This is a genomic window from Arthrobacter sp. lap29, from assembly GCF_032458965.1.
Lineage (GTDB): Bacteria > Actinomycetota > Actinomycetes > Actinomycetales > Micrococcaceae > Specibacter > Specibacter psychrochitiniphilus.
Window position 1 is genome coordinate 56,569 of the sequence record NZ_JAUCEK010000007.1, and the last position, 57,671, is coordinate 114,239.

45 protein-coding genes and 1 pseudogene (2 of these 46 only partly in view) are annotated in these 57,671 nt (G+C 59.9%); 30 read left to right on the forward strand and 16 right to left on the reverse strand.

Features of this window, described 5'->3' with window-relative positions:
- Positions 1 to 507, reverse strand: partial view of a PhzF family phenazine biosynthesis protein gene (locus tag RY113_RS12870; RefSeq protein ID WP_315914877.1) — the 5' portion only. 330 nt of this gene lie to the left of the window's left edge; 507 of the gene's 837 nt are visible here — the first part of the coding sequence; its start codon is at positions 505 to 507; the stop codon falls past the left edge of the window.
- A gap of 492 nt (positions 508 to 999) precedes the next feature.
- On the reverse strand, positions 1,000 to 1,533 hold the full coding sequence (locus RY113_RS12875; RefSeq protein WP_315914878.1) for a TetR family transcriptional regulator: 534 nt from the start codon (positions 1,531 to 1,533) through the stop codon (positions 1,000 to 1,002).
- 144 nt (positions 1,534 to 1,677) lie between these two features.
- On the opposite strand from RY113_RS12875, the gene bioB reads away from it, so the two are divergent.
- From bioB to RY113_RS12905, 6 genes are all read left to right on the forward strand, one after another.
- Positions 1,678 to 2,802, forward strand: a complete 1,125-nt coding sequence (gene bioB, locus RY113_RS12880) for a biotin synthase BioB (protein ID WP_315914879.1) — start codon at positions 1,678 to 1,680, stop codon at positions 2,800 to 2,802.
- A complete protein-coding gene (locus RY113_RS12885; protein ID WP_315914880.1) occupies positions 2,795 to 4,123 on the forward strand; it encodes an adenosylmethionine--8-amino-7-oxononanoate transaminase in 1,329 nt (442 codons plus the stop codon). The genes bioB and RY113_RS12885 overlap by 8 nt, the downstream gene beginning before the upstream one ends.
- Positions 4,123 to 5,358: an aminotransferase class I/II-fold pyridoxal phosphate-dependent enzyme gene (locus tag RY113_RS12890; RefSeq protein WP_315914881.1), complete on the forward strand. Its 1,236-nt coding sequence runs from the start codon at positions 4,123 to 4,125 to the stop codon at positions 5,356 to 5,358. The genes RY113_RS12885 and RY113_RS12890 overlap by 1 nt, the downstream gene beginning before the upstream one ends.
- The gene (locus RY113_RS12895) at positions 5,355 to 6,425 is read left to right on the forward strand and encodes a cytochrome P450 (RefSeq protein WP_110107147.1); all 1,071 of its coding nucleotides are present in this window, start codon (positions 5,355 to 5,357) and stop codon (positions 6,423 to 6,425) included. The genes RY113_RS12890 and RY113_RS12895 overlap by 4 nt, the downstream gene beginning before the upstream one ends.
- A gap of 36 nt (positions 6,426 to 6,461) precedes the next feature.
- The gene (gene bioD / locus RY113_RS12900) at positions 6,462 to 7,199 is read left to right on the forward strand and encodes a dethiobiotin synthase (protein WP_315914882.1); all 738 of its coding nucleotides are present in this window, start codon (positions 6,462 to 6,464) and stop codon (positions 7,197 to 7,199) included.
- 123 nt (positions 7,200 to 7,322) lie between these two features.
- The gene (locus RY113_RS12905) at positions 7,323 to 8,000 is read left to right on the forward strand and encodes a GTP pyrophosphokinase family protein (protein WP_315914883.1); all 678 of its coding nucleotides are present in this window, start codon (positions 7,323 to 7,325) and stop codon (positions 7,998 to 8,000) included.
- 37 nt (positions 8,001 to 8,037) lie between these two features.
- Here RY113_RS12905 and RY113_RS12910 read toward each other — a convergent pair whose 3' ends face one another.
- A complete protein-coding gene (locus RY113_RS12910; RefSeq protein ID WP_315914884.1) occupies positions 8,038 to 8,241 on the reverse strand; it encodes a hypothetical protein in 204 nt (67 codons plus the stop codon).
- A 112-nt stretch (positions 8,242 to 8,353) separates the two neighbouring features.
- Between RY113_RS12910 and RY113_RS12915 the strand changes: the two are divergent.
- Together RY113_RS12915 and RY113_RS12920 are read left to right on the forward strand one after the other, a co-directional pair.
- Positions 8,354 to 8,608 (forward strand): annotated as a pseudogene (locus RY113_RS12915) (metal-sensitive transcriptional regulator).
- A gap of 149 nt (positions 8,609 to 8,757) precedes the next feature.
- A complete protein-coding gene (locus RY113_RS12920; RefSeq protein WP_315914885.1) occupies positions 8,758 to 9,408 on the forward strand; it encodes an isocitrate lyase/phosphoenolpyruvate mutase family protein in 651 nt (216 codons plus the stop codon).
- Between the two features lie 110 nt (positions 9,409 to 9,518).
- On the opposite strand, the gene RY113_RS12925 is transcribed toward RY113_RS12920, so the two are convergent.
- Positions 9,519 to 10,310: an SDR family NAD(P)-dependent oxidoreductase gene (locus tag RY113_RS12925; RefSeq protein ID WP_110107152.1), complete on the reverse strand. Its 792-nt coding sequence runs from the start codon at positions 10,308 to 10,310 to the stop codon at positions 9,519 to 9,521.
- A 134-nt stretch (positions 10,311 to 10,444) separates the two neighbouring features.
- Here RY113_RS12925 and RY113_RS12930 point away from each other — a divergent pair, with 134 nt between their 5' ends.
- A complete protein-coding gene (locus tag RY113_RS12930) occupies positions 10,445 to 12,319 on the forward strand; it encodes a BTAD domain-containing putative transcriptional regulator (protein ID WP_315914886.1) in 1,875 nt (624 codons plus the stop codon).
- 100 nt (positions 12,320 to 12,419) lie between these two features.
- Here RY113_RS12930 and RY113_RS12935 read toward each other — a convergent pair whose 3' ends face one another.
- The 4 genes from RY113_RS12935 to RY113_RS12950 form a co-directional block, all read right to left on the reverse strand.
- On the reverse strand, positions 12,420 to 14,015 hold the full coding sequence (locus RY113_RS12935) for a fatty acyl-CoA synthetase (protein WP_110107193.1): 1,596 nt from the start codon (positions 14,013 to 14,015) through the stop codon (positions 12,420 to 12,422).
- 330 nt (positions 14,016 to 14,345) lie between these two features.
- Positions 14,346 to 15,821, reverse strand: coding sequence for a sodium:alanine symporter family protein (locus RY113_RS12940; protein ID WP_110107154.1), 1,476 nt, complete (start codon positions 15,819 to 15,821; stop codon positions 14,346 to 14,348).
- Positions 15,821 to 16,651 (reverse strand): hypothetical protein, encoded by an 831-nt coding sequence (locus RY113_RS12945; protein ID WP_315914887.1) that lies wholly within the window; start codon positions 16,649 to 16,651, stop codon positions 15,821 to 15,823. Before RY113_RS12945 ends, RY113_RS12940 begins: the two co-directional genes overlap by 1 nt.
- 1 nt (position 16,652) lies before the next feature.
- Positions 16,653 to 17,900: a Xaa-Pro peptidase family protein gene (locus tag RY113_RS12950; RefSeq protein WP_315914888.1), complete on the reverse strand. Its 1,248-nt coding sequence runs from the start codon at positions 17,898 to 17,900 to the stop codon at positions 16,653 to 16,655.
- Positions 17,901 to 18,186: 286 nt separating this feature from the next.
- On the opposite strand from RY113_RS12950, the gene RY113_RS12955 reads away from it, so the two are divergent.
- The 5 genes from RY113_RS12955 (at position 18,187) to RY113_RS12975 (ending at position 22,425) form a co-directional block, all read left to right on the forward strand.
- Positions 18,187 to 19,323: a diaminopropionate ammonia-lyase gene (locus RY113_RS12955; protein ID WP_110107157.1), complete on the forward strand. Its 1,137-nt coding sequence runs from the start codon at positions 18,187 to 18,189 to the stop codon at positions 19,321 to 19,323.
- A gap of 14 nt (positions 19,324 to 19,337) precedes the next feature.
- On the forward strand, positions 19,338 to 20,519 hold the full coding sequence (locus RY113_RS12960; protein WP_211315153.1) for an ArgE/DapE family deacylase: 1,182 nt from the start codon (positions 19,338 to 19,340) through the stop codon (positions 20,517 to 20,519).
- Between the two features lie 38 nt (positions 20,520 to 20,557).
- Positions 20,558 to 21,040: a RidA family protein gene (locus RY113_RS12965; RefSeq protein WP_110107158.1), complete on the forward strand. Its 483-nt coding sequence runs from the start codon at positions 20,558 to 20,560 to the stop codon at positions 21,038 to 21,040.
- Between the two features lie 42 nt (positions 21,041 to 21,082).
- On the forward strand, positions 21,083 to 22,009 hold the full coding sequence (locus RY113_RS12970; protein ID WP_315914889.1) for a LysR substrate-binding domain-containing protein: 927 nt from the start codon (positions 21,083 to 21,085) through the stop codon (positions 22,007 to 22,009).
- Positions 22,010 to 22,248: 239 nt separating this feature from the next.
- Entirely contained in the window at positions 22,249 to 22,425 is a 177-nt protein-coding gene (locus tag RY113_RS12975; RefSeq protein WP_170121001.1) for a hypothetical protein, read from the forward strand.
- Positions 22,426 to 23,058: 633 nt separating this feature from the next.
- On the opposite strand, the gene RY113_RS12980 is transcribed toward RY113_RS12975, so the two are convergent.
- Genes RY113_RS12980 through RY113_RS12990 form a run of 3 tightly spaced genes read right to left on the reverse strand, consistent with a single transcriptional unit; the run spans position 23,059 to position 27,200 of the window.
- Positions 23,059 to 24,471, reverse strand: coding sequence for an alanine racemase (locus RY113_RS12980; RefSeq protein ID WP_110107160.1), 1,413 nt, complete (start codon positions 24,469 to 24,471; stop codon positions 23,059 to 23,061).
- Between the two features lie 9 nt (positions 24,472 to 24,480).
- Entirely contained in the window at positions 24,481 to 26,196 is a 1,716-nt protein-coding gene (locus tag RY113_RS12985) for an FAD/NAD(P)-binding protein (protein WP_170121002.1), read from the reverse strand.
- Complete coding sequence (locus tag RY113_RS12990; protein WP_315914890.1) at positions 26,193 to 27,200, reverse strand: pyridoxal-phosphate dependent enzyme; 1,008 nt, start codon at positions 27,198 to 27,200, stop codon at positions 26,193 to 26,195. The genes RY113_RS12985 and RY113_RS12990 overlap by 4 nt, the downstream gene beginning before the upstream one ends.
- Positions 27,201 to 27,928: 728 nt before the next feature.
- Between RY113_RS12990 and RY113_RS12995 the strand changes: the two genes are divergently transcribed.
- The 15 genes from RY113_RS12995 to RY113_RS13065 all read left to right on the forward strand — a co-directional run bounded on the left by RY113_RS12995 (position 27,929) and on the right by RY113_RS13065 (position 50,290).
- On the forward strand, positions 27,929 to 29,560 hold the full coding sequence (locus RY113_RS12995; protein WP_315914891.1) for an FAD-dependent oxidoreductase: 1,632 nt from the start codon (positions 27,929 to 27,931) through the stop codon (positions 29,558 to 29,560).
- A gap of 165 nt (positions 29,561 to 29,725) precedes the next feature.
- On the forward strand, positions 29,726 to 30,469 hold the full coding sequence (locus RY113_RS13000) for an SDR family oxidoreductase (protein ID WP_315914892.1): 744 nt from the start codon (positions 29,726 to 29,728) through the stop codon (positions 30,467 to 30,469).
- A 197-nt stretch (positions 30,470 to 30,666) separates the two neighbouring features.
- Positions 30,667 to 32,874 carry a glycogen debranching protein GlgX gene (glgX, locus tag RY113_RS13005; RefSeq protein WP_315914893.1) on the forward strand — a complete coding sequence of 736 codons (2,208 nt, stop codon included), beginning with the start codon at positions 30,667 to 30,669 and terminating at the stop codon, positions 32,872 to 32,874.
- A complete protein-coding gene (gene treY / locus RY113_RS13010; RefSeq protein ID WP_315914894.1) occupies positions 32,874 to 35,249 on the forward strand; it encodes a malto-oligosyltrehalose synthase in 2,376 nt (791 codons plus the stop codon). The genes glgX and treY overlap by 1 nt, the downstream gene beginning before the upstream one ends.
- A 27-nt stretch (positions 35,250 to 35,276) precedes the next feature.
- Positions 35,277 to 37,064 carry a malto-oligosyltrehalose trehalohydrolase gene (gene treZ, locus RY113_RS13015; RefSeq protein ID WP_315914895.1) on the forward strand — a complete coding sequence of 596 codons (1,788 nt, stop codon included), beginning with the start codon at positions 35,277 to 35,279 and terminating at the stop codon, positions 37,062 to 37,064.
- Positions 37,065 to 37,098: 34 nt separating this feature from the next.
- Positions 37,099 to 37,461: a VOC family protein gene (locus tag RY113_RS13020; protein ID WP_218868079.1), complete on the forward strand. Its 363-nt coding sequence runs from the start codon at positions 37,099 to 37,101 to the stop codon at positions 37,459 to 37,461.
- 280 nt (positions 37,462 to 37,741) lie between these two features.
- The gene (locus tag RY113_RS13025; protein ID WP_315914896.1) at positions 37,742 to 38,722 is read left to right on the forward strand and encodes an ATP-binding cassette domain-containing protein; all 981 of its coding nucleotides are present in this window, start codon (positions 37,742 to 37,744) and stop codon (positions 38,720 to 38,722) included.
- A complete protein-coding gene (locus RY113_RS13030) occupies positions 38,722 to 39,567 on the forward strand; it encodes an ABC transporter permease (RefSeq protein WP_315914897.1) in 846 nt (281 codons plus the stop codon). The genes RY113_RS13025 and RY113_RS13030 overlap by 1 nt, the downstream gene beginning before the upstream one ends.
- A 216-nt stretch (positions 39,568 to 39,783) precedes the next feature.
- Positions 39,784 to 40,743: a helicase HerA domain-containing protein gene (locus tag RY113_RS13035; RefSeq protein WP_315914898.1), complete on the forward strand. Its 960-nt coding sequence runs from the start codon at positions 39,784 to 39,786 to the stop codon at positions 40,741 to 40,743.
- A gap of 432 nt (positions 40,744 to 41,175) precedes the next feature.
- Positions 41,176 to 45,498 carry an LPXTG cell wall anchor domain-containing protein gene (locus RY113_RS13040; protein WP_315914899.1) on the forward strand — a complete coding sequence of 1,441 codons (4,323 nt, stop codon included), beginning with the start codon at positions 41,176 to 41,178 and terminating at the stop codon, positions 45,496 to 45,498.
- 99 nt (positions 45,499 to 45,597) lie between these two features.
- Positions 45,598 to 47,097 carry a SpaH/EbpB family LPXTG-anchored major pilin gene (locus RY113_RS13045; RefSeq protein WP_315914900.1) on the forward strand — a complete coding sequence of 500 codons (1,500 nt, stop codon included), beginning with the start codon at positions 45,598 to 45,600 and terminating at the stop codon, positions 47,095 to 47,097.
- Positions 47,098 to 47,106: 9 nt separating this feature from the next.
- Positions 47,107 to 48,096: a class C sortase gene (locus RY113_RS13050; RefSeq protein WP_315914901.1), complete on the forward strand. Its 990-nt coding sequence runs from the start codon at positions 47,107 to 47,109 to the stop codon at positions 48,094 to 48,096.
- 111 nt (positions 48,097 to 48,207) lie between these two features.
- Entirely contained in the window at positions 48,208 to 49,077 is an 870-nt protein-coding gene (locus tag RY113_RS13055; RefSeq protein WP_315914902.1) for an aldo/keto reductase, read from the forward strand.
- A gap of 75 nt (positions 49,078 to 49,152) precedes the next feature.
- The gene (locus RY113_RS13060; protein ID WP_110107172.1) at positions 49,153 to 49,854 is read left to right on the forward strand and encodes a type 1 glutamine amidotransferase domain-containing protein; all 702 of its coding nucleotides are present in this window, start codon (positions 49,153 to 49,155) and stop codon (positions 49,852 to 49,854) included.
- 217 nt (positions 49,855 to 50,071) lie between these two features.
- Positions 50,072 to 50,290 (forward strand): hypothetical protein, encoded by a 219-nt coding sequence (locus RY113_RS13065; protein ID WP_315914903.1) that lies wholly within the window; start codon positions 50,072 to 50,074, stop codon positions 50,288 to 50,290.
- Positions 50,291 to 50,401: 111 nt separating this feature from the next.
- Here the strand turns inward: RY113_RS13065 and RY113_RS13070 are convergent, their stop codons facing one another.
- The 5 genes from RY113_RS13070 to RY113_RS13090 all read right to left on the reverse strand — a co-directional run bounded on the left by RY113_RS13070 (position 50,402) and on the right by RY113_RS13090 (position 56,188).
- Complete coding sequence (locus RY113_RS13070; RefSeq protein WP_315914904.1) at positions 50,402 to 51,385, reverse strand: DNA topoisomerase IB; 984 nt, start codon at positions 51,383 to 51,385, stop codon at positions 50,402 to 50,404.
- 309 nt (positions 51,386 to 51,694) lie between these two features.
- The gene (locus tag RY113_RS13075; protein ID WP_315914905.1) at positions 51,695 to 51,922 is read right to left on the reverse strand and encodes a hypothetical protein; all 228 of its coding nucleotides are present in this window, start codon (positions 51,920 to 51,922) and stop codon (positions 51,695 to 51,697) included.
- A gap of 46 nt (positions 51,923 to 51,968) precedes the next feature.
- Positions 51,969 to 52,535, reverse strand: a complete 567-nt coding sequence (locus RY113_RS13080) for a DNA starvation/stationary phase protection protein (protein WP_315914906.1) — start codon at positions 52,533 to 52,535, stop codon at positions 51,969 to 51,971.
- Between the two features lie 134 nt (positions 52,536 to 52,669).
- Complete coding sequence (locus tag RY113_RS13085; RefSeq protein WP_110107177.1) at positions 52,670 to 53,065, reverse strand: hypothetical protein; 396 nt, start codon at positions 53,063 to 53,065, stop codon at positions 52,670 to 52,672.
- Between the two features lie 300 nt (positions 53,066 to 53,365).
- A complete protein-coding gene (locus RY113_RS13090; protein WP_315914907.1) occupies positions 53,366 to 56,188 on the reverse strand; it encodes a cation-translocating P-type ATPase in 2,823 nt (940 codons plus the stop codon).
- A gap of 1,262 nt (positions 56,189 to 57,450) precedes the next feature.
- Here RY113_RS13090 and RY113_RS13095 point away from each other — a divergent pair.
- A protein-coding gene (locus RY113_RS13095; RefSeq protein ID WP_315914908.1) for a phosphoketolase family protein crosses the window boundary here: on the forward strand, positions 57,451 to 57,671 show its beginning. The gene runs 2,236 nt beyond the window's last position; only the first 221 of its 2,457 coding nucleotides appear in the window; its start codon is at positions 57,451 to 57,453; its stop codon lies beyond the right edge, outside the window.

The window sequence follows — 57,671 nt, forward strand, 5'->3', positions numbered from 1 at the left end:
CGCCGAGGACAAGCGGACACCAATCCACTGGGGGCCATTGACCAGCCACGAAGCATCAATGATTTTGCCCCTGGAGATACCTAGGATCGTTGCTACTCGGTGAACGAGCATCTCATCTACGGGCCCGTACCGAGTGAGCGGCGGCGCCTCAAAAGCGATTTGACCATCCGCGACTCGGACGGGGATCAACCCTGCTGCACATTCCTGCATTAGCATGCCGCCACTCCGTGGTGATCCGCCGGCCTCCAGCCATGCTTTGGCGGATCCAAGCGTTGGATGGCCGGCAAAGGGAAGCTCTTCCCTGGCTGAGAAGATCCTCACCCGGTAGTCGGCCTGCGGAACGCTTGGGGCGAGAATAAACGTTGTTTCGGACAGATTTGTCCAAGTGGCGAAGCGCTGCATAGCCTCGGCGCTCAAACCATCGGCATCGTGAACAACCGCTAACGCATTGCCCCGATACGCCTCTTCGGAGAAGACATCCACTTCACTGTATCGGCGCATTTTCATGACGCCAATGTAGCAGGATCTGGCCGCCTCGCCCCAGTCTTTGAGGGCGAAAGACGGCGAGATTGACCCCGTCGGTTAAACCAGGCCACAGCGTAAGGATAGTCACTTTTTCACAAACCACTCCGCAGTGGACACGCTCAACACATTTGGAGTACATCCAGTGACACATCGAGTCACACGGCGCCCATCAAGAGACATCCCTTGACATCAAGTTATGCGTGCCTTGTACTGGAACAAAAGAAACAGGTGGGTAACATTCATCCATTGTTATCGATCACATATTATCGGTCCGCCCACAGGCAACCTGGCCTCGAACTATCACGCTCAACACTTAGCTCTCTTTGACGAGGAGTCCTCTAGATGATTTGGCCCAAATAGTACTTCCGGTCCGCCTCTGCGTGCTGGGCGAGCTTAGGCACGCCGCGCACAGCACACAGGCCATCCAACAGGGCCAACAGTTCCAGCCGGGCAACCGGGCAACGTCAGGCAGATTTACTCGCCTGAGATCTTGAGCCCCGCCAGGAAAATCCTCAGGCCAAAGTCAAAGGCCGCGTCGGCGTCGTGGTCCGGTTCTTCCAGAAGGCCCGCGCGGACAAGCCCCGCCCGGGTCTGTTCCTGCGTAACGGCACCAATAATGTAGTGAATGAGCGCCTCGGCAGCCCACTGATCTGCAGGGGCAGACATTCCCTGCCCGGTCATCAAGGTACGCACCGCAAGCAGCGGCGAATCGGCGTGTGGCACCAGCACCTGAGCCAATGCCACCACTTCAGCGCCGTCACGCACCGATAATAGCGCTGTACGAATAGCCATGGCCAGCTCCCGCAGAGACGCCGGCTCACCAACCGTGTCCAGGATCATTCCGGCCAGCACGGTCAGCAGTTCCTGCTTGTTTTTGATATGCCAGTACAAGGCTCCCGGCTGCACCTGGAGATCGCGCGCCAAGCGGCGCATGGAGAGGTCGGCCAGCCCGTATTCGCGCAGAATTCCCATGGCCGCCGCTACTATCTGCTCGCGTGTCAACGCCATGGAATGAGTGTCCTTATCAAGAGTGCCCGGATACCCCAACGGCACCCGTCCCATCTTCCCCCATGCCCCTCGCCTATCCTCATTCGCACCCCAGCTGCGAGCGCCTCAATTGACAGGGGCACCCTCAACACACAAACTTGAACGGTGTTCAATTACTTTGATGACCTAGCCACCCGCCAGCTGAGCGGCGCCACCTTGACCCGCCGTGAGGCCCTTGCCATCCTCGAATCCACCGACGAGCAACTGCTGGAAGTGGTGGCTGCTGCTGCACGGCTGCGCCGGACCCATTTCAGCAACACGGTCAAGGTCAACTACCTCGTAAACTTGAAATCCGGCCTATGCCCGGAGGACTGCACGTACTGTTCCCAGCGGCTGGGCTCGGCTGCGCAAATCCTCAAATACACGTGGTTGAAGCCGGAAGACGCCGTGGCCCAAGCCGCCACCGGAATTCGTGCCGGCGCCTCCCGGGTGTGTATGGTGGCCAGCGGCAAGGGCCCCACCGACCGTGACGTGGACCGTGTGGCCGGGATGGTCACAGAACTCAAGGACCAGCACCCGGACGTGGAGGTCTGCGCGTGCTTGGGCATTCTCAAGGACGGCCAGGCCGGACGCTTGAAGGCGGCCGGAGTAGACGCCTACAACCACAACCTGAACACCAGCGAATCCATGTACGCAAAGATTTGCTCCACCCATGAATTCTCCGACCGCGTACAAACGGTGGAGCATGCCAAGGCCGCTGGCCTCTCCCCCTGCTCCGGCATCATCGTAGGCATGGGGGAAAGCCACGAGGATCTCATTGATGCCGTCTTCGCCCTCCGCGAGCTGGGCAGCGACTCCATCCCCGTCAACTTCCTCATGCCCTTTGACGGCACCCCGCTGGAAGGCACCTGGCTCCTGAGACCCGCAGCCTGCATGCGCGTTCTGGCCCTTGTCCGCTTCGCCTGCCCCAGCACTGAGCTACGCATGGCTGGCGGTCGCGAAATGCACCTGCGCACGCTCCAGCCGCTCGCCCTCCATGTGGCCAACTCGCTGTTCCTGGGTGACTACCTCACCAGCGAGGGCCAGGCCGGGCAGGCCGATCTGGACATGATCGCGGACAACGGCTTCGTGGTCCTGGGCAGTCCGGAAGCCGCCACCCAGCAGGGGTGCGGGAGCCAGTCTTCCGGTGGTTGCGGTTGCCACGGCACGCACGACGCCGAGACCTCCTCCGGCGCCAATCCCACCATCCGCCGCCGGGGAGCAGGCACCGCGCTGGCGCCCAATGCCTGAGGCCTCCCTGATTGAGCGCGACCGCGGCTTGTTGTGGCACCCCTATGCGCCACTTGACGGGCACCCGCCGTACGCGGTACATGCGGCAAACGGCACCACGCTGAGCCTCACGGGTGCAGATGGCCGCAGCTTTGAGGCAGTGGATGCCATGAGTTCGTGGTGGTCGGCCATCCACGGCTACCGGAACCCAACGCTCGATTCGGCCCTGGTGGAGCAGAGTGGACGGTTTAGCCACGTCATGTTTGGCGGGCTGACCCACGAACCTGCCGTCCGGCTCGCCGAACAGCTGACAGAGATGACAGGTCTGGACCATGTGTTCTTTGCCGATTCCGGCTCCGTTTCGGTGGAAGTGGCGCTGAAACTGGCCGTGCAATACCAACTGGGACAGCACCAGTTGGGGCGCGGCCGGCCCGGCCGCAACCGCTTCCTGGCCCTGCGTGGCGGTTACCACGGTGACACCTTTGCCGCCATGGGCGTGTGCGATCCCGTGGATGGCATGCATTCCGCGTTTCCGGCCAATATTGCGCAGCAACTGTTTCTGCCCCGCCCGCCCGCAGCACACCTTGTCAACGGAACGCTCGTCTCCGATGCGGAGTCCGTGTCCCGGTGGATTGCCGTACTCGAGGAGACGGTGCGCAGCCATAGCAACGAGCTGGCAGCCATCATTGTTGAGCCAGTGGTTCAGGGGGCCGGAGGCATGTTCTTCTATGCCCCGGAGGCTCTGACGGCCGCACGCCGCGTGGCGAATGAGCACGGGCTGCTGTTGATTGTTGATGAAATTGCCACCGGCTTTGGCCGGACCGGGAAGCTGTTTGCCTCCCAATGGGCAGATGCTGCCCCGGACATCATGTGCGTGGGCAAGGCTCTGACAGGGGGCTACCTGAGCCTGGCTGCCATGTTGTGTTCGGCACGCGTGGCCGCCGTGGTCACCGAATCACCACTGCGGGCGCTGCTGCACGGGCCCACGTTCATGGCCAACCCCCTCGCGTGTGCTGTTGCGTCAGCATCCATGGACCTGTTGGCGGGAGGGACCTGGCAGCAGCAAGTTGCTGGAATTCAGCAGAGTCTGGAACAAGCACTGGCACCGGCCATGGAGCTGGAATCTGTGCGCGAGGTGCGGGTCTTGGGTGCCGTGGGCGTAGTGGAACTGCATGTTCCCGTGGATGTGCCGGCTGTGACAGCGGCTGCCCTGGACCATGGTGTGTGGGTCAGGCCGTTCCGGAACCTCATTTACACCATGCCGCCGTTCATCAGCACGCCCCACGACGTGGCCACCATTGGCGCAGGCATCTGCGCCGCAGCGTCCCAGGTGCACGGCTAATGCCGGGTGCACCACCTACCGCAGCACCAACAGCCGGCCCACAAACTGCCATGGACGCCTGGCTCCACTCTCGCGCCGAGGTCCGGGAACGCCGCGGGCTGCAGCGCAGCGCAACACCGCAGGGCACAGTCATTGACCTAGCCTCCAACGATTATCTGGGCCTCTCCGCCGATGCGCGCGTCATTGAGGCGTCCACCCAGGCACTGCACGACCACGGCGCCGGGGCCCGGGCTTCCCGCGTGGTGTGCGGCACCAATCAGGCTCACCAGTACCTCGAGGAGCAATTGTGCCTGCTCACGGGCCATGACTCGGCACTGGCATTTTCCAGCGGCTACACCGCCAACCTGGGCGTGCTCGCGGCGTTGGGTGGCCCGGGAACCCTGATGATCTTTGACGCCCACGTCCACGCTTCCCTGCGTGACGGGATCAAGCTCTCCCGCTCCCCCGCGGTGGAGGTGCCCCACAATGACCTGAACGCGATTGCCGCCGCACTGGCCGGGCGCACCCAGCCGAGGGCCGTCGTCGTGCTTGAATCCATTTATTCAGTCTTGGGGGACGCGGCAGATCTTGCGGCCGCTGCCGCGCTGTGCGCCACGTACGACGCCCTGCTTTTGGTGGATGAGGCGCACGGGATTGGTGTTGCCGGCGGCGGGCGGGGGGCTGTTGCTGCGGCGGGGTTGGCCGGGGCGGGCCATGTTGCCGCGACTGCCACCTTATCCAAGGCACTCGGCTCCCAGGGCGGGGCCGTGCTGGGATCGGCCCTGTTGCGCGAGCATCTGGTGAACACGGCCCGGACGTTCATTTTTGATACCGCGTTGGCACCTGCGGCAGCTGCTGCGGGCGCACGTGCTGCCGCCATTGTCCGGGAGGAGCCCGGGCTGGCCGCCGCACTGCTGCGCAATGCAGAGGTTTTGGCGCGGCGTTGCGGGGTGGCCCCGTCAGCCGGAGCCGTGCAGTCGGTCCCTGTTGGGTCCGCGGCACTGGCTGCCGAAATCACCACGGAGCTGCGGTTGGAGGGGGTGTCGGTGGGCTGTTTCCGTCCGCCCAGCGTGCCCGACGGTGTGTCCCGGCTCAGGCTCACGGCCCGCGCCAACCTCACGGCCCAGGAGCTCGACACCGGCATCACTGCCCTGACCCGGGTCCTGGCTGCGGCCAACAATGCCGCCGAAAACAGTGTCACTGAAAGCAGTGCCATGGCAAGCATCAACCACGGAAAAGCGAGTAATCCGGCATGAGTTATTTAGTCATTGGCGAGCCCGCCCAGGTCAAGGAGGTCATGGCCCGCACGGACGACTTCGCGCCTACGAATGCGCTGACGTCGGTGGTGCCGCTGGCTCCTGCCACCCTGCGCATTCTCAGCAAGGCGCGTTTTGCGCTGCCACCCGTATTGGCCTCCGCCACAGGCGCCCAGCACCGCGCCGTGCGCACCATGGTGGGGAAATTTTTCACCCCGGCCAAGGTGGCGGCGATCGAGCCGCGCGTGCGCGAACTCTCGCAGCAGCGCCTGGCTGCCGCGAAGCTTGAACTTGCGCACGGTCCGCTGGATCTGGGCGATGCCGTGGGCCGGCACATTCCACCCTTGGTCATGGCCGAGCTGACGGACCAACCCACCCCGGACTTGGACCTGTTGAACCGCTGGAGCAGGGACTCCCTGGAGCTGTTCTGGGGCTGGCCCGATCCCGAGCGGCAGGTGGAACTGGCCCACAGTGCGGCCGAGTTCTATGTGTGGCTGCGCCAGGAAGTTGCGGCAGCCAAGGGCACGGCATCGCTGTTTGGTGTTTTGGATGCAGCCGGGCTCACGAGCGCTCAAGTCTGTTCGCTGGGCTATTTCCTCGTCATTGCGGGCCAGGAAACCACCTCGTTACTGATCAATACGGCGCTTTACCGCGGGCTGGAACTCGGGCAAGTAGCGGGAGGGTGGGCATCGCTCGCGGACCCGGAGGCCGCCCGCGCCCATATCAAGGCCGTGTTGGCCACGGAATCCTCCGTCCACACGTGGCGGCGGGCTGCCCTGCATGACACCGAACTACAGGGCACCGCCATCCCGTCCGGGGCCGAGATCCTGCTGGAGCTGACAGGCCAACACCCTGAGAACGCGGCTGCTTCGGCGTTCTCGTTGGCGTTCGGGTACGGCCTGCACCGCTGTCTGGGCGCCAAACTGGCCGAGCTGGAAACCGCACTGGTGGTGGAGGAAACGGCCCGAGCCCTGCCCGGCCTCATGCCCGCGGGAGATCCGCCGCAGTGGCTGCGGTTGCTCTCATTCCAGGCACCGCTGACGGTGCACGCCACTCAACCTCACTAAATCACGCCTATTTATAGGTATCCGGAAAGGAACCCCATGAGCGAATCCACCATCAGCTATGTCACCGGCACCGACACGGACGTGGGAAAGACAATAACGACGGCGGCACTCGCCGCAGCGCTGACAGCGGACGGTGACACTGTGGCCGTGTACAAGCCGACGCAGACGGGTGTCTCCTGCGACGACCCCGCAGACATGGCCGAGGTGGCCCGGCTCAGCGGCGTGAAAAACGTCCACGAGGGCATTCGGCTGAGGTATCCCATGGCCCCGGATGCGGCTGCACTGCGTGAAAACCGGGACCTTCCCTCCCTGGCCGACCATGCCGCACGCATCCTCGAGCTGGCGGCAAGCCACGACCATGTCCTCGTTGAAGGGGCTGGCGGACTGCTTGTGACCCTGGACGGACAGGGCAATACCATTGCCGAACTGGCTGCCCTGGTTGACCAGAGAGTTGTTGAGCGTGCTGCAGCCCAGGGATCTGACGCGCTCACCATCCGGACGGCGTTCGTGGTGGTGTGCCGCAGCGCCTTGGGGACGTTGAACCATACGGGGCTCACGTTGGAAGCCCTGCACCACAGGGGTGTGGCTGCGCCCGCATTGGTGATTGGTGCGTGGCCCGCGGCGCCGTCGTACGTGGAAGTGAGCAATCTGGATTCGCTGCAGGGGCTGGGAGTGAACTTCCTGGGCACCCTGCCAGCCGGCGCAGCCCAACTGGCACAGGAGACGTTCCGCGCACAGGCCTCAGAATGGCTCAAACTGCCGAATTGGTCCTAGGGACAGTCGCAGGCGGCCGTGGCGGGGAATCGAGCGCATCCCTGACAGGGGGCTGCCAGAGTCGCGAGCTAGAATCGAGAGGCTCAGGGCCCGCTCCACCGCACCAGAAGGAAACCATCAGCAATGCCAGCCCGCCACGAATTGCCGCTCGAGACCCTCAAGATGTTCCGCACCGGCATTGCCCGGTTCATGCTCTCCTACCAATTCGGCATTGACGAGATGATGACAAAAATCAACATCCTGAAGTCTGAATTTGAGCATCTGCATGACTACAGCCCCATTGAGCACGTCAGTTCACGGCTGAAGACGCCTGAGAGCATTTTGGCAAAGATCAGCCGCGATGGGATGGAGCCCTCGTTCGCTGCTATCAGCGGGGACATCCACGACATTGCGGGCATTCGCATCACGTGCAGCTTCATCTCCGACGTCTACCGTGTGGCGGAGATGATTTCCTCCCAGCGGGACGTGACCGTCTTGCGGGTGAAGGACTACATTGCCTCCCCTAAAGCAAATGGGTACAAGAGCCTGCACCTGATTGTGTCCGTCCCGGTCTTCCTATCCGCCTCCGTCGAGACGGTGAGCGTGGAGATCCAGATCCGCACCATCGCCATGGACTTCTGGGCAAGCCTTGAACACAAAATTTATTACAAGTTCGACGAGGAAATTCCCGCGGCCCTGCTGCAGGAACTCCAGGACGCTGCCCGGGTGGCCAACAACCTGGACGTCAAGATGGAACGGATCCATGAGGAGGTCCTGGCCGTACGGCACAACTCCGCAGAAACGGACGAGGTTAGCGACTAGCTTTCGGCGTGCTCGCGGTTGCGGCTCAACGACCGTCCTACTTTCCGCCAAACAGCCTGCTGAACCAGCCGCCGGAGCTGGCCTTGGGGGCCGCAGATTTCGGTGCCGCAGATTTGGGCGCATTGCGGTCACAGGAGCAGCGCTCCGCTTTGGGGATATGGCGCATCACCTCATCAACGTGGTTGCCGCAGCCGGCCCAGGTGGTCTTGTTGCAGCTCTTGCAGTTCACGGCGCGGCACATGCGGTTTCTCCTCATTCCTAGATACCCCTGTGGGTATCTCCAACTCATACTTTACATACCCCCTAGGGTATTATGTCAAGTCCACCTGAAAGAACCAAGGAGTGCCAAGCAGCTGTCAGGGGAAGACTCAAAGCCCATCATCAACCGTCCCGCCGTGCCAAGGGCCGGCTGGCGGGCGTCATTAAGATGTTTGAGGAAGGGCGCGACTGCGAAGACATAGTGATGCAGATGGCCGCTGTCGCGAAAGGCCCTGGATCGGGCAGGATTCGGACTGGTCGCGGGCAGCCTGAAGGAATGCCTCGCCTCAGGGGAAAGTCAGGACCTGGACAGCGGAAAGCTGGAGAAACTGTTCCTGTCCCTGGCCTAAATGCGGCCAGCCTGGCTGCGCCTCACTCCCCCGCGGCCCGGAACCTGGCCGCCCTGAAACATCCGCTACCGCTCCCCCATTCCGCGCCCGGTAGACCGGGCGCATTTAGGGGAGGCGGGCGCGGATCTTGTTGACGCAGGCGGGGACGGGTGCGCGCCAGCGCTGGAATGCCCGACGGCGGGCACGCCAGCAAAGCGGCAACGCTCGCCTTGGTATCGGGGTTGGGCAGGATTCCGGTACATGTCAGCGCCGACATTGAAAACGGCTACTCCGACGACCCCGAGGAAGTTGCTCGATTCGTGGCCAAGCTGTCAGCACTCGGCGTGGCCGGGGTGAACTTGGAGGACAGTACGGACGGGCATTTGGTGAACCCGGCGCTCTCAGCGGCAAAGATTGCGGCGGTAAAGCGCGGCTCCCCTAACGTGTTTGTCAACGCCCGGGTGGACAACTACTGGTTTGCCGAGGAGGCCACGGTGGATGCAGTGGGGCTCCGGGCCCAAACCTACACCGATGCCGGCGCGGACGGGATCTTCGTCCCGGGTGTGTCCGCCGCAGACGACATCCGACGCATCGCCGCAGGAATCGAGCTGCCGTTGAACGTCCTTGCGCACGCAACCCTGACGGTGGCCGAACTGGAGCGGCTCGGCGTCCGCCGCGTCAACTCAGATTCTCTTCCTTACCGCGTTTCCGTGGATGCCGCCGTCAACGTGGTTGGCGCCCTGCGCGACGTCACACCGGTTCCCGCCGCAACGCCGTACCCGGACATGCAAGCCATGCTGGAGGAGTTCCACAATGGGTGACAGATGCGTTCCGGACTACGGGTTCGGCTTCAGGCTCAGGTTCAGGTTCGAGGACGAACGCCCCCAAAGCGGTGACTGAGCACACCATCTAGTGACGCTGCCCGCCACTCTCATAGCAACCCCGTCAGCACCCCGCCGTCCGCGCGCACGACGGCGCCATTCGTCGCCGAAGCCTTGGGGCTGGCAAGGAATGCTGCCATGTTCGCGATCTCCGCAGGTGCTATGAACCGCTCCAGCAGTGAGGTGGGCGTCCCGGCCATGATCGCAGCCTTCAGAGCATCGGCGGTAATCCCCTGCTGCTGAGCCAACGACTCCACCGTCTCCGCCACGCCATCGGAATAGGTAGGCCCGCCCAGCACGGAATTCACTGTGACTGCCGTGCCACGGGTGAGCTTTGCAAGCCCGTTTCCCAGGGCCAACATCGCTGCCTTTGTAGCACCGTAATGAATCATGTCCGCCGGCACGTTCACGCCAGATTCGCTGCTCACAAAGATGATTCTGCCCCAGCCGCGGTTCAGCATCGCTGGCATCACGTGCCGAGCCAGCCGCACTCCGCTGAGCACGTTGACCTCGAAGTAGAGCTGCCAGTCGTCGTCGGAAATGTCAGTGAAAGGTTTCAGCTCAAAGAGGCCCACGTTGTTCACTAGGATGTCCACACTACCCAGTTCCTGACACAGCTGTGCTACCTGAGCGGGGTCGGCAAAATCGGTAGCCGCCCCGGAAACCAAAGCTCCGGGCACCTCGAGTTCTAGGCTCCGGACCGATTCTGCTAGCTTTTCCGGATCCCGGCCGTTGAGCACTACCGCTGCACCCTCCCGAGCCAGTGCCTTCGCAATCGCGTAACCGATCCCCTGGCTCGATCCACTGATGAACGCCTTCTTGCCTGTGAGTTCCAGATCCATGTATTTCCCTTGCTGTTGAGTTCAGCCATAGCGGCCACGTCCCGCACCGGCGGTTCCGGCGCAGCACCATCTTGAGAATCCCATGGACGGATCAGCGCCCGATCAGCCCGGCCACGGCCCACTAGACTGGACGGATGAGCCAGCTTCGGATCCGCGTCCTCGGGGCCATTGGTGCGGACGTGAATGGAATCGCGGTGCGCCTCTCGAAAGCGCGGCATCGGGAGATTCTTGGCATACTGATCACTGCCCGTGGCCGAACAGTGTCTACCCAGCAACTCGTGGAAGACCTATGGGAGGAGCCACCGGCCGGCGCTGTTGGAGCTGTGCGAACCTTCATTGGCGAGCTGCGCCGCATCTTGGAACCACAGCGCCCACCCCACACTCCCCCTGCCGTTCTGCTCACCACAGGCGGCGGGTATTTGCTCCGTCTGGAACCCGACGCGGTTGACTTGCGGCGTGCGGAAACGGCCATCAAGGCTGCGGGCGGGATGGCTGCGGCTACCCGGGAATTCGTGCTGGCCACGGCGCTGCAGGAATGGCACGGCGCCGCGTTCGAGGAGTTCACCGACCGTGGCTGGGCCCGGGGTGAGTGCACTCGGATTGCCGGGCTGCGGGCCAACATCCTTGAGCAACTGGCCGCAGCGCGCCTTGCGCTGGGACGTCCGGAAGACGCCGTCGAACTTCTCGCTTCCCACACCGACGAACATCCGTGGCGGGAGGAGGGCTGGCGGTTGCTCGCGTTGGCGCACTACCGTGCGGCGCGCCGTGGAGAGGCTCTCGACGTGCTGGTCCGGGCCCGCAGCGTTCTTCAAGGCAGCCTGGGGCTCCATCCCGGCGCAGAACTGGCAGACCTTGAGCTGCGCATCCATCGTCAGGACCCCGCGTTGGACACGGACGACGCCGGTCACTCACTTTTGCTGCGCACCGTCACCGGGGCTGCGGGTGCCGGGACCCGTTCGGGGCTGGAGGGGGTTGCGGCGCTGATACCGCTGCTGGCCGTGTCCGGCTCGGTTCACTTTGCCGCGCAGCAACGCCGCTCTGCGATCGAGGCCGCCGAGCAGCTGGGCGATCCGGAGCTGACGGCGCGTGTCATCACGGGGTTTGATGTTCCCAGTTGCTGGACCCGGCCCGATGATCCGGAAGTGTCGGCGGCTATTGTTGCGGCCGGCGAGCGCACCTTGGCAGCGCTACCGGCGGGGTCTTCGGAGCGGGTGCGGGCGCGGCTGCTGGCAACGGTGGCCATGGAGTCGCGTGGCACGGCGGACAGGCTGGCCGAGGCTGCCGAGGCGGAGACCATTGCCCGCCGGCTCCACGATCCGGCCCTGTTGTGCCTTGCGTTGAGCGCCCGCTATTTACAGACATTTTCGACGGCGGGCCTGGCCAAAGTACGCGACACGCTGGGTGGTGAAATCATCGCCCTTGCGGTGGCGGCGGAGCTGCCCACCTTCGAGATTGAAGGCCGCTTGATCCGTATGCAGGCGTTGTGCGCCCTGGATGACATTGCTGCTGCGTCCGCGCAGGCAGCTGCCATAGACCAGCTGGCTGCCCGCCACGACCGCGCCCTGGCGTCGGTGTTCACCGCATGGTTCCGCTGGACCTTTGCCGACGGTCCGCCTCCTCCTGCTGGCAGTGAAATGCCCGGGTTCAGGAGCGGGCTGGCAGAACTTGCTGCCCTAACCGCCGCTGTCCGGACCGGTGGCGAATTGCCGGATGAGGCTTTTGGTCCGTACGAGCCGTGGGTGCGGCCTCTGCTGCTGGTCCGCACCGGGCACACGGCTGAGGCGCTGTCTGCGTTGGGCTCCTGCCCGGATCCGCCGCTCGATCTACTCATGGAGGTGGCATGGTTTTTGATCGGGTTAGCTGGCCTGGAGTCTGGGCACCGGGCCGCCGTCCAGCGCGCGTACCGGGCACTGCTGCCAGCCGCCGGCGAGCGGGCCGCGGGCAGTGGAGCGGTTGACCTTGGCCCTGTCAAACCTCTGCTGGAGCGGCTGGGACGGTTCCTACTGTGATCTATTGAGAAGAAGTTGGAACAATACGAGATGCTAAATGGCTGGCGCGTAGTCCGGAAATGGCAGCAAGGCGTAACGCTTCAGGCGGACTGTCCGTGATCTAGTCGGCTCGTTCCGCGCGCAGTTCCCGTTTCAGGAGCTTGCCCGACTGGTTGCGGGGAAGTTCTGCGACGAAGTCGACGCGTTTGGGTGCCTTATAGTCTGCCAACCGGCTCTTGACGTGCGCGCGTACAGACTCTGCAGTGAGGGACGCCCCGTCTTTAAGAACAACAACTGCCGTGATCGCCTCAATCCACCTAGCATCTGCAATGCCAATCACGGCCACCTCAGCAACCTCAGGCAATTCGTAAATGCAATCTTCCACCTCCCTCGGCGCAACGTTCACTCCCCCAGTGTTGATCACGTCCTTGATCCGGTCCACGACTTGGATGTAACCATGGGCATCTCGGGTCACCTGATCCCCTGACCGGAACCAGCCATCAACAAAGGCTTCGGCGGTGGCCTCGGGCTTGTTCCAATAGCCAACCAGCAATTGAGGTGACCTGTACTGAATCTCCCCCGGCTCACCTGCGGCGGCGATGCTGCCGTCCGTGGTAACGACGCGCGCTTCCACATAGAAGACGGGCCGGCCGCAGGAGGCAGGACGCGTTTCGTGTTCCTCGGGGCGAAGAACTGTGCATAGGGGGCCGAGCTCGGACTGGCCGAAGCAGTTGTAGAACCCAATCTTCGGGTACCGGGAGCGCAACCGCTGAAGCACCGTTACCGGCATGATGGATGCCCCATATTGTGCTTTTGTCAGCGAGGACAAGTCCCGCGTCTCTAGATCTGGGTGGTTACTCAGTGGCACCCACACCGTGGGCGCCAAGAAAAGTGAGCCGATGCGCTCTTCCTCGACGAGCTCCAGAATCTTGCCGACGTCAGGACGTGCGATCAGCCGGATGGTGGCTCCGAGCGAAAGGTAAGGCAGCATGAATACATGCATGGCAGCCGAGTGGTACAACGGCATTGCAATGAGCGGCCGGTCATCAGCGGTAAGGTCCAGCCCGATGATGGAAGAGATGTATTCCGCAAGCAATGCCTTGTGGGTCATCATTGCCCCCTTGGGTGCGGAGGTTGTGCCCGAGGTATAGAGCAGTTGGAGGATCTCCTGTTCGCCACCCTCGTCCTCTACCGGGACCGTATCGACGTCGTCGGTCAGGGCCGTTTCCACGACGGAGGGTTCGGGGGAATCGGTTCCGGGGAACATCGGCCACACCTGTTCAAGCGCCGGAAGCCGGCTAGCGGATCTCAACTCGTCCACGAGCGGCAACAGCTCGGGATCAACCACCAAAACGCTGGCGCCCGAGTCGTTGAGCAGGTAGCTGAGCTCATCCCCTTTCAGGGCGAAGTTCACGGGCACGTGGACCAGCCCGGACTTGGCACACGCAAGGTAAAGAAGTAGGTAGGCGTCGGAGTTCGCGCCGTAGGCCGCAATCCGGGCACCTTTCGGGAGCCCAAGGTCCAGCAGACGGCGTGCAACCCGGTCAACACCCATTTCGAGCTGAGCATAGCTCCATCGCCGGTCTTGGAACAGTACGGCCTCCGTTGCACCGTTGCGTGAGACGGTACGGCGCAAGAGCGCTCCGACCGTGTCGGCGCCGCCATTACTGGGCGAGGCAATGAGGGGGTTGTCAGGCTTCGAAGGTGAAGCATTCATGGTGTAAATGTTCCTTTCGTCAATGCGATGGACCGCGGCCAAGAAACTTTCCATACACAATTGCACAGTGCTCCTGAACAATCTGATTCTTTCAACCTGCCACATCCAGCTAACAAATCAAGGCAACACTTGCCAGGGACGGCGATTCAGCGGCTTCCGTGGTGGCCCTCGTCAAACCAACCCTCACCCGCGGTTCAGAAGCACCCACCTACCCGCTACCGCGGCGGGTTAAATGAATAGCCCTCGACCACTGCGTCTCCGCAATGGTCGAGGGCCATTCATTTGGGTTCGATGTACCGCTCACCACAAGATGCGAGGCGGGACAGGGAACTACTTTACGTCTCTTCGCAGGCTTTGCGCAGGAGCCATAACAGGTTCCTTGACCCAGAAATCAGCTCCGTCAACTTTTGCAGCAACCGCATCAAAGACAGGGTCAATGCCGGCCTTGCGCTGCTTTTCATAGTCTCGCAATACCCGCAGGGCAGGTTTGGCCAAGAGGACAATCACTACCACGTTGATCCACGCCATGGCTCCATACCCTAGATCCCCAAGCGACCAGGCGAACGAGGCGGAGGTGACACTTCCCAGATATACGCATGCAAGGAAGCCGAGTTTGAGCACTACACCGGGCCATTTCCACGTGATCCCAAAGCAGCGTTTGATGTACGCCAGTCCGGTGTCTGCCATGTACATGTAGAACATCACGCTGGTGAAGGCGAAGAAGAGAATAGCAATTGAAAGCGTCCCTGAACCCCACCCCGGCAGGACGGACTCGATGGCGGCCTGGGTGTACAGCGGACCGGGTTCAACGCCGTCCAGGTGATTTGCCAGCGGCGCACCTGCTGCCGGAATGACGTTGTAGGACTTCGTAATGAGAATCATGAAGGCAGTAATGGAGCAGACGACCAGCGTATCTATGAAGGTGGCAAATGACTGAACCAGTCCTTGTTTGGCCGGGTGTGAAACCTCGGCAGCAGCCGGGGCATACGTCTCGCTTCCAAAGCCAGCTCCGTTCGAGAAGGCCCCGCGCTTGACTCCCCAAGCAATTGCAGCACCAATCATCCCGCCGAACGTGGCATTCGTGCCGAAGGCACTGGAGAGGATCAAGGCGAATAGCCCGGGTATCTCTGCGGCGTTCACCACCATGATCAACAGGCCCACCAGAATGTATCCGGCCGCCATGAAAGGAACCACAAACTCGGCCGTGCGGGCAATGCGTTTGATGCCACCGAAGATGATCAGTGCCAGAATTACCATCAGCGCAATCCCTGTGATGTGGGTGTTGATGGAGAAGGCTGAATTCAGTGATGCGGAGATGGCGTTGACTTGAACGTTCGGCAGCAGGAATGCGCCGGTGATCATGGTCATGATCGCAAAGATAATGGCGAGAGGGCGCAGTTTCAGGGCTTTTTCAATGTAGTAAGGAGTTCCCCCTCGGTATTCTCCGTCCTGCTTGCTCTTATAGACCTGAGCCAGGGTCGTTTCAATGAAGGAGGTGGCCATGCCGAGGAAACCTGTCACCCACATCCAGAAAACGGCGCCGGGACCGCCGTAGGCAATTGCTGTGGCAACGCCAGCAATATTGCCAACACCAATCTTGTCGCCCAAGGACAGTGCCAGCGATTGGAAGGAGGAGATTCCGGATGCGGAACTTTTCCCTTCAAAGGTCAGCCGGACCATCTCGAGGGCGTGCCTGACCTGGGCGAAGCGGGTGGCTATGGTAAAAAACAGGCCTGCGCCAAGGAGCATGATGACAAGGACCGGACTCCAGACAAGCCCGTTGAGCCACGTGATAAAACTTTCCATTACTTTGCACCTCCTTGGACCGCAGCGGTGGCGGTCCCTACGCTTTCATTGGTGGGGCTCAGAGGTAGTCGCAGCAGCCGCCCGTATCCGCGCAGTGCGTCATTGATGCCTGAGAGCCGGAGCATGTGCCAGGCGAGCGCCTGATTGCTGCTGATGACGGGCTTGCCGAGGCTGGCTTCAGCCCGTTCTAAAATGTCCAAGGTTCGCACGTTGGTGCAGGAGACAAAAACGGCATCGCAGGGCGAGGCCTGCCCCACCTTGAGGATCGCTTCGTAGACCGATTCAGGGGCGATCCGCGCCACCTTGCATTCCTCGGATTCCTCAAAGGAACCGAACCCGGTAATGGTGGGGCCGTCTTCTTCCAACGCGGACCGGAGCTTCTCGGACACTTCCGCTACATAGGGGGTGACGAATCCCAGCTGGCGGACGCCCAGGGCTTGGCAGGCTGCCCGTACTGCTGTCAACGGATCGGTGACAGCTGGCATCACTGAGGAGTTCTGAACCTCGGCAGGGTAGGCGGAGCGGACGGCCTTGGCCACGTTTTCGGCTCCGATGACGCTTGCACCGGAGGTACATGCGTACCCAATAGCGTCGAAGGAACCCCCGGTGGGAAGCAAGCTCACAGCCATGGGGATGTGTTCTTCCATGGCCGCTAGTGTTTCCTCGGTGACGTCCAGCCCGCTGGGTACCCGGGTGTGGTGAAGCACGACGCCGGGTAGCTTCAGTAGTGTTTGGAATTCGTATTCGAGCGTTTCATCAACCTGCAGGACAATAACGCCCAGGCGGGCGCGGGTGGCAACACCCGCATCTGATTCATAGGACAGTTTCATCTCAGTGCACCTCAGGGAGTTGTTCGGGGGCGCGGCGGCTCAGAAGCTGAGGGCCATTGTTGCGAAGCACAAAGTTTTCTTCGTGCACCATGCCCTGACCGGGTTTCATATCGAGGGAAGGTTCAAGGGTGAGGACCATGCCGGGAACCAGGATGGTCTCATCCGCGTTGGTGTGCGAGGGCCATTCGGTCAGCTGCATACCCAGTCCGTGGCCTAACCGGCCCACATTGCCGCAGGCGTAGCCGTTGTCAACGATCACTTTTTGCATGGCTCTGAAAAGGTCCCCTGCTGTGGCTCCAGGCCGGGCAATCTCCAACGCGGCGTTGGTGGCCTCGAAGAGTGTGGCGTAACCATGCTTGGCTGCGGGGTCCGCCTTTCCGATGGCCCAGTTTCGGTCAAAGTCGCAAAAGTAGCCGTCGTAGACGGTGCCTGTATCAATCATCAGCACGTCCCCTTCGGTCAAGGGACGGTTCCCTGGGGGAGAAATGACATTGTCATACCCACCCGGAGCTGATGCGCCAACAAGGTAGGAAACATCGTCGGCCCCGTGCTTGAGGAGTTCAATCTTGACCGCACGGAAGGTTTCCACCAGCGGCTGGCCAGGGGTGGCGATGCTAGGGACCAGGTCATAAACGTCGGAGGCGATGCGGCAAATATGGGCGATCTTCTCAATTTCCGCCTCTGATTTAACCATCCGCAAGGTCTTGACCACTTCCGTTGCGTCATGGAAGCTGAATCCGGGCACCATTGCCCGGAGCCGGTCGTAGTCCGCCAGTGGCATGCGCAGGGTAGTTTCAGGGCCCATGGGCACTCCCACCCGGGCCCGGTCACCGAGGATTTCATGCATGGTCTCGGCCAGCAGGGAAACCCCCTCGTCCTGCGGCTGTGGGGACGTCCAGGTCCGAATGTCCTCAATCCAGGTCTGCGCCAGAGGAGGGTATCCAATCCCTGGAATCACGGCGGTGGGCTGACCGATGGCAGGCACCAGAAGGAACCAGGGACGGGTGGGGCTTTGCCAGAACTGCGTCAAAAAGCCTGTGAAGTAGCGAAACTCAGCTTCCGTGGTGATCAGCATTGCGTCCATACCGGACTCAGCCATCAGCTGCTGCGCACGTGCCAGCCGGTTGGCGAACTCCGCAACGTCAAAGCCACGCTGTGGGGCTGGGTGCGAGCCGGAGGGCACAGACAGAATCCCGTTGTGCACGGTGCCGGGCCACACTGCGTGGTCGGGGATGGTTTTCTCTGACATCCGTTTGTTGCTCCTAGATATTGTGGCCGTTGCGTGCGAGATGACGCTCAAGTATTGATGGTGCCGGGTTGGATTGGGTGTGGCACCACCAGCTTTTACGAGTGGCCCACTCCATGTGTCCCCAGTCACTGCATTAAGTGTCCCGCATCATGAAGTAAACAAAAAGCGGTCAAATACGGCCTTTATCTTGAAGCAGAATTGGACAATTATATTTGAAGTAAAAGTGTAAGGAATTGACCACAAATAAACACTTTTACTTTCCCTTTCTTTGTTGGACGATGGATACATGCTTCCCACACAGACCTCCCTTTGGTACTCGAATCCCACCTCCCGCTCATGGCAGACTGCAGCGCCTGAATCTGCCCTGCCCTTTCACCGCAGCCTTGATGGCTACACCCCCACACCGCTGGTTAGCCTGCCTTCCCTTGCCACTGAGCTGGGTGTCGGCCAAGTCTTGGTAAAAGATGAATCGAACCGCTTGGGTTTGCCTGCCTTCAAAATCCTCGGCGCCTCATGGGCCGTATGCAGGGCCCTGTGCCAGCGCTACGATCTGGACCCCGAGGGAATGACCGTTCCCCGGCTCAAGGAATTTATCCACGCCAACGTAGACGTTGCGCAAACCCCTGTACTTGTCACGGCAACCGATGGCAACCACGGCCGAGCAATCGCCAGAATGGCGGCATTACTGGGCCTCACTGCCCGCATCTACGTTCCGGCAGGCCTGAGCTCCTCCGCAATTGCAGGCATCACCGGAGAAGGTGCTGAGCTGATCGAAACGCAGAACATCTACGATGATGTGGTCATGCTTGCCGCGAAATCCACAGAGGGCCAAGCCTGCGATGTGTTGATTCAGGACACGGCGTGGGAAGGGTACATGCAGGCTCCGCAGTGGATTGTGGACGGTTATGGCACCCTGTTTGGCGAGATTGATGATGCACTTCGGGAAATGAATGCATCCGGCCCGGACTTGGTGGCCTGCCCTGTTGGCGTTGGTTCACTCGCCCAAGCATTGGTGGAGCACTACCGGACCGCGGGCAATGCCGCTCCTGTCCTTTTGAGCACTGAACCGGAAACTGCAGCGTGCATTGCACAGTCCTTGCTGTCAGGGACTCCGGTAGTGGTGGATACCTCCTACCCGTCAATCATGTCAGGGCTCAATTGCGGCACCCCCTCAGAGCTGGGCTGGCCGGCGCTACTGGCAGGACTTGATGCCGCGGTGAGCGTTTCTGAGTCCGACTGCCGCCAAGCAGTCTTGGATCTTCAGGACCTAGGCTTGGATGTGGGCCCGTGTGGTGCAGCCACCTTGGCCGGTGTTCGAGCAGCCTTGTCCATCCCGCAGCGGAGGGAGGCGTTGGGGCTCGATGCAACGTCCGTAATCGTCTTGGTCAGCACAGAGGGCCTGGCAGCAAACCCGCTTCGATGAAAGGCTCTTTCCCCATGGAAATCAGCAAAAATTTAGTACCCAGCGCCATCATCAGCCTGCTGGAAGATCCTGTGGCGCTTTTGGAAGACCTGGTCAGGATCGATTCCGTCAATCCTGACCTTGTGCCAGGCGCAGCTGGAGAAACAACAATTGCGGACTTCACGGCAGCGTGGCTGGAACAGCGGGGATTCACCATTACCCGGCTTGAAGCCGTGCCTGGGCGCCCGTCCATTGTTGCCGTTGCAGCCGGTACCGGGCAAGGCAAGGCCCTGATGTTCAACGGACATTTGGATACCGTCACCCTCGCAGGCTTCGACGGGGAACCGCTGGAGCCGCGAGTGGAGGACGGGCGCATGTACGGCCGCGGCACTTTCGATATGAAAGCCGGCATCGCAGCGATGATGGTCGCCGCGGCAGCTGCGGCGTCACAGCCCCATGCTGGCGACATTATCGTAGCCCTTGTCGCGGATGAGGAATTCGCCAGCGCTGGTACGGAGGAGGTCTTGCGGCATTTCACCGCTGACGCGGCAATTGTCTCTGAACCAACACATGAGGACATCGTCATCTCACACCGTGGCTTCGTATGGTTTGACGTGACCATTCACGGTACCGCCGCCCACGGCTCCCGCCCTGATTTGGGGATCGATGCCATCGCAAAGGCCGGCAAGTTCCTCACCGGCCTCGATGACCTCAGCCGTTCGCTACCCCAGGGCGCCGCCCATGAGATGTTGGGAACTGGCAGCATCCACGCTTCCCTGATTCGCGGTGGGGAGGAGCTCTCCAGCTACCCCGCCTCCTGCACCGTCTCACTTGAACGGCGCACGGTCCCTGGCGAGAACTCGTCAACGGTGGAGGCTGAGCTGCGGAAAGTTCTCGATGACATCGCCAGCTCGGACCCCGATTTCAGCTACACCGTGACCGAGATCCTGGAACGGCACGCCTTTGAAGTCTCTGCCGAGGAGCCTATTGTCCAGGCCCTTGAAGCCGCGGCTGCCGCGGTCACCGGGAAACCCACCACCGTCCGCGGTGAAGCTTTCTGGACTGACGCATCCCTGATGCTCGAGGCAGGTATACCCGGGCTGCTCTTCGGCGTTGACGGTGGCGGAGCCCACGCCGCCACCGAATGGGTGGAACTGGACTCAGTGATACGAGTCGCTCACGCCCTTGCCACCACCGTCTCCAATTTCTGCCGCTAACACCAACTCGGCCACTAAAACCAACCAGAAGGATCACCATGACTGCCACTCCCACCGCATTCTCCCACCCCATTCTTCAAGAACGCCTCGCCCAGCTGGGCCTGACCCTGCCGGAAACCTCCTCGGCCGTGGCCGCCTACGTTCCCGCCATCCGGACAGGCAATACGGTCTACACCTCCGGCCAACTGCCTCTGCATGAGGGCACCATGGGAGCTCTTGGCAAGGTTGGAGCTGAGGTTTCTCCTGAGGTGGCGAAGGATTTGGCCAGAACGTGCGTTCTGAACGCTCTGGCCGCCGCTGGCGCACTGGGCGATCTGGACACTGCACGGATCCTGAAAGTTACCGGCTTCGTTGCATCAGCATCCGGTTTCAATGGACAGCCTGCGGTGATCAACGGCGCCAGCGAGCTGCTCGTGGAATTGTTCGGCAGCCGTGGAGCGCATGCCCGCTCGGCTGTGGGAGTTGCCGAGCTTCCCCTGAACGCACCCGTCGAGGTTGAGATTATCGTAGAGTTTCTCTAGCGGCACACCGGCCGCCCACGCCACACAGCAGAAGGAACAGACGTGCTGAACATCGTCCGGCTCAGGGTCTTGCGGGAGCTCTACCACCGCAAGACCCTCTCAGCCGTGGCCACCGCGTTGTCCTACAGCACCTCGGCAGTGTCACAGCAGCTACGCCTACTTGAAAAGGAAGTCGGCGTTCCCTTGGTTGAGCCTTCGGGGCGCCGCCTGCAGCTAACCCCTCAAGGTTTAATCCTTGTAGCCCACGCCGAGCAAATCCTGGACTTAGTGGAACGTGCCGAGGCTGATGTCTCCATGTCCGTGTCACAACCGCGCGGGGTGGTCAGGGTTGCCGCTTTTCAATCCGCGGCTCTGACAATTATTCCCGATGCCATTGCAGAGCTTCGCCGGCTCCATCCAGAGCTTTCGGTGGAATTCGAGCAAGGCGAACCTGAAGCCACCATGCCCTCGCTGGCCTCCTCGGAATATGACCTGGTTATTGCCGAGTCATTCCCGGGGCTTCCCCTGCCGGCGCAGCCGGGTATTGCTGTCACTACCATCATGGAGGATCCCTTGTGGCTGGTCATGGATGCAACCATCGCGGACGGTCTGGATCCCAGTAGAGACCTGATCTCCCAGCTCGCAGAGGCCCACTGGGCGGTGGAAACGGCTGCCTCCGCCTCCCGAACATGGCTGACAAACCAATGCCGCAAAGCAGGCTTCGATCCCAAGATAATTTGTTCTTCTGAAGACGTTTCGGTCCACTTGCGGTTTGTTGAAGCAGGATTAGCCGTGGCAGTGCTCCCTGGTCTCTCGCTCGTAGGAGCTTCCACCACAACTCGCAGATTTCCCACCTCCGGAATGCAGAACCGGCAGATTCTCCTTACCACCCGCGAAGCCTCGAGCCAGCGGCCGGCCATAGCGGCCGTTTCGGCCGCAATTCACCGTGCAGCCACCACTTATGCCAGCGGTCGAATCAGCGAAAACTAACTTTTCCGGGATGGCTAGTGCCGCTGCTCGGCAGAGCGCTCCCCGCGCCCTTTTGGTCAATCCTGGGCGGGAATCTGATTCCAAGCCAATTTAGCCGTAGTCCCCACCGGCCCCGGCGGCAACGTAGACAATATTATGCTGGTGCATTCCGTGGGCCCCCACACGATAAAGGAGCATATGGCGCTTTATAAGAATGTGTTCCATCACCGGGATACCACCATGTCGTAAGGATGAAAGCCATGCTGCGGGAGGGCGCCCGGGCAGGGGCAATCCGGAGCGCCATCGAAGCCGGGGACCCCTCCGCGGCACCACTGGATGAAGCACAGCAGGCGTCCATGGTCTACGCCAGGAAGCAGAATGTAGCCCCTGCGGAGATGGTCCAGACAGACGTTCAGTTGCTGCGTGAGGAAGGATGAGACTACGGCGGCATTCTAGAAATCAATCACACTAAGAAAGCAGACTTCCGTTGCTATCCGGCGTTAGGAGCCACATGAGCGGCGGCTAGCCGAACTAGCTCGGGCTGAATTCGATTCGAGTCCTCGCGGCACCTGATGACTTTGCTGCAGGGAACGGGAGGGTAGGCCTTAGCCTAGAACCCAGCTATGCGCAGCAGCGTGGTGCTGGCATCAGCACAATCTCCGGCGTAAGTACGCCAGCCACGGTTGGATATTTTTGCCAACCAGAGGCTGCCACCTCAGAAATGATGGCCCGGGCATAAGACTGCTAGAGATGGAATGCCCAGGCCGCTCCAAGCAACGCCCTATCCCCTCGATGCGCAAGAATCCGTGATTGTGACCATGTCCAGCCATGGCAGTGTGCCGTCGTCAGAGTGTTGATACACCGTGCTGCATGGACCGTGTGTCCCGGATCAACACTGCCCGCCGAGCTCGTTTATCCTTCTGTCACGACTCTTGTGATGCCCGGCTCCGGATTCGTCACCGCGGTGGCGTCGCCACCGGGTTGAATTCCTTCTGGGTTGAATTCCTTCTGGACCGAGCAGTAGACGAGCCATCTGAACCACGAGCCGTAGGGTGCGGTGGGTTGACGTTTTAGAAGCTTAGCTTTTCCCGGTCGATGTCATCGGGCACCCATTGCGTGCCATCAAAGTGAATGTTGGCGGCGAGCGGCAATTGGTGGGACGCGCTTTCAACTATATGCATGAGATACCCGCCAGTGTTGGGGAACGCAATTAAGTCCCCGGCTGCTACCCCCTGCGGAAATTCGAAACGCCGGCGCAGCAGCAGCTCATCTTCAATACAGTAGGCGCCCACCAGAAAAGCGCTATCGGCAGCACGTTTCTTTCCGGCAGGGGCGGCGGGGACAAGGACCGGATCGAGCAGGAAGTCCGCCGACGTGGAGCGGCACTGGGTTCTATTCATGTGCAAGCCCACCAGTGGGACGCCGTCGCTGCGTTTCTTGGTGAAGGCCACCTCGGCAAGAGTGAGTCCGCATCCGTCCATCAGTGAACGGCCCGGCTCGCAGCGCAGTTGGATCTTGGCAGAACGGAGTGCGGAGGCAACGGATGGCGCCCCTGATTCTGGAACATATGATAGGACTTTATCCAACCACGCCCCGCGGGTGAGGTCTTGGTGGTAAGGGTAAACCCCGGAATTCGGGGCCTTGCCGGAGGAGCCAAATCTATCTGATTTCCAGGTCAGCGATTCATCACCTTCCGGCAAGGTGCCCAATGTTGACCAAAAATCTTCCCACTGGGTGGCACTCTCCAGATAGGACATGGGTATTCCGCCTCCCATATCCACAAAGGAAGGTTTATGGCCCAAGGTCTGCAATTGGCTGATGAGGTCTAGTCCTTGATGAATCCCGAGGGAACGCGCGTGGGCGTCATAGCCGTTGAGGTGAAAGTGAACACCGGCAACCGTGAGCTGTGCTCTCAACTCAACGTCATTGAGCACTTGCAGCCATGAAGATGCAGGAAGCCCAAAGCGCGTAGCCGGTATGGCTGGGTGGTTGATGGCCAGCCGCAAAGCCACATGAAGGGGCTCTGCGCTGTTGCTGCTCAGTTCAAGCACGCTGTGTAGTTCTTCGTCGTTATCCAGGCTAATGGTGGCCCCGGAGGCAATGGCCAGCTCCATCAATGCCTTCGATTTCACTGCGGCGCTGACAATGATCCGAGCGGCGGGCACGCCACGGTCAAGACATTGGCGTAGTTCATTGAGGCTCGCCACATCCACCCCACACTCTTCGTGAACGGCGCGATCAATGGCTGCCATGGTTTTGTTGGCTTTGCGTGCGAAGTAAATTTGGAAATCAATGTGATGCGCGGCTGCAGCGCTGTTGAGTTCCTTGACGTTCTTGCCCATGGCTGAATATTCGTGCAGGTTCACCGGCGATCCATAGCTATCAATGAGCTCTCGGCAACGAGTGGGATCGCTAAGGATTTCCTCCATCCACGGCTCAATCCGGGCGGTCAACCGTGCAGTACCGTACATTTTCTGGTGCATCACTTTTTCCTAGCTGTCAGGTTGAGCGGCGGCACGGGCAGCAACCCGTTGGGCCCACAAACGGTATTCTCCATGCAGGGATCTGTTAAGGGTGTCATGACCCAAGGTTGGATCTTCGGTAGGGCGGCCCAAGGCTGCCAACCGTTCATTTCTAGACCCATCACGAGCCAAGCATGTTCCGTCGAGATCGGTCAACAGGCCACGCTCTCCCGGACGCACCATGACTTCTCCGGCCCTCAAAAGCTGAGCCGCCAGGTCACTGTTGGGTTCGGCCTCTGGCGCTGGCCTCCGGAGCACTCCGGGTCCCGGGGTCACGGCATCAACGAGAACGGCACCTGCAGGCGGTTTCTCCCCGGCACCGGCAACATGGAGGATTCCGGCCTCTAATAGCGCCACCAACTTGCGCGCGGTGAGCTCCGGCGGACCGAAGGTAAACTTTTCCAAGTTTCGGGCCACCCGGGTAAAGAGGCGCCATTCGCCCGTGGTCCGCGGAAGCCTATCCATGGCCACCACCAGCTCAGCATAGAGCCCGGACCATACCCTGGCCCAAATCCACCCCGTCGTGACGGGCGCCCTGAGCTGATTGACGCAGAGGCTGTTCCGCAGCAGTACGGCTGCGTTCGTTTCCTGTGACAGCTTTCCTGTATCAGGACTGGCGCTTACGGAGTCTCCTGTCAACGCTGTTCGCCACAACTCAAGAGCACCTGTCGGGGCCCCCATAAGACGTGCACACTCCATGGCACATTCGAGCAGGACGCGCCACATCCCGGCCAGCGCCTGTCCGGCCACTACCTGCTTCGCCAAGGCGTGCTCGGCCAGTACCCGCCCCGCTGGCCTGCGCCAGGATGGCCTCCGCCCGGCGTCGGAATTGGGATCCCGGGTCTGCACACCCCACTGGCGCAACCGTTGCCGGTACACATCAAGGCAGGGCGAAATCTCTGCTGGCACATGCTCGGGTTTGGGCTCCATCAACGCCCCGCTTCGGGAGAAAAAAGTGATTCGGCGCGGCTCTTCCCCGCTCGGGATATACAGAACGCCGTCGCTGCCGTCCCCGGAGGGCTGCCATGTTCCGCCCCGGCCCTCTGTGAGGAGCAGAGCTACATCGTAGGCCGTCAACGCTGCTCCCCGAATCCAAACCTCGGCTCCACCTGCAACGTCCGTCTTGTTCAGAGCGGTGTAGTCCCCCATCAGTGGGCTGGAATTGAGCGCCCCTGCTAGCGGATCCGGACGCAGTTCACCGGCAAGCCCGTGCCCCGTAGCCCCGTGCCCCGTAGCTAGGAGAACCTCGTCATACTCTTGTGAACTCAAGGGCCCGCTGACTCGCCACCGCGATCCGTGGCGCTCCACCCCGGTGACTACTAGCGGGATATGAGTGAGCCCAATGTTCCCGTGATGGTACAAAAGCTGGAATTGTTCATTCAAGTACCTGCCCACAAATACCCGCGGGGGATACTTTTCTTTCGATCGTTCAGGGGCAACGCGGGCAATCCAGCGAGTGAAGTTTTCCTGGCTCAGCGATGATGAGGCATCGACAATCCCCGCGTTGACATTGAGCCGCAGCACTTCTGGCTGAGTGACCCGCCAGACACTGCCCGCACCGGGCGGCAGTGGATCATAAACGTCAACACTAATCCGCGGTGACTGCGCGGCAGGGATGAGATCGTGCAGTGCCAGTAACGCGAAAAGGCACTTGGGCCCACCTCCAATGACAGCTATCCGGATCAAGGGTTCGAGCGTGTGTTGATGGTGAGATCTGCACGTGGTTCTTGGTCCCCCGCGGGCTCGGCATTGAGTGTGCTGCGGACCCATTCGTCATTGTAAACGCTCTGCAAATAAGGCACTCCGGAGTCATGGACCATAAAGGCTAAGCGTGTCCCGGCTTTTAGATTGGGCACCAGAGTATCCATGGCAGCAACAATGGCACCGGTGGAGGCCCCGGCAAGAATGCCTTCACTGTGGGCAAGCCGCCGGCAACCGCGCACCATGTCTATCTCCTGAATCTGGAACACGAGGTCCGGGTCGGCGGATGCGGCTAACTCCGGCAGTATTCCGGCGCCGAGCCCTGGTAGCCGGCGTGTACCTTCTTGCCCACCGAAGAGAACCGACCCCACGGAATCGACAGCCACAAGCTTCGTTTTTAGCCCGTGCTCCCGCACGTACTGCTGGCACCCGAGCAGGGTGCCGGTGGTGCTCGTGGCAACGAACAAATAGTCCAGATTGCCCCCGGATCCGGCGATGATTTCAGGCATGGTCGTTTCAAAGTGTGCCCGTGGATTGGCCAATGAACCATATTGGTTAGTGGTCACGGAACCCGGATTCGTTGCCAACAGTTCGCTGACCCGGCGGCGGCGTGCTGCCAGCTTATTTCCGTCAGCTGGGGTCCGCACCAGATCAACCCTTGCTCCGTAGGCTTCCATGAGTTCCAAAGCCAAAGGATTTGCATTCTCATCCACCACAGCCGTGAACCGCAGACCCCTCACCACACACTGCCTGGCTAAGGCAATACCCAAATTCCCGGAGGTCGATTCGATGACCATGCCCCCAGGCTGGAGCGCAGCCGAGCCAAGAAGTTCTTCGATCAGCCCATTCGCTGTTCGTTCTTTAGTGCTTCCTGCCAGCTGGAGCAAGTCAAGCTTGGCGTAGACATCAAGGTCATAACCGTCAAAGAGTCTGTGGAGCTTGACCGTTGGAGTAACCAATGGTTGCAATAATCCCAAATCTTTCAACATACCTTCCATTACTCCTATCTTCTACGCACCAAAAAACGCTGCGCCAATAATTGTGAGAACTGTAGATTCTCTAAATCGCTAAAGCTCACTGCCTTCACCCTTCTAGCGCCCCACGCAGATTTTTTACTCGTGTTGCAAATCTAGATTTCCGTTGCTTTAGAGTATTGCTCACCCGGCTGGAGAAAAGCTTGAAATACAGGGTCCTGTCATGAACCTGACCGGGCGGGGCTTGAACTAGCCAGACCGCGGTTGGCGCTCCTCAGCACGCAAAGGCGCAACGATGACTTGGTTGTACCGTTTGCTACTTGCATAACTTTTGTACCAAATTGCATGACTTTCATACCAGAAGCCTAGTGCTGGCAGGGATGAACGTCTTCACCCTAAGGGGTGAATTATTCTCCCCCGCAGCGGTGGAATAAGTGCCCTTCGTATCGACCTAGCGCCTCGAAAGTGGAAGGGGGGGGGCTTCCCTCAGTGAGAAAACATTTTTACAGGGTTACCGCAATGCCTGTGATGCGTACTGCGGTGAAGAGTAACGCCTACTACGGCGAACAATGAACCGTAACCGTATGTGGCGGCGGCGGTTCATCGAGTTGGGCGCCTGCGCGGAGAGCGATCTTGTGAGGAGAATTAGAGGCCGTTCGCTCTCTTTCAGTGCCGGATCGAGGCTAAGCTCTGGTATCGGCGCAAAGTAGTGCGATGACTCCTGACCGAAGAGGAAAATTGCTGTGAAAGTAATTGTTATTGGTGCAGGATTAGCTGGGCTGCGTGCTGCAGGACTAGCTGCCAAAGAAGGGCACGACGTCACGGTGTTGGAAGCCTCCCAAAGTGTGGGCGGTCGCGTCGATACCGAGCTAATTGACGGATTTCGGTGCGATCGAGGGTTTCAGCTTATTAACCCGAGCTATCCAGATGCGCAGGCTGCACTGAATCTCAATGACCTCGATCTGCATCCATCAGGACGTGGTGTTGCTATTCGCGATGGTTCCGGCGTTCAGGTACTAGCGGATCCTTTCCGGCATCCCGCTTACCTGAAAGGGCTGCTAGGAGGTACCCTCACGTTGGGAGATCTCGCTGCGCTCATCCGTTGGAACCGCTTGGCCAGAAGCGAATCACTGACTCTGCAGCAAACCATTGACCGCGCTGGTTTCTGTGTGCCATTGCGCAAGGTTATTCAACGATTCTTCTGCGGTGTGGTGGCAGACCCCGATCTAAAAACCGTGGCTTCATCAGCTCAAACACTGGCCTGGTATTTCGTCAAGGGAATCCCGTCACTGCCAGCGCAAGGAATGGTGGCAGTGGCACATCAGCTAGCCGAGCCGATATTGGAACACATCAGATTCTCAACGCCCGTAGAATCGCTCATCAGCCACAATGGCCAAGTGCGCGTGGTCTGTAGCTCTGGTGAAGAGCTGATAGCAGACCGGGTGGTAGTAGCCGCCGGCCCCAGGACGAGTGCCAGGCTCACCGGACAGCCAGAACCCACCATGAACTCCCTGACCACGTGGTGGTTCGATGCTGCGCACCGTCCCAGTAAGTTGCCTTTCCTCTACCTTGATGTCCGAGAAGAATCCAGGCTGATCCACACATCTGTGATCTCCAACATCTGCCCGTCCTACGCCCCTGCCGGACGTCATCTGGTACAAGCAACAGCAGTAGGTGCGCATGGGTTGGAGGACAGCGAAGCCATGGCCCAAGCCGCCAGCATCATGGGAGTTCATAATCCTGACTGGAGACTGCTGGTGCGCCACGACATTGTGAATGCCTTGCCCTGCCTCGAACCCGGGCAACGTCCCCTGGAAAGTGGGATCGACGGCGTGATAATCGCAGGCGACACTACCGAACCTTCCATTCAAGGCGCCTTGGCCAGCGGCGTTGCAGCCGCACGGGCCTTGGGTGATGCAGCAGGAAAGCCCCTAGCGCGTGAGCGCTTCAACGATACGTTCACCCTGCAGATCAAGTGCAGCGGCGATGCTAGTGACATTTGGGAAAAACTGACCGATCTGGATAACCACACCCGAGCCATTCCCCTCACCGTAGTAACGCCAGCCCAAAGCCGGATGATCGACGGCCTGGAATTCGTTGGGCTCACGTCCTTGGGGCCAGTGAAAATGGCAGACCGCATGCTGGTCCGCCAAGCCGAAGCGCCAACTCCTGGAAAGCCGGGACTTCTCAAGGTCTCCAAATTTGGTCCGGTAGCAGGAGAAGTGGAGGCCACCGTAGAGCAACACGGCTCCGAGGTAGAGGTCATCTGGCGCCAAAGCCTCCAGCCAGCCTGGTTACCCCGCTGGCTCAGACCCCTGGGAACTGTTGTTGCACGGGCCGGCTACAGCATTGGGTTACGTAAACTGCTGACCTGAAAAGAGCTGTGCCGAGATGGCCCCGGTTGTAGCCGTAAAAGAAGGCAAGGGAGTCTAAACTTCAGCGCTTCCAGCCTGCACACAAGATTTTGTGATTGTGTATAGGGGCAAAGTGCAGAGGGGTGCTCAACACCCTCATATTATGAAAATGAATAGGGAGCCACCATGCAGCTCGAAAACAAGGTCATAGTCGTCACCGGTGGAGCTTCCGGAATTGGCGGCGCAATTTCCCGGGTACTGGTGGCCCGCGGTGCCAAGGTTGTGGCAGTTGATATCAACGCGGACGCTGGAGAGTCCCTGACCAAGGACCTCGGCGCTAACGTGCGGTTCCTGCTCGGTGATGTCAGCGAGCAGGACGTTGCCACGAACGCCATGGAAATGGCCACATCAAGCTTCGGCGGGCTGGACGGGCTGGTCAACAACGCCCATGCATCACGGCAAGCCATGTTCAATGAACTGACCGAAGAGCAGTGGGACCTCTCCTTCAACACAGGTTTCCGCGCTACCCGCCAGTTCATGGCGGCCGCGTACCCACTTCTGGCCGTCAACGGCGGGTCCGTGGTGAATTTCGGTTCAGGCTCGGCCATCGTGGGGCAACAGACCCAGGCTGCCTACGCCTCCGCCAAGGAAGCCATCCGCGGGCTCTCACGGGTCACTGCCAACGAATGGGCTAAGGACAACATCCGTGTCAACGTTGTTTCCCCCATGGCATTGACCGCAGGGGTGAAGGCGTGGAGCGAGGCCTTCCCGAAAATGTACCAAGACTCGTTGGAGAAGGTGCCGTTGGGCCGTTTCGGTGATCCTGAAACGGATGTTGCACCCGTGGTGGCATTCCTGCTCTCCGACGATTCACGGTACATGACGGGGCAAACCCTGATGGCCGACGGCGGTGCGAACAAGCTCTACTAATTCCCGGCCGGCCCCTACAAAGTGGAAATGTGAGCACCGGGACAGGGGCCGGCGGCCGCGGCGCCCTAGCCGGCGCCAAAGCCGACGCGGGAGTTAACCGAGCAACAAGTTGTCCCTGTCCATCAGGTATTGTGACGTGCACGCACTGAAAGCGCGTGCGGCACCGCACAACGCTGATCTCTCACTCTGGAGGACACTTGGAAGTTTGGCCTGGAAATGCCTACCCCTTGGGAGCCACCTTCGATGGAACGGGCACCAACTTTTCGCTCTTCAGTGAACGCGCCGAGAAAGTGATGCTGTGTCTTCTGGCCGAAGATTTGACGGAGACAGTCATCGAGATGGAGGAAGTGGACGGCCACGTTTGGCACTGCTACCTTCCTGAGGTGCAACCGGGCCAGCAGTATGGCTACCGAGTTCATGGACCGTACAGCCCTGGGCAGGGCCTGCGTTTTGACCCGAACAAGCTCCTCATGGACCCGTACGCAAAATCCATCCATGGTCAGATTGACTGGGATCCTTCCTTGTTCTCCTACCAGTTCGATGATCCGGACGCGCGGCAAGAAGAAGATTCAGCACCGCATGCCATGTACAGCGTGGTCATCAACCCATTTTTTAGTTGGGACGGGGACCGCCAGCTGCGCATCCCGTACCACGAGAGTGTTATCTACGAAGCCCACGTTAAGGGCCTCACTGCGCTCCAGAGTGAAATACCCGAGGAGCAGCGCGGCACCTATGCCGGCGTTGCCCATCCGGTGATGCTGGACCATTATCGAAAACTTGGCGTCACCGCCGTCGAACTCATGCCCGTCCATCAATTTGTCAACGATGGCACGTTGATGGAGAAGGGCCTCAGCAACTATTGGGGCTACAACAGCATCGGCTTCTTTGCCCCGCAGAACACCTACAGTTCCTCGGGTGAGCACGGCGGCCAGGTCCAAGAATTCAAGGCCATGGTCCGCGACCTTCACAAAGCGGGGATCGAAGTCATTCTCGATGTGGTTTACAACCACACCGCAGAAGGCAACCATTTGGGGCCTACCTTGTCCTTCAAGGGCATCGACAACGCGGCGTACTACCGTCTCGTTGAAGATGAACCCCAGTACTACATGGACTACACCGGTACAGGAAATTCGCTGAACGTCCGGCATCCCCACTCCTTGCAGCTCATCATGGACTCCTTGCGCTACTGGGTGCTGGAAATGCATGTGGATGGCTTCCGTTTCGATTTGGCGTCCACCTTGGCGCGTGAATTCTATGCCGTGGACAAGCTTTCCACCTTCTTTGAAATGATCCAGCAGGATCCGGTTATTTCGCAGGTGAAACTCATTGCCGAACCTTGGGATGTGGGCCCTGGCGGTTACCAAGTGGGTAACTTCCCGCCGCAATGGACCGAATGGAACGGCAAATATCGGGACACTGTGCGAGATTTCTGGCGGGGGGAACCGGCAACCCTTGCCGAATTCGCGTCCCGGCTGACCGGATCTGCGGACCTGTATGAAAATTCCGGACGCCGCCCCGTGGCCTCCATCAACTTCGTCACAGCTCACGACGGATTCACGCTGCGGGATCTGGTCTCCTACAACGAGAAGCACAACGAAGCCAACGGCGAAGACAATAACGACGGCGAATCGCACAACCGCTCGTGGAACTGTGGGGTTGAAGGCCCCACAGATGACCCTGCTGTGCTGACCCTGCGCGCACGCCAGCAACGCAATATCATCACCACGCTGCTGCTCTCTCAAGGCGTTCCGATGATTGTGCACGGGGATGAACTAGGCCGTACCCAGCAAGGTAACAACAACACCTACTGTCAGGATTCCGAGCTCAGCTGGGTGCATTGGGATGCTGTGGACCAGCCCTTGGTGGAGTTTACGGCCAAGGTGAACCAGATCCGCTCCGACCATCCCGTTTTCCGGCGCCGCGGCTTCTTTGACGGACGGCCGGTTGTGCGCGGAGAAGGCGAAGCTCTCCCGGACATCGTCTGGATCAGGCCGGACGGGGCGGATATGCGCCCCGAAGACTGGGACAGTGGATTTGGCCGCTGCGTGGGCGTCTTCTACAACGGAGAAGGCATCAGGGAACAAGACAGCCGCGGACGCCGCATCACTGACAAGAGCTTTTTGCTTTTGTTCAATGCCGATGACCAAGCCCTGAACTTCCAACTCCCCCCTAAGGAATATTCTCCGTCATGGGAGATTCTGGTGGACACTGCAGGAGGCGCCGATAAAGAGCTTCCCGATGCTGGCGCAACCGTTGAATTGGCGGCAAAGTCCACGATGGTCCTGCGCGCCTATTCCGGCCCAGAAGAACTGGTTGACTACTCCGCCGCAGCGTCTTTGGCTGCCATGACCCCGGACACCACGGACGAACCCGAAGGTGACACCCCAGCCGAAGGAGCTGTGTGATGAGAGTCCCCTCTTCCACATACCGGCTGCAACTGAACGCCGACTTCACCTTGGTTGATGCGGCCAACACCGTGCCATACCTGAAGTTGCTGGGCGTGGATTGGGTGTACCTCTCCCCCATTCTGACGGCGGAAAAGGGCTCAACTCACGGGTACGACGTCACGGATACCTCCACCATTGATGCCGACCGTGGCGGTCCGGAGGGGCTGATGGCTCTCTCCCAGGCGGCGCGCGAGGCGGGTCTTGGCGTGCTGGTGGACATTGTGCCCAATCACATGGGAGTAGCAACACCCAAGGCGAACCCCTGGTGGTGGTCCCTCCTGAAAGAGGGCCAGGACTCGCCGTGGGCCAGCGCGTTCGACGTCGACTGGGCGGCAGGAGCGGGGCGGATCCGCATCCCCATTCTTGAAGATGATCAAGATGTTGAGGTCCTTGAGATCAAAGATGGCGAGCTCTGCTATTACGAGCACCGCTTCCCGCTAGCACAGGGCACGTTCTCGGAGGGCCAGACAGCGGCCCAGGTTCATGAGCGGCAGCACTACGAGCTGATCGGGTGGCGCCGGGCAGACTTTGACTTGAACTACCGCAGGTTCTTCGCCGTGAACTCGCTGGCCGGTCTGCGTGTAGAGGACCCGGAGATTTTTGCCCAGTCCCACCAAGAGATTTTGCGCTGGTTTGATGAGGATCTGGTGGATGGGCTGCGCATCGACCATCCCGACGGTTTGGCTGATCCGGAAGGTTACTTGCACCGGCTCAGAGAGGGAATTGGCGGCAGGTATGTGCTGGTGGAGAAAATCCTCGAGCCGGGCGAGGATCTTCTCCAAAGTTTCGATTGCGAGGGCACCACGGGCTACGACGCCTTGGCGGACATAGACCGGGTGTTCATTGACAACACCGGGCAGCCGGGCATCAATGCTGTCAGTGCCACGCTGCGCGGCGGTCCAATACCGGACTACGAGGAGACCATCCACGGCACCAAGCGGCGGGTCACGGATGGAATATTGCACTCGGAAATGCTGCGGTTGGCCCGGCTGGTGCCGGAGAACACCAGATTGGGTGTTGAGCACTGGGCTGATGCACTCTCTGAAATCATTGCCTGCTTCCCCATCTACCGGACGTACCTGCCAGAGGGTGCGCAGATTTTGCAGGCGGCGTGCGCCGAGGCTGCCCGCAGGCGCCCCGACCTCCAGGATGCGGTGGGGATCCTTTTGCCGCTGCTGCTGGAGGTGGGCCCGGACCACGGCGCTGAGCTGGGCCGTCGCTTCCAACAAACCTCCGGTATGGTCATGGCCAAAGGGGTGGAGGACACCGCCTTCTTCCGCCACAACCGCTTGGGCACTTTGACGGAGGTGGGGGCGGACCCCACGGAGTTCGCCATCCCACCGGCAGAATTCCACGCCCGGATGCGCCGCCGTCAGGAGCGGATCCCGCTATCTATGACCACGTTGAGCACCCATGACACCAAACGCAGCGAGGATACCCGGGCCAGGATTTCTGTTTTGGCGGAACTGCCGGCTGTGTGGGGGCAGTTTGTGCAGCGCATGCAGGCCTTGGCTCCGCTGCCTGACGGACCGCTGGCCAATTTGCTGTGGCAGGCCATAGCCGGTGTCTGGCCGGCGGACCGCGGCAGGCTTCACGCTTACGCTGAAAAGGCAGCCCGTGAAGCCGGGAAATCAACCGATTGGGCCCACCCGAAGGAGAGCTTCGAAGAGCGGTTGGCGGAGGTGGTTGATGCTGCCTTCGACAACCCGCAGGCGCACCGCGAGCTGGAGACGCTGGTTTCCCTGTTGGAGCCCTATGGGGCATCCAATTCTCTCTCCGCAAAAATTGTTCAGCTCACCATGCCCGGCGTTCCGGATGTCTATCAGGGTACCGAGCTGTGGGACCGTTCCCTCACGGACCCGGACAACCGCCGGCCCGTCGATTTCCGTGCACGCCAGCGGATGCTGGAGCAGCTGGACGAAGGCTCGCTGCCGGCGTCGGCCGCTGGGGAGCAAACAAAGCTGCTGGTGACCTCGCGTGCGCTTCGGCTGCGCCGCAGTCACCCGCAACTGTTCGCCGGCTACACCCCCGTATATGCCCAAGGTCCGGCAGCGAAACACCTGCTGGCCTTCAGCCGCGATGGCGGTGACGGCCAAGGTGCGCTGACACTGGCAACCAGGCTTCCCCATGGGCTGAAACAAATGGGCGGCTGGCAAGAGACTTACATCCGCCTAGCCAGCACTATGTCTGATGAGCTGACGGGCCGCACCTTCACGGCAGGCGAGGTACCCGTAGGAGAGATCCTTTCCAGCCATCCCGTGGCCCTTCTGAAACCCGAGAGCCACCTCGAGCCGCTATCAAGTGGCCTGGCTCCGGACGCTACCCCCGTTTAATCCCTCAAGAGTGAAAAGGAGAGTGCCTTGACCCACCAGGGACCAGAGCGCGGACGCTTCGATGTGTGGGCTCCGGCCGCAGAAACTGTTATTCTGCGCGCTGACGGGACGGAACATGCCATGACGCGGTGCAGCGACGAGCCCGCCGGAGATGAGGGGTGGTGGACCTGTCCAGGTGCCCCCACGGGCGCTGAGGTGGATTACGGCTACCTGCTGGACGAGGACAGCACTCCCCTGCCGGATCCGCGCTCCCGCCGGCAGCCCAACGGTGTCCATTCCCTCTCGCGCACTTTCGATCCCACCGCTCACATGTGGAAGGACAGTCACTGGCACGGCCGGGAGCTGACCGGTGCGGTGATTTATGAACTGCACCTTGGCACCTTCACAGATGCGGGCACGTTGGATGCGGCAGCGCAGAAGCTGGATTACCTGACAGAGCTCGGCATTGACTTCATTGAACTGCTCCCGGTCAATGACTTTAACGGCACTCACAACTGGGGATACGACGGCGTGCTCTGGTATGCGGTCCATGAGGGCTATGGCGGCCCGGCTGCCTACCAGCGTTTCGTCGACGCGGCACACAGGGCGGGGATCGGCGTCATCCAGGACGTGGTGTACAACCATTTGGGTCCCAGTGGGAACTACCTTCCCCGTTTTGGTCCCTACCTCAAAGAGGGGGCCGGCAACTCTTGGGGCGATTGCGTGAATTTGGACGGACAGGGATCGGACACTGTCCGGAGCTACATTCTTCAAAACGCTGCCATGTGGCTGCGGGACTTCCATGTGGATGGCCTGCGGCTGGACGCCGTCCACGCGTTGGAGGATGAGCGGGCACGGCCCCTTCTTGAAGAGCTGGCAGAGATGTCCCAGGCCGTCTCTGCCGAGACCGGCCGGGCCGTGTCCATGATCGCAGAATCAGATCTCAACGATCCAAGGCTGCTGTATCCGCGATCGGAAAATGGCAACGGGCTGCGAGCGCAATGGTGTGATGACTTCCATCATGCCGTGCATGTCAATGTCAGCGGCGAGACCGCGGGTTACTACGCAGATTTTGATTCAGTGGGAGCGCTTGCCAAGGTATTACAGGAGGGCTTCTTTCACAACGGGAGCTACTCCAGTTTCCGTGGCCGCCATCACGGCCGGGAGATCAACAAAAAGATGGTGCATCCCTCCGCGTTGGTGGTGTGCAATCAGAATCATGACCAGATCGGCAACCGTGCTGCCGGCGATCGTTTGTCACAGACCCTGGAGTATGGGCAGCTAGCAATCGCCGCTGTGGCAACACTAGCTTCGCCCTTCACACCCATGCTGTTCATGGGGGAGGAATTTGGGGCCAGCACGCCGTGGCAATTCTTTACCTCCCATCCCGAACCGGAGCTGGCTGAAGCCACTGCGAGGGGTCGTTTGGAAGAGTTCGCGGCAATGGGATGGGACCCAATGGTGGTCCCCAACCCGCAAGACCCTGAGACGTTCACCCGATCCAAGCTCAAATGGTCAGAAGTCGCCCACGGCGATCATGCACGGCTTTTAGACTTGTACAAGAGGCTGATCTCTCTGCGGCGATCCACCCCCGAACTTAGCCAGCCGGACTTTGCTGCCACCTCGGTCCTCTTTGAAGAGGACGCGAAGTGGCTGGTATTGCGCAGGGGCGGGATCAGTGTGGCCCTGAATTTTTCCGCCAAAATGGTGGACGTGCCTGTCCATGGACAGCATCTACTGTTAGCCACTGACGGCGGGACCCAGCTAACTGGTGCTGGTTCCGAGGCCGCGTTGACATTGTCAGGTTATAGCGCGGCCATCGTAGCGGATCGCTAAGTTGATTTTGCCGTTAGAAGGAGCCCCCGTGGACATGCGTTTGGAATTGGTTCCGCTGCCTTCAACGGATGTTGAGCGCAGCAAAGCGTTCTACATTGATCAAGTGGGTTTCAAACTAGATCATGACATTGAGCCCGGCAACGGCATGCGCGTGGTCCAGCTGACACCCCCAGGATCAGCGTGCTCCATTGTTATTGGCGTGGGCATCAGCGATCCCACAGCAGCACCAGTCCATGGCTTGCATTTAGTGGTGGATGATCTTGACACCATCCGCCGGACACTTCTTGGCACCGGGGTAGAGGTGTCCGAGGTCAGCGATATGGGCGGGGGCGTCCGTTACGCCTACTTCAGCGATCCCGACGGGAATTCCTGGGCTCTACAACAGATCTCCCGTTGACACGCCAGGTGCTACCCAGCGGTTTATATGGACCCCGCCGGATCCAGTAAGCCGTCTGAAACTTGGTTGAGAGTTACATGCTGGCTGTAGTCACCCCACGGTTGGATGAGGATGCGCGGCAGATAGAGCTCTTGACGTGTCCGCTTCCTACCACTTGAGGAAGTGGTGATGGCGCAATGCTCCCGCACCCGCAGGGTCTGCCGCAATTTATCCAGTTCCTAGGACACATTGATGATCCTCACCTCTAGGATCATGAACTGGATTCACTTATGCTGTTTCGATGATGTTCGTTGAGGCCCAAGGCCTGACCAAGATCTACACGCCTAAAGGGGCACCACCGGTCCGTGCGCTCGACGGGCTTGATCTTTCCGTGCCCCAGGGCTCTGTTACTGCACTGCTGGGACCCAACGGTGCAGGCAAGACCACCACAGTTAAAGTGCTGACAACGCTGATCACGCCGAGCAGCGGGAGCGCCTGCATTGATGGAATTGATGTCCTGAAGCATCCTGGCAGCATCCGCCCCCTCATCGGAGTATCCGGTCAATACGCGGCTGTTGACGAGAACCTGACAGGCTTCGAGAATCTGGATATGGTGGGCCGGCTCTACCACTTGGGCGCCAAGGCATCACGCCAGCGTGCGCATGAGCTCATCGAACTATTCGATTTATCGGATGCGGCTAACCGCCCGGTTAAGGGCTTCTCCGGAGGGATGCGCCGGCGCATTGACCTTGCCGGTGCGCTGGTAACTCGTCCCAAGGTGTTGTTTCTGGACGAGCCCACAACAGGACTTGATCCACGCAGCAGACTGGGAATGTGGGATGTGATCACCACCCTTGTAGGGGAGGGCACAACCGTTTTGTTGACCACCCAATATTTGGAGGAAGCGGACAGGCTGGCTGACAGCATCTGCGTCATTGATGATGGCAAGGTAATTGCCCGCGGCACCGCGAACGAGCTCAAAGCCTCCTTTGGCGGACAGCGCCTGGAACTGAACCTTGTCACTGCAGGCGACAGCGCTACAGTGGCCCAGATACTGGCGCGTGTTGGGGATGCTGAGCCGGCAGTGTCAGCTGATGGCCATGAACTGAGCGTGAGCGCACAAGACGCCCCCGCCGCATTACAAGAGGTGTTAGCGGAGCTCGAATCCCGCGGCATCAAGCTCTATGATGCCGGGATGCGCCGTCCCACCCTGGACGATGTTTTCCTTCGGTTGACCGGGCATGGTGCCGAGGACCATGTTGCTAAGGACGGGGGTTCCTGATGAGCGCCACGAACAGCTCAGAGCCACCAGCCCCCACAGTGGCTGTGCGGTGGGCGCGTTGGTTCACGGATGGGTGGATCACCACCCGGCGCAACCTCATTAAAATCAAGCGGGTCCCCGATGTGCTGGTGTTCACCACGTTGCAGCCCATCATGTTCGTATTGTTGTTCACTTACATTTATGCCGGGGTCATCGATATTCCGGGCAGCAGCTACAAAGAGTTCATCATGGCAGGAATTTTCGCCCAAACCGTTGTTTTCGGTTCAACATTTTCCGGATCCGCGATGGCCCAGGATCTTCGTGACGGCATCATTGACAGGTTCCGGACACTGCCTATGAGCCCTTCAGCGGTGCTCATAGGACGCACCAACGGCGATCTTCTCATCAATGCCATCTCCATGGTGGTGATGATGGCGACTGGCTTGATAGTGGGTTGGAGAGTGCGCTCCAGCTTTCTGGAAGGCGCCGCCGCCGTGGCACTGCTCTTGCTGTTTGCTTACGCCTTGTCATGGATGATGGCATACCTTGGGATGCTGGTCAGGAGCCCGGAAGTCATCAACAATGTCTCATTCCTGGTCTTGTTTCCGCTCACCTTCATTTCCAACGCCTTTGTGCCGAGTGCAACGCTGCCCACACCTCTTCGGGTCTTCGCCGAGCTCAACCCAGTCTCGGCGTTGGTACAGGCAGCACGGCAACTCTTTGGAAATGTGCCACCTGGTTCACCCGTGTCAGATGTCTGGACCCAACAACACTCCATAGCTACAGTGCTCATTGGCATTGTCATAGTCCTGTCAATCTTCGTTCCGCTGTCCGTCAACCGATTCAAGAACATCAGCTCACGCTAAGAGGCTGTTCTCGCCAGCGTGGGAGTACGCCGCGTTTCGGGCGGGAAGCTGTGCCCCACCACTGGTAAAAAACCTTCCCTGGAAATGACTATGAGACGGAGCCCTTCATTATGCTGGAACAACAGAGCCTCCAACACTTATTCATCGAGGGAATTGCACCATCCCCGCCGCTTGAACCGCCCCGCCACCCGCACGATCAACGAAGAGTAAGAGACCATGACTGACTTGATTATTGGTTCGCGGACCGACGTTTCCGATTCCGGCGTTTCCCTGCGGGCTGAGCGGTTCAACAGGCACACTTTTTGGTGCGGGCAGAGCGGCTCAGGGAAAACCTATGCCTTGGGTGTGGTGTTGGAACAGCTTCTCCTGCACACAGAGCTGCCGTTGCTGATTCTGGATCCGAACGCTGACTTCACCCGGCTAAATGAAGTTCGCAGCGATGCGGACACGGAAGAAGCTAGGGCATTGGCAGAAATTCCCGTGCGGATCTTGCATTCCACCAGCACTGACGGAGAGCAAGTGCGTGCACGGTTCACCGATCTCTCCGTTGCCTCAAAGGCTGCAGTGCTCCAGCTGGACCCCATCGCCGATGCAGAGGAATTCAATGTACTGCTGCACATCGATGTGGATCCCAAAACGTTTAACAACGAAAGTTTCATCACTGGGCTGCGAGCCAGCAACGATCCCGGCAAACTGAAACTGGCCAACCGGATCGAGAATTTGCAGGTTCTGGAGTGGGATCTGTGGTCAAGGGGCGTAGAAGCCATCACGGACGTCATTGACGAGGCGCACAACGTCTGCTTCCCCACGCCGTCCACTCCGGTAGAACGGGCACTGACCGAACAGCTTGTCCAAATAGCGGCGGAGGGGCGCAAGTTTGGATTGTGGCTATTTCTCTCCACACAGCGCCCCACTAATATCCACCCCAACGTTCCCTCCCAATGTGACAACGTGGGGCTCATGCGCATTAACTCACCGAGGGACTTGGTGGAGCTTGCCGAATCGTTTGGCTTCATTTCCGAGGAGGTGCTGAACCAGGCACAGGACTTCCGCCAGGGCCAATGCCTCTTTGCCGGAGGATTTGTTGACGGAACGGTACTGGCCCAGATGCGCACACGAATTACTGCCGAGGGCGGCTCAGATGTTCAGGTGCCAGTTCCACGCAGCAGCACGTGATTGGCGGATCTTTTTCTTCGTAATAAATCCTCCGACCACCGTAATCTTAACCATCTTCCTTGCACTGCTTGCGGATCCCCGCCAGCAACAATGACTGAGCCAGCACGGTGCTTTTGAAGTCACCAGACACCTCGTCAACGAAGCACTGAGAGCAGGACATACAAATATCAGAGCTCCCGTGCCAGCGAATCCCTGCTGGTTTCAATGAGAGTTCATGCCTCTGCCCCGCGCTTGTAAAAAAGCCTGCAGTTGTACCGCCATATGACTGCTAAATCGCAGTTGCAAGGCGCTTGACGCTCTGCTACATTCATCAATGTCAGCGTGGCCTCTAGCGCGCAGACTCCGGATTTGGGGGAGCCTCATCTTGGATTTTTGGTGCTCAGCGTCTCCTCCGTGGTGGACGTTTGGCAAACGACCTCAAGGAGCCTCCCTTTGGATCATCCAAACGGTCTGTTGCGCGCCCTGAGGGGATCGGGATCACGGCTCGGTATCCGCGCTATTGCGGCCGTGCTCTCTTTGGTGGTGTTCAGCGGGTGGGGATTGAGCGCTGCCTCATTACCGGCCACGGCAAGTATGCTCGCCACGCCAGTGGATCCTGCTTTCCCGCTTGGGGCCTCGGACGATCTGGCCGAGCTTGAACCGTCCTCCTCAATCATGACGCCCACCCCTGCACCTACTCAGGCCGCATCAGAACCAGCCCTTACCGAGGACCCAACTGCGGACGAGCCTCAGCCATCCACCTCCGGCATGGGCCCCGCGCTCCTTCCTGTCTCCCCGCTTAACTCACCTGGCTCAAACCAGGATAAAGGATTGAGTAATGAGGGATCAGAGGCCGAATCGGGCCGGGCACCGCCCGTGGCATCAGCTGGATCCAAAGACTTCCGCACCACTGCCAGTTTTCTTGCCGCAGGCTTCTCTGAGGCGCCCCGTCAAGTGTGGACCGAGTCCTTCGAGCAGGGTCTAACGAACACAGCCAGCGGGCTAACCGCCTACTCCGCGGGGCGATACACCGGCTCGGCAGGTTGGATCAACCCAACCAGCTGCACGGGAGTTCTGCTAAATTACATCTCGCCGTACCCGAACCCGTCGTTTTGTCCCACGCAAGCACTCCAGACACGCGGCCAATCGTCACTCGCTGCACGCGAGGCCCGCCGCATGGCCGATGTTCTTGGCCAGGTAGCCGCAGGCGTTAAGGGCTCTACGTCATCGCAATCACCCACCAACGGTTCCACAGCCAGCACCCAGACTAACCATGCACTCATCGCACTTCCTTACGGCGCAGTCACGGGCGGTACGACAGTATTGCAGTCCACTGCGGGAATTGGCATAACCGCCCCTGACTCCAGGTACTACGCGCTGGGGATGAATACCATCGGAACGCAATGCGGGAACAACAACGCATCGCTCTCGCTGAACCTGGTCTCGGGCACGACTACCCTCCTGTCCGGATTCCCGACTGCTGTGGTTCCCTGCACGACCACCGGCAACGTGTTTTATACATCCCCTGCCCTTCCCACGCTCGCCACAGTCAATAACATCGCTGACCCTGCATTCTCGGCCTCCGTCCGCGCCGCGAGCAACACCGGTTCCAAGGCAGCACTTCTGACGCCCGCGCAGATTTCTGCCGCCCAGGTGGAGCTCGTAAACACCGTGACGGGTTCTGGTAGCGGGTTTGGTGTTGATAATCTCCGGGTTCTCGATGTCACCCCCGCCCTTGATGCCTCCTTCGAGGTAGCAGGTGCCACCTCGACAGTACCCACCAGCCTTACCTACTCCATCACCAATACCACGGATCTGCTCGCGAAAACTGACTGGGGATTCTCCACCGCACTCCCCCCGGGACTCTCGGTGGCACCGAACCCCACGGTTGCGGGAACGTGCACCAACGCGGCCGGAACCCCGTTCAAAGTCACGGCCACGGCGGGAACGGCTAGCATCTCGGCGGTCGGTGGAGACCTTGTAGCGGGTGCAACCTCCTGCACCATTTCAGTGGCCGTGGTGGCAGCAAGTTCTGGAACTTACACCAGCGGAACAGTGACCCCAGCGGGACTCATCAGCTCACCACCCGATAGCCTCAGCGTCGCCGCCGCGACCACCATCACAGTCCGAAAGAACCTGCCGTCACGCACAACCGCGACGGATCAGTTCACCCTGACACTGCGCATGGGAACGAGCAAGCTCGCGGAAGCTACAACCACGGGCGCCGCCACCGGGATCCAGGCCTCGCAGATCAGCCGCTCCGTTGTGCAGCCCGGCTCAACCTACACAATTCACGAAGCACCACTGTCCGGCGCAGGCCTTGGCTATTCCAATGGCTACGAGTGCATCCGGGCCGGGACCGTGATCGCCTCCGGACCAGGAGCCGCGGGCACCATCACTGTTCCCGACGAAGAAGGTGCTGAAATTATCTGCACCTTCACCAACACCACGCAAACCCCACGCCTCTTCTGTGACACCAACCACTTTTATTCCATAAACGCCACAGGCGTTTTGGAACAAGGCGATATCGTTTCCGGAAGTGTCGTTCCGGTAGGCACGTGGCCGGGTGTAACCGCCTCCAACGCCCTCGGCATAGGCCAAAACGGAAATCTCGCCTACGCACTGGACCGATCCTCCGATGCGAGCGATGTGTCCTCGATTCTTAAATGGACTCCAGGCGCCGGGTTCCAAAAGCTGGCAAACACCTCCTACACAACCATGGCGGGCGGGTCTCAGATCAATGGCAGCATCGTTGCCGGTGCGATTGATTTAGCAAGCGGCCGCTATCTCTTTGGCGCCTTCGCTAACTCCCAGTTCTACCTCTGGAGCTTCACCGAAACAAACCCGGCCGCCACCCGGTTCGCCTACGTGGGCGCGTTCCCCACAGGAGCAGCCCCGAACGGCAACGGTGATATGGCATTCGATGCCGGCGGCAACTTGTATGTGGTTGGCGCTGCCACAGCAAACTCCACCAGTAGCGCAACAATCTACACGGTGACGGCCGAGACGATCGCCGCAGCCTCGGGCGGCACACTGGCCGTCAATACCTCGGCTACCAGACCGTTTGTAGGGACAGAGGCGGCCTTCACTAACGTCAACGGCATCGCGTTCTCGCCGCGCGGCACCGTCTACCTGTCCAATGCGAGCAACGCCTATGAATTCGATGCCACAACCTGGACCCGCGTCAACGGCACCGAACGCATTGCTATCAACTCCGTGGACCTTGCGGGCTGCTCCTCCCCGCCAACAATCACTGTGCAAAAGAACGTGGTGGGGCGCCAAGTTGCGAAAGACCAGTTCACGCTGACGGCATCGGCAGGATCACCACTGTCAGTGTTCGCCACGGCAACCACAACCGGATCCGCCACCGGCCGCCAAAACGCGCAGATCGGCCCCTTTCCCACCCAAATTGGCACTACTATTACGATCTCCGAAACCATGGCCGCCGGCTCCACTTCCGCAATCAATGCCTATACAACCATCTATGAATGCTGGGCTGACGGGGTGAGGCTGAGTTCAGGTACCACCACAACTGGCGCCGTTACCATGCCAAATAAGCTCAGCTCGAACGTGAACTGCACATACTTCAACTCTCCTGCACCAGTCACCAGTGTGCGGATCACGAAGACTATCCGGGACTTCTCAGGCCTCACTCGCCCCGGGGTCGACTGGAGCTTAGGCACAACAGCTACTGCAACTACGGGCACAGCGACTGCCCTGCCGAGCGAGTCGCTTAGACAACAAAGCAATGCTGCAGGCCAAGCCAACTGGACAGTGCTGTTCGGTTCGGCAGCTTCACGGGCAACAGTAGTTGTCTCGGAAGTCCAGCAGGAGGGCTTCGCCTTCGTCAGTGGCTCGTGCACGGTGAACGGCGCAACCCGGCCCGTCACCTTCACCCAAGTCGGTTCCATCATCAGTGCCAGCGTCACCGCAATAGCTCCCGCGTCGGCTCTGGAATGCACCATCATCAACCGGCCAACGGCGTCCCTGACACTCGTAAAAGCAGTTACTTTCGGTTCCGCGCTGACAACAGACTGGACCCTTAGCGCCGTCGGACCCGCCGGAGCGCTTCCAGGACCCGCTGGACGATCAGGCACGGCTGCAGCCTCGGGAGTTCCGGTCACTCCCGGTGTTACCTATCGTTTGACTGAAGCTGGTGGTCCGCTCACCTACGTCCAAACTGGCATCTGGCAATGCCGCACGGGGACGGGTGTGCCAGTCGAGACCACACCCGCAGGAGATCTCATCCCGCTAGCCAGTGCCACAATCACGTGCACCGTGACGAACGCAACGGCCTCCATCACGTTGCTCAATCGGGTTCAAAACCCCCAACCAGGCTTCCAAGCTCCGGATTGGAAACTTACCGCTACCCCGGCCCCGCTTACGGGTGGGCCCTTGCCAACAGAGATCCGGCCCGGCGCCGATTATGTCAGTTCAGGCAACCCAGCGAACACCTTCGACGTCAGACCAGGCCACAACTACACGCTGACAGAAGCGGCAACCGATCCGTCCCGGCGCCTTGCGTACCAGGAAATCCGTCTCGAACAATTGACAGGGTCAACGTGGACCCCTGTCTCTGCACGCACAATTTCAGCTCCGGCTCCCGGTCAGGCTGCGGTCTACCGCTTCGTCAACGCGCCGGTGGAACCCACCACATTGCCGTTGACCGGCGGCACCAGTGCCGACGCGTTCTACATAGGAGGGGGATCGCTGTTAGTTCTGGCATTCACCTTCTTGTTGTGGCACCGGCGTCAACGAATGCGGGGCGCCTTCTGATGATGTAAGCATCTTCCCCGGCCAGCTAAGTTTCCTACTTTTACTCGTTCTCTTTGCGCTTCCTTTTAGAATCCGCACTTCACCCATAGGAGTTACCTCGTGTCCATTTCCATCCTTGGCCGGCTGACCGCCGTTGCCGGCGTGCTTGCGCTGAGCGCAGCGGCTGCCCTGGTCACCGTTGCGCCAGCGTCAGCACTCACGCAGTCGGGCAATATTGATCCGACGATCGCCCGAACCCTGACCATCCACAAGTCAGCGCTAGGACCCCAGAACGGTCAACAAATCGGCACCGGACAGGAAGTCACCGTTCCCGGCACGCCACTCTCAGGCGCGACTTTCACCGCAGCACTCGTTCAGGGAGTTGACCTGACCACACCAGAAGGTTGGACCGCGGTCTCCGCCCTCACTCCCGCCACGGCCGCCTCACGTGTGACTGTTAGCGACACATTCACGGCTACCACCGGGACCAATGGTGTAGCAGTATTCAACAGCGGTGACACCATGCCGCTCGGTCTCTACCTCGTGACAGAAACCGTGTTGCCAGTCGAGGCAACTAACCCAGCCGCACCGTTCCTTGTCACACTGCCTTTCCCCACAGGGCCAGGTGGCGCACCGGCAAACCAGTGGGTTTACGACGTGCACGTCTACCCCAAGAACGCTGTCACGGATCTGACGAAGACGCGCATCCCGGCGGCGGCCAATTCAGTAGAGGCGCGCAATCCCGACCTCATCCGTTGGGCTATCAAAGCCGGCATACCAACCCTCGCCTCCGGCGACAGCGTTGAGACGTTCAGTCTCACTGACACTCTTCCTGTTGAACTCAGCTACCTTGCAACCGGGCCCACCGGAGTTGCCCCAACAAGTGTGCGGGTGGAGAACGCAGCCGGCATAGCCCAGAACTTCGCCGACGGCACTGATTACAACCTCGGATACGAGGAGGCCACACGCAACCTCACCGCCACGTTCACCCCTGCCGGCCTCACCCGTCTAGCCTCCTTGCCCGGTGGAGCAGTGACGCTCACCGTGCTGACCCGGGCCGTGACCATCCCCGCAAGTGGAATCATCACCAACACTGCAACCAGCGTTGTGAACGGCGCCAGCGAGACAGTCACCGGCAACACGCCGATCGGCCAGCTCACCGTGTTCGCATTCCAGAGCGAGAACAACGTGCGCACTCCGCTCGCGGGCGCCGTATACCAGGTGTTCCTCAACCAGAACGACGCCAACCTCGGCCAGAACGCGGTCTTCATCAACGGCATCCAAAACTGGACTACCGGCGCGAACGGCATTGTCGAAATCCCCATCATCACACCGGGCAACTACTATGTCCGTGAACTCACCCCGCCGGCCGGATTCCAGCTGCCAACGCCCAGCCAGGTGCAAACACAGGTTGTCGCTGGCCCGAGCTCAACCACCGCTCCGGTACAGAACTACGTCGAATTCAAGCACGACCAAGTTCCGGCCTTTGCACTGCCTCTCACCGGTGGTGACGGCGCCCTATGGTTCACCGTCGGTGGTATTGGACTCATCGCAATTGCCCTCGGCACCGCGGTCATCGCTGCACGTCGTCGTGCCGCTCTGACATCCGTAATCGCGTAATATAGCACTATGAAGCAGAGGGCGGGGCGTCAGAAAGATGCCCTGCCCTCTCCTGATTTAAACGAAGCACTCAGCAGTGCCGCTATTGCCCCTCCCCCAATAGTTCCGACGCGGCGCGAGCTGCGTAGGCAGCGGCGTTGGCGACTTTCGGCACTACCCCTGCTGGTTGCGCTGGCGGTCACTGCCGGATCCGCACTGCTGCTCTATCCAGCCGCAGCCGCTTGGTTCACCGCCGTCGAGCAGTCACAGGAAATCGACAAACTCACCCGAGGCATCAACGACCTCGGCGCCGAGACCTTGCGCGAGAGACTCACCGAGGCACGCGCCTACAATCAGGGCTTGAGCGGGGGTGGCGCAGCCATCGCGGCAAACGAACGGTTGCCGCTCGCGAACGAGATTCCCTCCGACGTGGAGCGAAAGTACCTCTCCATACTTCGGGGCGATTCCGAGGGCTTGATGGCGCGCATCAGAATCCCCTCTATCAAAGTTGACCTGCCGATATACCACGGCACAAGCGAGACAGTCCTTGAACACGGCATCGGTCACCTCGAGGGCACAGCGTTGCCTGTGGGCGGACCGTCCACACACTCCGTTGTCACCGGGCATAGAGGCCTTGCAACTTCGGAACTTTTCACGAACCTCAACAAGGTTGTGGTCAATGACACTTTCACAATCGAGGTCTTCGGTGAAGTTCTCACGTACCGTGTCGCTGAAACCATCGTCGTGGCTCCGGAAGACACAGAGAGCCTCTTCATTCAGCCCGGCAAAGACCTGATAACTCTCGTCACCTGCACCCCCCTCGGGATCAACAGTCACCGCATCTTGGTGACGGGTGAACGCATCATTCCCACCCCACAGACGGACCTGGACGCATCGGGTAAGACCCCCGACGTGCCCGGTTTTCCTTGGTGGATGTTCATTGCCGGCGGCGTGGTCCTGAGCGCAGGGACGTACGTGTGGGTATCGGGACGGCCACGTAAAAATCTCAATGTGATGTAAGTGGTGGGAATCCCCACGTGGCCTGAGTAAGTCCTCTGTGCTGAGCCATTAGAGAACCGTTCCTCTGTTCCATGAGGGAATACACCGCAGTCTTAGCTGGTTGTCGCCCCTATGAACCATGACAACTCAGCGAATACTCAAGTATCAGCCACCATCGATCTGTTAGATCTTGGAACGGTCCATCGCCTAGGGTTCGGTGCCATGCGCATTGTCGGGGACGGGGTTTGGGGTGAGCCTGCAGACCGGGACGCCGCGATCGCCGTCGTACGCCGTGCCGTGGAACTTGGGGTCGATTTCATTGACACTGCTGATTCGTACGGGCCCAATATCAGCGAAGAAATCCTGGCCGAGGCGTTGCATCCGTACAAAGATGGCCTGAAGATCGCCACCAAGGTGGGCTTTGCCCGCACAGGACCCGACGTGTGGGTTCCCGTGGGCCGCGCCGAATACCTGCGCCAGCAAACCGAGCTGAGCCTGCGCAAGCTCAAGGTGGATTCCTTGGATCTGCTCCAGTTGCACCGGATCGATCCGAAGGTGGATCAAGAAGAGCAATTCACGGTTCTGCGCGAGCTGCAGCAGGAGGGCAAGGTCAAGGCGCTGGGACTCTCTCAGGTCAGCGTGGCCCAGCTCGAGGAAGCGGGAAAGTATTTCACCGTCTCCACCGTGCAGAACCGCTATAACCTTACGGACCGCAGTTCCGAGGACGTGTTGAACTACGCCGAGCAGAACGGCATTGGCTTCATCCCTTGGGCCCCCATTTCCGCTGGTGAGCTGGCACGCCCCGGCGGAGCTCTGGCAGAGGCTGCGAAGCGGCTCGGGGCCACAACCTCGCAGGTGGCTTTGGTATGGCTGTTGCGCCGCTCCCCCGTCATGATGCCCATTCCCGGCACCAGCTCCGTGAAACACCTGGAAGAAAACCTGGGCGCGGCCGGCGTGGTTCTTGATGACGCTACGTACGCCGAACTCGAAGCTGCGCACTGACCGCTTCCCACCGCAACAACAAAACAACACTATCCGCTGACCTAAGAAAAGGGCCGGCAGACCAGGAGCAAAAACATGGCTAACGTACTGATGGTTGTTTCCGCCGCAGATTCCCTCACCATGAGGGACGGCAGCGAACACCCCACCGGCTACTGGGCAGAGGAGCTTGTGGTTTCACACAAGACCCTGCTCGACGCCGGCCACACAGTTCACATCGCAACTCCGGGAGGCGTGAAGCCCACGGTGGATCAGGTGAGTCTCTTGGACGATCCGGCAGGGGGCAAGGAACGGGCAGATGGTTTCCGCGATTACATCGCTTCGATAGATGCTGAGCTGAGTGCCCCGCTGGTGCTGGCCGAGGTGAACGCCGAGAGCTACGACGCCGTCGTGATGCCCGGTGGGCACGGACCCATGACTGATCTCTACAAGGACACAGATTTGGGGCAGCTGCTGATTGCGGCCAACACCGCCGGGGCGATCATTGCCCCGTTCTGCCACGGTCCGGCAGGTTTGCTAAGTGCTGTGGATACCGACGGGAAGTTCGCGTTCGAAGGGCGCCGCCTGACGGTCTTCACCAATGAGGAAGAACTCAATGGCGGCACTGGGCCCAACACTCCCTGGTTCGTGGAAGATGCCCTGCAGGAAAAGGGCGCCATCATCGAGAACGCCGGCGCCTGGAGCTCCCATGTGGTCCGTGACGGCAACCTCATCACCGGACAAAACCCACAGTCCAGCGAGGACGTCGCAAAAGAAGTCATCAAAGCCCTCCAGCAGTAGCAGCTGATCGCAGACGGGCCCAGGCACTCTGGGTCCGTCTGGGGCAAAGCCCCTTGGCGAGTTCAGTCACATCGCGGCACGTCACACTCGCAGGAAAACGTGCCTGGGTTGTGACCGAAGGCTTGTCAAGAGGCCATCCACCCATTATCTTGAACGGTGACCGTGCAATCCATAGCTGAAATAAAGGGAACCACTCCCCTCAACCACGGAGAAAATTATGACCACCGAGAACAATGAAAATCCCGAAGAAATCCAAACCTCGCATCAGGCTCCTGAACAGTCTGGGGCTGCGGATCGTGAAGACCCGGCTGATGCGCCAGTAGATTTGCCTTCTGCGGAAGCTCCCATCACTGACGAAAATTCCGGTCCAACTCGTGTTGATCGCGAGTCATTTTCTTCTGAACCCGACCAAGACGCCACCGGCGGCGAAGAGTAACACTGGAAAGCACTGGCCAATTTGCATTCTAGCGCGGGTTGCCAGCCAGCGTGGGTAGCGGACGGATGTGAGTCAGCGAATATTGGCCCGGTGGCCGGTGTTGACCGCGATTTATTGGGCGCTCCCGGTTGTCAGTAGCTCAAGAACAGCGCTGTCTCGTTGGCGCTTCGGCGCAGCAACTTTGCCCTGTTCAAACAGCGCAATAACACGAGGATTGACGTAGGATTCTTTGGCTATGGTGGGGGTGTTGTGCAGCCATACGGACGCGTCCCGAATAGCTGCTGTGACAGCGTCAGGGGATGAGGCGCCCAAACGATGGGAGCGAGCCAGCGAAACTGCAGCAACCGCCGTACCTTGCCAAGTTCGGAAATCCTTGGCGGTGAAGCCGCTACCCACTATTCTGCCCAGATACGCGTTAACATCTGAATCGGAGACGGAGTGCCACTGTTTGCGGCGCCCATTCTTGACCGGAAAACACAACGCGGGACCTTGGCGCGGGTTGGCTGGCATGGTGGTGAAGTACTCCCCCAGCAACGAGTCCGATAGTTGCACGTCCCATGCACCGGCTGACTTACCCCGGAACACCAGCCGGATCTCGGAGCCTTGGACGCTAACGTGCCGCCGCTGCAATGTTGTGGCGCCAAAGGAACCGTTTTCATCGGCATAGGCGGCCCCGCCTATCCGCAACCCGGCACTGTCAATGAGACGCACCGCTGCTGCGAGCGTCCGCCGCTTGGCGTCGTCTTGTTGTTGGAGGTCCCGTGTCACCGTCCGGCGCATGCTGGGCAGACGCTGGGCGAAGGCTAGCGAACGGATGAACTTCTCATCATCACGGAGTTCTCGCCAGCGGGGATGATAAATGTACTGGGTGCGGCCTGCGGCGTCCACCCCGGTAGCTTGAATATGCGCCCGTGAATCTGACGCGATCCAAACCTGCTGCCACGCGGGCGGGACAGCTAGCGCATCAATACGGTTGATTAACTTTTCAGAGCGGATTCTTCGTCCATTTGCCGAAACATAGCTAAATCCACGGCCTGCGATCTTGCGAGATATCCCTCCAGATCCAGGTTCTACTCGGAGCAATTGTGCAGTCATTATTTTCTCCCCCTTTGCGGACCTTCTAGGACTTTTGATAACCCTATTATTGTGAACTGTTCATTGCCTAGAGCCTGTGCTCTGCGAGCAGCTTGTCCAGGGCGTCTCTTGCCCCGGTGACCCGGCGTTGACGTTGACATTGGCGTTGACATTGGCGTTGACGCAATTGTGCCCCGCACTGCAAGCAGTGCGGGGCACAATAAGTTCTTTGCACCGGCAGCTTCCAGAGCCCAGTGTCAAGAGGCAGAGTGTCAGGCGGCAGAGTGCCAAGAGACAGTGACTAGTTGCTCAGAGCTCAGCTCAGATGCTCTACTCCGACGATGTGGCCGAACCTTCGGCTGTGGCGCCACCTTCGTCGGTCCAGTCCTGACCTAGTCCGTCATTGAGCGCGGGATCCGATTCGACGTCTTTTGGCTCGGGGGTCTGCGCCACTTCAGACGCTTCTTTTCCTACTTCAGGTTCACCAGCGCTATCCTCCATCAGCTTTTTGTCAACGCGGGGGCTCTGGGTGGGGTCAAAGTTCTCTGTGTTTGACATGGTGTTGCTCCTATTTTCGATGTGTAGGCTGTTGTTCCGCTGAGTTCTACTTTTTCTTCGTCTTCGCCGCGGCGGACTTCTCCGTGTGCGTCTCAGCGTTGAGGAGTGTCCCACCGGAATTTTCCAGGTGCGCGCGCATGAACCACTGGAACAACTCCAGCTTCGCGGTCTGCCCAATCAGCATGTCCTCAGTGATGGGATCAAGTTTTCCAATAACAGAGATGGCGTCGCGGTGGCTGGAGACCACACCTTCATAGACAACGTCCAGAGCGGCCAAATGCTCCATAGTGGAGGCTCGTCCAAGCGCGTAATCGTTCCAGTCCCGATCTCTCACCAACGCTCCGGGTAAACCGTTAGGCGAATCGCCCAGAGTGGCAATACGTTCCGCTGTCTCGTCAATCATCGCCCGGACCAGTTCAATCTGAGGGTCAAGCATGGTGTGAACACCAATGAAATCCCTACCCACCACATTCCAGTGCGCATGCTTCAATGTCAGTTGGAGATTATTCAAGGCGTGGAGCCGTCCTTGCAGGGTGGCTGCCACTTGGTGACCGTCCGCAAGGGATAGGCCAGGGACCGTAAATTTCGCTGTGGAAGTTGTCTTGGAAACCATGGAAACTCCTCTCAAAGCGGCCGCTCTCAAACGGCCGGTGTAGTTCTTACGGTAACGATTCGATCACAAGAACGCCAGCCCAGCGGGGCACCGGCCCGGCGCACTAGCTGCTTAGCTGCTGTATGAAATCCGGCTCAGAACATTATTGGAATGAATCCAGCCACAGTACACAGGATTGCCACAGACACGAGTATCCAGCCGATGATCAAAAAAGGGTTATCGTTTCGGGGCGGCTCCAGCCCCCACCGGACAGGGTGGCAATGATCGTAATGGATCTCGATTCGGGTGCCAACATCCACTCCTTGGGTCTCGCCGTGATCGTGCAAGGAGACGTGCGGCATGTCTTCACTGTCAATCCAGCGGAAGCCTTTATATCCGCCGGCCTCGAACACCTCGGCAGTGGTGTTGATCCATTGGCAACGGCGGTTGGCCACAATCCAGCCCACAATAACTAGTGGAATGCCGAGTACAAAACCCACCCACGACATCACTTCCAGCATCGGGCCAAAAGCGTCTGCGGGTCCGTTCATGCTCTGATCTTACGCGGAAGGTAGGTGCTGTACTGGAAAACCGGCTGTGCGGGAGCGTTGCGTTTAAAAAAGGATGACATCCGCTGTTGGCGCCGAGAGCGGACTTTAGCAGGTTCGCCGCACTACTGAGAGCAGAGAAGGGCACGATGGAATCAAAGCCTGCGCGGTCAAGGCAATGAGCGTCTATTGTGTGCGGGCGAAAATGAACCACTGAAAGCATCTCCCCCAGGACTAAAGCGCAGGTCAGACCACTTACGTACGTGAGCTCCAGCGATCATCCGGCGGGGGGTCCGTTCAGCGCTACTGTGGCTGGCGTAGAGTCCGTTTTGATATTGCACGCATAAGAATTTTGCGGATCTCGTCGAACCAGAGCACAGCCGATCCGAGTGCCACGCATGCGGCCCAGTGAGTGAGATCCATGGACGCAGTTCCGAAAGCCAATTGAAGGATCGGGACTTGGACAACAAGGATCTGAAGCGCCACGCTGAGTGTTATGGCACCCCAGAGCCACTTATTCGCGAACAGCATCCGGAACGCGCTGGTCGTCTCCGAACGGGCGTTCAACGCGTTAAACAGTTGGGCGAATACTAAGGTGGTAAAACCGGCCGTGCGTGCAACGGTGAGCGTGTCATTACCCTCGACGAGACCTCCTGGCAGGAAAAGATCGATGGTAAACAGCGTTGCCAATGCCATCACCAGCCCAATGGAGAGGATCCCGCCCCACATACGCGCGTCGATGGTCCGGTCGGTTAGTTTGCGCGGCTTCCGCGCCATCACGTCGTCAACCTCAGGGTCGAGTCCCATCGCAAGGGCGGGAGTTGAGTCGGTGATCAGATTGATCCACAGGATCTGGGTTGCGATCAGCGGCAGGACCAGCGCATCGCTACTGGCGTCAGTGAGTCCAAGGACACCGGCGAAAATAACGCCCAGAAAAACCGTGAGCACCTCGCCGAGATTTGATGAGAGCAGGTAACGGAGGAATTTTTTGATGTTTTCGAAGATCACCCGTCCTTGACGAACCGCCGCCACGATGGTGGCAAAGTTATCGTCGGCGAGGATCATGCGCGCGGCACCCTTGGTGACTTCGGTTCCGGTGATTCCCATCGCGACGCCAATGTCCGCAGACTTGATTGCGGGGGCGTCGTTGACACCGTCACCGGTCATCGACACGATTTGCTGATCGGCCTGCAGGGCGTCGACAAGGCGAAGCTTATGCTGGGGCGAAACGCGCGCGTACACGGATATCTCGCGTGTGAGATTGCGTAGGTCGCGGTCGTTGAGAGTGTCTATTTCAGCTCCGGTCACTGCACGTGCCGAGGGTTCGATAATTCCGAGCTCGGCTGCAATCCTTGCCGCAGTCGTTGGATGGTCACCAGTGATCATAATGACGCGGATACCCGCGCGGTGCGCTTCGGAGATCGCCTTGGCAGCTTCAGGTCTGGGCGGATCAACAATTCCAACAAAACCTGCGTAGACGAGGTCCTTTTCAAACGACGGGTCGACGGCGGTTGCTGAGACTGCGGTGTCGAGCACCCGATAGGCCACACCAAGGGTGCGGAACGCCTGCGCCGACAGTGCCTCAATCTCATCGAGCGCCTCTTGCCGGAGAGTCTCGGTCAGGGGGACTGTGCTCTCACCTACCTGAAGCCGGGTGCAGCGGCCCATCAGCACATCGGGGGCACCCTTGCTTAGCAGCAAAAGAGCCCCATCGGCCTGGTCCTGATGCACAGTTGACATCAGCTTCCGCTCCGAGGTGAAGGGAATTTCCGCCTGCCGTTCGAAGTGAACCACCCGCTCCATGGTGCCCTCAAGCTTGCGAGCCGCCACAAGGAACGCAGCCTCGGTCGGATCACCCTGAATGTGCCACTCGCCGTTATCTTCAGAGAGCTGGGCATTGTTTGCAAGGGATCCTGCGCTGAGCACCAGCTGCACCTCAGCGCGGAGGTCCCCGGATAGCTCCTCACCAAGGCTGAGTACCGAACCTCTGGGGCGGTACCCGGCACCAGTGAGGCTAGCCCGTCCCGATGCGGTGACCACGCGTTGGATCGTCATCTCATTACGTGTCAATGTACCTGTCTTATCGGTGCAGATCACCGACGCCGAGCCGAGCGCCTCAACTGCGCTGAGCTGTTTCACGACCGCATTGCGCTTTGCCATGCGCTGAACGCCAATCGCGAGTATCACCGAAAGCAGCGCAGGGAGCCCCTCTGGCACTGCAGCCACCGCGAGTGAGACCCCCAGCAGCAATACTCCAACGAGATCGCTCGGAGCCGAGATGCCCTCAACCAGAACCACGGTGAGCATGACCACGAGAGCGACTATCACGACGATGATGCCGAGCAACTTGCCGATGCGGTTGATCTCAACTTGCAGTGGCGTTGGTTCTTCAACGGTTGCGTCAACCATTCCGGCGATCGCCCCGACCTCCGTCGACATCCCAACCGCCGTAACAGCCGCACGCCCAACGCCCTGGGCAACGGATGTGCCTTTGTAGACCATGTTCGCCCGATCACCGAGCGATGCCGGCCCCATCAGGGTCGCCGGGTCCTTGAATACCGCTTCACTTTCTCCCGTCAGGGAGGCCTCTTGGATATGTAAAGAACTCGCCGTCAGTATCCGGGCATCGGCTCCCACCGCGTCTCCTTCGCCCAGGACAAGTACATCTCCTCGCACCAGATCTGCGGACGGAACGGTCCTGAGTTCACCGCCCCTCCAAACCGTTGATGTTGCGGCAGTCATCCTACTCAGCGCGGCCACGGCGTCTTCGGCCTTGGCTTGCTGTGTATAGCCAAGGATGGCGTTGAGAACGATGATCGTGGCGATCACGACGGCGTCGACGGGCACACCCTCGGCACCTTCCACGACCCAGACGACCAGCGAGATCGCGACCGCTGCGAGCAGCAGATAAATCAACGCATCCTGAAACTGGGCTATGACTTTCCGCCAGGCTGGCACCGGGGCTTTGCCACGCAAGTCGTTGGGACCGTCCGCTAGGAGCCTCCGGGCAGCTTCTTCCTCGGAAAGTCCTGTCCTCGGGTCCACGCCCACACCAGCCGCCACCGCTTCAGCGTCGAGAAGGAACGCATCGTCCGGTGGCATCGGTACGGTGAGGAAGTCTGGCATTCCATCCCCTTGCATCCTGAAGCGTTGTCTTTGCATATTGGCGAGCTAACTAGAATTCGAGCGTATGTCCTGCACGCAGCACCACTGTATCCTCTTCCCTCACCTTCAGGGTTGTGTTCTCTTTCGGAACCCGTCAGCGCAACAAAGTGGTGCCTGTATGGCAGTGCGAAAAATTTTCGGAGTGTGCTCGCGCTGACTTGAATCGGGACCTCTGATGCCAGAGCCTTGCAAGTAACCTGGCCACCTGGCCCAGACCCGCCCCAGACGCTGCCCTGCCAGACCCGAGACGCGCACTGTGGATCCCGCAGACGCGTGGCGCCCCAAAAACTAGGCAACCACTAAAAGCGTCATACCCTGCCAAACTCCCTCCATTCAACATCTTCTACGCATAAGACCGTTCGATGCCAGCGGATGTCATTCCGGTTGCGCGCAGGGCGCATACTGCGCGTTCCACTCAGCAAATAGGGCCATAGGCTTTTTTCTGGCGAGCAGACGCGCGGCGGGCCTACCCACCTCCAATGGGCGCCGTCCGGATGCGCACAGGTCGGTCAAGTTCCGGCCACATCTGGTTGGTTTTTCACAACATTCCGTACCTTAAACACCCTCAGCAGGTGGACACTGACCCTCCTCGGGTGGGCACCAGTGAAGCTAGGCCAGCGCTTGCGCTGTGGCGGAATAGGTGCGGACGGCAGGATCGCCGAACGGCAGGACGGCAGGACGTGATCCTCGATCATGCGGAAGTTGAAGGTGGGCGAGAACTCAAGGCTCAGAGAGCTTACGCCGGCCAACATCGGAAAAGTCCTCGGGGTAAGCGGCGCCACGGTGTACCCAACTTCCGTGGATAATACGCCGGGGCCGTGGGCGGTGAAGGAGGCCCAGATGCTGCTTTAGCAAACGTGTCGCCATGATCTGCAAGTTGCCTCACTATCTTCAATCACAGTGCACAGGCGCTGGCACAGACGTTTCGAAGCAGTCTTTTGGTAGTGAAAGAAAACCACACTTTCAAACGATCAATCGAAATGGGCACCTTTTTAGATTCGAGGGTCTGCGGCGTTCGCGTGCAAGGTGCGTGGGCTAGTGTCAGGTATAGGCATACTCCCGCGAAACGCATTCCGGAGGAAAATACCACTGACGAGCTCCATGCGGTCCTGGCAATGTCTGATTCCCCGTCCAGGCACCTTTGGATCGCACACCGATAATCGGCTATGACCTTCACCGGAAATCACTTCCGCCAGAGTTCCCATCGTCCTTCAGAGGAGAAAATGATGAAGATCCAAGAAAATGATACTTTTCCGATTCCAGCACAGGGCCCGCTCACCGCTGAGCAGCTGCAGCGTCTGGATGCTTGGTGGCGAGCGGCGAACTACCTCTCTGTCGGCCAGATTTATCTGCTGGATAACCCGTTGCTGCGGGAGCCATTGACACTGGAGCACATCAAACCGCGCTTGTTGGGCCACTGGGGAACAACGCCGGGGCTGAACCT

What these genes read in the sequence shown, in the direction of transcription:
- RY113_RS12875 (WP_315914878.1), bottom strand. Translation starts at nt 1,533, where the DNA reads ATGGCGTTGACACGCGAGCAGATAGTAGCGGCGGCCATGGGAATTCTG.
- RY113_RS12885 (WP_315914880.1), top strand. Translation starts at nt 2,795, where the DNA reads ATGCCTGAGGCCTCCCTGATTGAGCGCGACCGCGGCTTGTTGTGGCAC.
- RY113_RS12890 (WP_315914881.1), top strand. Translation starts at nt 4,123, where the DNA reads ATGCCGGGTGCACCACCTACCGCAGCACCAACAGCCGGCCCACAAACT.
- RY113_RS12895 (WP_110107147.1), top strand. Translation starts at nt 5,355, where the DNA reads ATGAGTTATTTAGTCATTGGCGAGCCCGCCCAGGTCAAGGAGGTCATG.
- bioD (WP_315914882.1), top strand. Translation starts at nt 6,462, where the DNA reads ATGAGCGAATCCACCATCAGCTATGTCACCGGCACCGACACGGACGTG.
- RY113_RS12905 (WP_315914883.1), top strand. Translation starts at nt 7,323, where the DNA reads ATGCCAGCCCGCCACGAATTGCCGCTCGAGACCCTCAAGATGTTCCGC.
- RY113_RS12910 (WP_315914884.1), bottom strand. Translation starts at nt 8,241, where the DNA reads ATGTGCCGCGCCGTGAACTGCAAGAGCTGCAACAAGACCACCTGGGCC.
- RY113_RS12925 (WP_110107152.1), bottom strand. Translation starts at nt 10,310, where the DNA reads ATGGATCTGGAACTCACAGGCAAGAAGGCGTTCATCAGTGGATCGAGC.
- RY113_RS12930 (WP_315914886.1), top strand. Translation starts at nt 10,445, where the DNA reads ATGAGCCAGCTTCGGATCCGCGTCCTCGGGGCCATTGGTGCGGACGTG.
- RY113_RS12935 (WP_110107193.1), bottom strand. Translation starts at nt 14,015, where the DNA reads ATGAATGCTTCACCTTCGAAGCCTGACAACCCCCTCATTGCCTCGCCC.
- RY113_RS12940 (WP_110107154.1), bottom strand. Translation starts at nt 15,821, where the DNA reads ATGGAAAGTTTTATCACGTGGCTCAACGGGCTTGTCTGGAGTCCGGTC.
- RY113_RS12945 (WP_315914887.1), bottom strand. Translation starts at nt 16,651, where the DNA reads ATGAAACTGTCCTATGAATCAGATGCGGGTGTTGCCACCCGCGCCCGC.
- RY113_RS12950 (WP_315914888.1), bottom strand. Translation starts at nt 17,900, where the DNA reads ATGTCAGAGAAAACCATCCCCGACCACGCAGTGTGGCCCGGCACCGTG.
- RY113_RS12955 (WP_110107157.1), top strand. Translation starts at nt 18,187, where the DNA reads ATGCTTCCCACACAGACCTCCCTTTGGTACTCGAATCCCACCTCCCGC.
- RY113_RS12960 (WP_211315153.1), top strand. Translation starts at nt 19,338, where the DNA reads ATGGAAATCAGCAAAAATTTAGTACCCAGCGCCATCATCAGCCTGCTG.
- RY113_RS12965 (WP_110107158.1), top strand. Translation starts at nt 20,558, where the DNA reads ATGACTGCCACTCCCACCGCATTCTCCCACCCCATTCTTCAAGAACGC.
- RY113_RS12975 (WP_170121001.1), top strand. Translation starts at nt 22,249, where the DNA reads ATGCTGCGGGAGGGCGCCCGGGCAGGGGCAATCCGGAGCGCCATCGAA.
- RY113_RS12980 (WP_110107160.1), bottom strand. Translation starts at nt 24,471, where the DNA reads ATGCACCAGAAAATGTACGGTACTGCACGGTTGACCGCCCGGATTGAG.
- RY113_RS12990 (WP_315914890.1), bottom strand. Translation starts at nt 27,200, where the DNA reads ATGTTGAAAGATTTGGGATTATTGCAACCATTGGTTACTCCAACGGTC.
- RY113_RS13000 (WP_315914892.1), top strand. Translation starts at nt 29,726, where the DNA reads ATGCAGCTCGAAAACAAGGTCATAGTCGTCACCGGTGGAGCTTCCGGA.
- treY (WP_315914894.1), top strand. Translation starts at nt 32,874, where the DNA reads ATGAGAGTCCCCTCTTCCACATACCGGCTGCAACTGAACGCCGACTTC.
- RY113_RS13020 (WP_218868079.1), top strand. Translation starts at nt 37,099, where the DNA reads ATGCGTTTGGAATTGGTTCCGCTGCCTTCAACGGATGTTGAGCGCAGC.
- RY113_RS13025 (WP_315914896.1), top strand. Translation starts at nt 37,742, where the DNA reads ATGATGTTCGTTGAGGCCCAAGGCCTGACCAAGATCTACACGCCTAAA.
- RY113_RS13030 (WP_315914897.1), top strand. Translation starts at nt 38,722, where the DNA reads ATGAGCGCCACGAACAGCTCAGAGCCACCAGCCCCCACAGTGGCTGTG.
- RY113_RS13035 (WP_315914898.1), top strand. Translation starts at nt 39,784, where the DNA reads ATGACTGACTTGATTATTGGTTCGCGGACCGACGTTTCCGATTCCGGC.
- RY113_RS13050 (WP_315914901.1), top strand. Translation starts at nt 47,107, where the DNA reads ATGAAGCAGAGGGCGGGGCGTCAGAAAGATGCCCTGCCCTCTCCTGAT.
- RY113_RS13055 (WP_315914902.1), top strand. Translation starts at nt 48,208, where the DNA reads ATGAACCATGACAACTCAGCGAATACTCAAGTATCAGCCACCATCGAT.
- RY113_RS13060 (WP_110107172.1), top strand. Translation starts at nt 49,153, where the DNA reads ATGGCTAACGTACTGATGGTTGTTTCCGCCGCAGATTCCCTCACCATG.
- RY113_RS13065 (WP_315914903.1), top strand. Translation starts at nt 50,072, where the DNA reads ATGACCACCGAGAACAATGAAAATCCCGAAGAAATCCAAACCTCGCAT.
- RY113_RS13070 (WP_315914904.1), bottom strand. Translation starts at nt 51,385, where the DNA reads ATGACTGCACAATTGCTCCGAGTAGAACCTGGATCTGGAGGGATATCT.
- RY113_RS13075 (WP_315914905.1), bottom strand. Translation starts at nt 51,922, where the DNA reads ATGTCAAACACAGAGAACTTTGACCCCACCCAGAGCCCCCGCGTTGAC.
- RY113_RS13080 (WP_315914906.1), bottom strand. Translation starts at nt 52,535, where the DNA reads ATGGTTTCCAAGACAACTTCCACAGCGAAATTTACGGTCCCTGGCCTA.
- RY113_RS13085 (WP_110107177.1), bottom strand. Translation starts at nt 53,065, where the DNA reads ATGAACGGACCCGCAGACGCTTTTGGCCCGATGCTGGAAGTGATGTCG.
- RY113_RS13090 (WP_315914907.1), bottom strand. Translation starts at nt 56,188, where the DNA reads ATGCCAGACTTCCTCACCGTACCGATGCCACCGGACGATGCGTTCCTT.